This window comes from Arminella tubonensis (assembly GCF_003240585.1).
Classification (GTDB): domain Bacteria; phylum Pseudomonadota; class Alphaproteobacteria; order Rhizobiales; family Rhizobiaceae; genus Rhizobium; species Rhizobium tubonense.
Genome location: NZ_PCDP01000006.1, coordinates 1 through 57,073 on the forward strand (window position 1 = coordinate 1; position 57,073 = coordinate 57,073).

A 57,073-nucleotide genomic window follows, 5' to 3' on the forward strand; every position below is an offset into this window, starting at 1 on the left:
TCGCCTCCCACGTCAAACCACCGACCACCACCAGCAGAAAGACTGCGTTGAACAATGCCGCGAGGATCGACGTACCGCCGAGGCCGAATGTGAAGCGCTTGGTCGGCCTGCGCTTTGCAAGGATGATTGCCGCCCATGCGACACAAAGCCCGAGAGAGTCGGAGAGGTTATGACCGGCGTCGGCGAGCAGAGACACGGAATTGCTGGCAAGGCCGTAGACAACCTCAAGGATGACGAAGGCCGCATTTAAAGCCACGCCAATCGCAAAGGCCTTTCCAAAATTTGCAGGGGCATGAACATGGCCGAGCCCGTGGCCATGCCCGTGCTCATGATCGTGGTCGTGGTCGTGGTCGTGTTGATGGGGCATCGATGAGGCTTTCCTTGCAAATCTGCTTGTACAACGGGTTTAGCCACCAGCCGGACCAAGTCGTCGCACGCGCTTTGCCATCAGGACTCGGGTGCCGCTCTAAGAAGCCTGAGCGCGTTCATTGTCACCAGCACCGTCGCGCCGGTGTCCGCGAGGATCGCGGGCCACAGGCCGGTGATCCCGGCGATGGTCGTCACAAGGAAGACGGCCTTCAGCCCGAGGGCGATCGTTATGTTCTGACGGATGTTGCTCATCGTGCGCCGCGAAAGCTGGATCATGCGGGCGATGTCCGACACCCGGCCGTGCAGCACGGCGGCGTCGGCCGTCTCCAGCGCCACGTCCGTGCCGCCGCCCATAGCGATGCCGACATCCGCCGCCGCCAGAGCCGGAGCGTCATTGATGCCGTCGCCGACCTTGGCGACGACAAGGCCTTCTTTCTGCATCTCGCCGACGATCTTCTGCTTGTCCTCGGGCAGGAGCTGCGAGCGCACGGGGATCCCGAGCTGGAGGCCGATCGCCGTGGCGGTCCTGTTGTTGTCGCCCGTCAGCATGACCGTCTTCACGCCCATGTCCTCTAGCGCTTTCAGCCCTGCACGCGCGTCCGGCCGGGGCTCGTCGCGCATGGCGATCGCGCCCGCGAGCTTTCCGTCGACCACCAGCACCGACACGGTCTTGCCGTCGTCGTTCAACCTGGCGATCTGCGCCTGCTGCTCTTCCGACAGAGGGGCCCGCTCTCCGGCGGCGGGCGGAGATCCAAGAAAGAGCTCGCGGCCCGCAACGACGCCCGTCACGCCCTTGCCCCCGATCGCTTTTGCGCTTGAAGCCGAAGGGATTTCGATGGCGTCCTCTTCGGCCCTGCGCAGGATCGCGACTGCCAGCGGATGGCTGCTACCCGTTTCAAGCGCGGCTGCAAGCCTAAGCACTTCGGCTGGTGACGTCCCGAAGTCGAGGACGTCCATTACCTTCGGCCTGCCCTCGGTGAGCGTGCCCGTCTTGTCGAGCGCGACGGCGGTGATCTTTCCGAGCGTCTCCAGAACCGCGCCGCCCTTCAGCAGAAGGCCGCGACGGGCGCCGGAGGACAGGGAGGCCGCGATCGCCGCCGGCGTCGATATGACGAGGGCGCAGGGGCAGCCGATCAATAGGATCGCCAGGCCCTTGTAGACCCACTCGTTCCAGCCACCGCCAAAAAGCAGCGGAGGCACGATGGCGACAAGTGCCGCCACTGCGACGACGGCCGGGGTGTAGTAGCGCGAAAACCTGTCGATGAAGCGTTCGGTCGGCGCTTTCGATTCCTGCGCCTCTTCGACGAGCTTGACGACGCGAGCGATGGTGTTATCGGCGGCGGCGGCCGTGACGCGGACGCGCAGCGCTGCGTCGCCGTTGACCGTGCCCGCAAACACCTTGTCGTCCACGCCCTTGCGCACCGGAGTGCTCTCGCCCGTCACAGGTGCCTCGTCCACAGAGCTTTCGCCCGAGACGACAAGGCCGTCCGCGGAGATACGGTCTCCCGGCCTCACAAGGATGATGGCACCGAGGGCCACTTGTTCGGCCGGAACCTCGGTGGTCGTCCCGTTCTCTTCGACTAGCGCCATCTTCGGCACGAGCTTGGTGAGCGACTGAATGCTGGCTCTGGCCTTCCCCGCCGCGACCCCTTCGAGCAGTTCGCCGACGAGGAACAGAAACACCACGGTGGCGGCTTCCTCGCCCGCGTTGATGATCACCGCGCCCCCAGCGGCGATCGTCATCAGCATTTCGATGGAGAACGGCGTGCCTGCGCGCGCGGCCATGAACGCGCGCTTGGCGATGGGAACAAGCCCGACGAGCATCGCGGCGATGAACACCCAGGCTTCGATCTGCGGCAGAAGGTGGCCGACGACGTAGGCGGCGACCAGCGCGACGCCGGAAAGTATAGTCAGGCGGCCCTTGCGACTTTCCCACCACGGGCCATTCGTCGGGCCGTGTTCGTCTCCGTGCAGACCCTCCACTCCATGGTCGTCGCCGTCATGCGAATGGGCGTCGCCGTTGGCCGAACCGCCTCGTTCGGATCGCGCGATCGAATAGCCGAGACCCTTCACCTGGTTCTCGATCGCAGCGAAGTCCACCGGCGCGGCGTGGCTGACCGTCATGGAACCGCCCGTGACGGAGACGGAGACGTCGTCGACGCCATCGATACGTCTCACGGCGGTGTCGATCTTGGCAGCACAGGCCGCGCAGTCCATGCCACCAACCTGAAAGCGGGTCTGGCCCGGCGCAGCGGGCGCCACTTGTTGAGGACCGTGATCCCCGTGCGCGTGGTCGTGATCATGGCCAGCGTGACTATGATCGTGCCCCTCGTGCTCATGGCCTGCGTGATCATGATCGTGGCCCTCGTGGTCCTCATGCTCGTGGCCTTCGTGAGCGTGGGCGCGGCCCGAATGATCGATAGCTTGTGGTGGATTCTGGACCAGGGGCGACAGCGCGTAGCCAAGGCCCGAGATCGTCTTTTCCATCGTCGGAAGGTCGGCTCCCTCCGCGTGGCTCACGGTCATCGTGCCGGCGGTGACGGAGACGGCGACGTCCTCGACGCCTCGCGTCCGTCGTGCGGCGGTGTCGATCTTGGCGGCGCAAGACGCGCAGTCCATGCCTCCCACGCGATATTTCGTCTTCAAAACCTGGTTCATCGGCTCGATCCTCGTGTTTGAGGATATTCGTACAACCTCTAGCCGCTATAGGTGCAAGAGAAAAATGAGCAGGCAAAATTGCCACCTTGGTTGACGAACAGAGTTGGAAAGCTCGTGACCCCGAACGACTTTGCTTTGGCGAAGTCGGCCGCTGTGGCGTGGATCGTGCTTTCTTGCTTCCAGACGTTCAAAAACTCGGCCGCAGTGCTGGGGTGGCCGTCCGCCGTCAGTTAACGCGAAGCTACTTCGGCCACAACAGAACCGTCGGTGGTGTCGCGCGCGTCGACATAGAAGGCATGCTGAAGCGCGCGAAAGACGCTTAGCGTTCTGGACGCAGGATCCGTGCGGCCACGAAGGCGCGGCAGACCGGTTCGGTGTCGTAGACGAACCCTTGCCTCCGATCAACCCTTCCCGGTTGAAGGGCAGTCCGCTCGCCTCCTCGACCCTGGCACAGTGATGGAGACGAAACTGTTTCCCTCCATCGTTCAGCACGTCGGTTGTACCTGCGCCCAGTCCGCCGAGCACTATGTCAATGGACACAGTCTCATGGAGGCCATTTCGCTGCAGCCACTATCGCCGCAGCCGAAATCTTCTAGCCTCTGACGAACCGATACGCCGCCCCATTCGCTTTACATACCCGACGCCCCGATATGTCCAACGGCATCCGAGCATCCGGATCTTCTCGTTTGCAGCCTTGTCCAGCATGGCCGAGCTGTTCGTCAGCGCGATTTCCGGCTCTGTGTCGAAACCGAAGTGCCACTGTGGATTCTCGAAGGAGACGATATTGTTCGCCACGACATCCCCATCGATTGACAACTTCCAGGCTCCCGCCAGCGGTTCAATCGATGCTGCGAGATGATTGCTCATGATCTCCTCTCCACGCCATTCGGGATCGCGCCGACATCTTATCGTTGACTGGGCAAGGCGACTTGAGCGGTTGGTGGATGCCGTTGTTGTCGATACGCCTGCCAAGCTTTTATCGCGACCTGCAGGCCAGTTGAAATACTGGCTTGGAATTGAGCCCTTTAAGATCTTTTCCGTCCGCACATTCCAGCGATTTGTGACAACGACATACATGCTTCTGGTTACACCAAATCGGTGACATTGCGCGTCGGTTGCTTTGGGCGCAAGTTTGGGTATCGGACGATGTTCCGAATGCGAGAAAGCCGGCCCGACGATGGAGGATAGTCATGAAGCGTATATTCACGACAATCTTGACTGTTACCGCAGTTGCGATTCTGCTCCTGAATCCATCTTTCTTTGCCAGCGCTGCAGAAAATGAGACGGTCTTCATCCAGGACGACGAAACATATCCCGCGCACATAGTGCCGGGCCGCATCGCGTTGATCCTCTCCGATACGGCGATAGCTGACTCTGACCGCTACCAAAAAACGCTCGATAGCCTCGGCGGTCGACCTATTCCGACCCTTTCCGACGTCATCGTCGTGGTCGAAGCGCCCGATGCCAAGGATGTGAAGAGCCTCAATGCTGTTGCTCGAGGACTGATGAAGTCGTGGCCTGACCTGGTCGTGGATTCGGGCATTCTGGTTAAAATCGGCAACTCCGATCTACCCTACGTATTGACCAACAAGATCGTCGTGCAGATCGCCGATGACGCTGACGTCGGCCTCATCCAAACCATTGCCGAACGATACCATTGTGAAATCCTGGGGAACAATCCATTCGATAAGCGGCAGTTCGTGATCAAGTTATTCCCAGATGACGCGAGGAATGCGCTTGAGGTTTCCAACGCACTGAACAGCCTCTCGAGCGTAAAATTCGCCCATCCAAATTTCTACCGACCGATTGAAAAGCGCCAGGCACCGCCAGTCCCGAATGACGCCTTTTTTCCAAATCAATGGCACCTGAACAACACCGGTCAGGCTATGGGCACCCCCGACGCCGACATTGATGCTGATCGCGCTTGGGCGCTCGGACCGATGGGGCCGGGCAATCCCAATATCGTGATTGCAATTATCGATGATGGGCTTGAAGCCAACCATCCGGATCTCGCCGACGGCTTGTGGACCAACCATGCCGAGGAGATAGGCAGCCCAAACGTGGATGACGACGGCAACGGCTTCATCGACGATCTTCACGGCTGGGACTTCACACCCTGCATTACGCCGGTCTCCTGCGGCGACAACGATGTACGCCCGCGCCTGGACGAACTGCATGGCACAGCCGTTGCGGGCGCGGCCTTGGCGCGCGCAAACAACGGCCTCGGCGTGGCCGGGACATGTCCGCGTTGCAGCTTCCTGCCGATCAGAGCTCTTGACGGTACGGACTACGCTGAAAGTCTCGCAATCGACTATGCAAGGATGATTGGCGCAGACATTATTTCACTTTCTTGGGGATATGCTTCCGGCGTCGTGCTTCCTACAAATGTCGTTAATTCAATCAACAGCGCCGCGACAACTGGTCGTGTCCAAAACGGCGTCAGCAAGGGCATTGTCGTTGTCGTTGCCATGACAGATATCGTCGAGGACAATTGCGACGGCACTCCCGACCTTTCATCGCTCGCCAACGTGATCGCCGTTAGCAGTGCAACCAATCAAGATCAAAGGCTACCAGCCGGCTTCGGCACGTGCATCGATCTGCTCGCTCCAACCCATGGCGGCACGCTGGATGCGGTAACGACGGACAGGATCGGAGATATCGGCTACAACAATCGCTCGCCTGTTTCACCCTGCGCATCCGCCGAACCGGCACCTCCGCCACCTTCAAACCGGGACTATACCTTGTGTTTCGGCGGCACGTCTTTCGCCGCCCCTGTCGTTGCTGGTATCGCGGGCCTGATCCTGTCGCATGACAGTTCGTTGACCCGGTTGCAGGTTCAAAGACTTCTTCAGGATACCGCCGACAAAATATCTCCTTCCGGCGGAGCTTATTCGGAGCAGACAGGGTTTTCGGCGCCTGTCGGTGGCTTGCCTACGCACGGTTTCGGCAGGGTCAATGCCTTTGAGGCGGCACGGACGGTGGCGGGACGGGATATTTCCGGGCACGGCGGAGTGGATGTCTACGTGCGCGACAACAGCCTGGATTGGGGTAACACCGAGCAGCCATCAAATGTAACATTCGAACAGACCCGTGGATTTATACCCCATTGGCAAAGCGCCGATATCAAGGTCGATGCTCCCCCCTATCTCGCAACACAGCCGGCATCCTCGACAGAATTCGATGCGTTCGTCGACGAAATGCCACTTTCGAACACCGTCAATCGCGTATATGTCCGCGTCCATAATCGCGGAACACAAACTGCAACAGATGTTCAGGTTAAGTTGCACTGGGCCTTCGCGGGGGCCGGTCTCCCCGCTCTCCCTGCCGACTTCTGGCCAGCTTTTCCCGCAAACTCGACCGATGTTTCGATCTGGCATCCCCTGCCGGCTCAAACGATACCGTCGCTGCCCTATTCAGGTGCTTCCGTGGCCGGCAGCAGCAATGATAATTCCATCGTGCTGTCGTTCGATTTTCCGGCTCCCGTCTACAATGCGTCCATGAACAATCCGGATCACTTCTGCCTGTTTTTAGTTGTCGCCGCACCCGATGATCCGGTCTCCCAGATCTCGGCCGGTTCTCAGGTCCCGGACTTGATCACTCCAAGCGACAACAACGTGACGCAAAAAAACGTGCACCTTATCGATTCCGGCAATTCGAGTGGAATGAAGTCTCAGCTGATTGTTTCCAATCCCTTCGATCACCCAATCAACACGCGGCTCGTCGCCTGGCGCCCCAAGGATTGGAATGTTGAATCCACCGGCGTCGAACTAGGTAAGCGCATTGAACTGGGCGCCAAGGAGAGCCTGCACGCCGATATCTCAATCACATCCGATGGACAGCCCTCGGCTTCGATAAGCATCGTTCAGCTTTATAAGGCGTCGGACATGGACGAGGAGAGAATCCTTGGCGGGATAACATACGTTGTAGCGCCGAACATTCAGCCAGCCATCGTTCCCAGTCCAGGGTTGATAGAAAACGTCAGCATGCAGGAGAAGTTGGTCGCGGAATATTTGAAGCTCGTCGCCGAGACCATATCCAAGCCGGACGCCCGCAGCGAAGATAGAACTCTTTTGCATCGGCTCGGCATACTCATTGAAGAACAAAGCAAATTGCTTGCAGGGTTGGATGCTGCGCGGAAGGATTTCCGCTCGGATCATTGATCAAATGCCCGGCTTCTCCAACGAGATCAAAATGCAATGTACACCAGAGGAGGTTATGATGGTGAGACTTTGTGCGAGGTCGGTGAAGAGTTTGGTAAAAATATTCACGCTTCTATTGGGGTTCGGCATCATGCTCGGCGGAACGGCGATAGCGGCAAGCTGTGTCGATAAAATGAATCCAGCCTGGCTGCCGCCACGAGCCAATATCGTCAATCCTGCACCGGCCGACAGGCAGGCGATAATGGATTTGATTCACAGCTATAGTTGGGCTCTGGATGAAAAAAACACGGCAGCATTCGCAGAATTGTTCATCAGTGACGCACAATATGAGGCTTGCTCCGGCGGCGGGGCCCTACAGCTCGTCAAAACGACTTCAACGTCCGACTTGCAAGGATACATCTCAGATATTCTCAGCGATTTGGGGGCAAGGCAGGCGCGGCACTTTGAGAGCAATACGCTGCTGCATCAAAATAAAGATGGGAGTGTCAACGGAAAAACGACCCTACTGGTGACGCTTCAGTGGCCAGATAGGGAAGTTCCCGAGCCGGACTATACCGCAGTCATGCAAGAAACCTTCGTCAAGGACAAGGAAGGTCTTTGGCGCTTCTCGAAGCTGACACTGATCACGGACACGCCCGGAGTTCAAGCGCGAGCTCGATGACCGTTTTTGGTCAGACAATGACGGGCTTGGAGAGGGCCTTGCTGCATGGCTGCAAGAGGCTTTGCATCTATCATCGGCGTTCTTGCGGCAATTGTTTCCGCCAGCGGTTCATATTGGTTTTCGCCTCTTGGATTTGAACCAACGGAGATTGACCATTTCGGCTCACGAATGGCGACCACGCTGCCACTGAGCGGTGGCGGACAATCTTGTGAACGGGGCGGCAGGTGTGACGCCCTGACAGGGTGCATCGCGCCTGCGCCTCCTCCGGGCTCCGCAGTAAAAGTACTTCCCCAAGACAAAGTTTATGAGCACTATGTGCAGAAGCTTCGGATATTTGAAGCCTGCAGGGGAATAGTTCTTTCGAAGAAGAGCCAGAGCAAGCAGGATGTTCTGCGTGTCAATGTAGCCCCCTCTTCGCTTGAGGCTGAGGCGTTCGCTGAAGCGGTTCTTCGCCTTGACGGCGATATTCTCTGGGCGCCGGCTTCCGCAAGCGACAACACCGTCACCAGATTCGGCGACGAAGCGCGCGCGGTGTTTGGACCTATTCCGGATGCGGACTGCGCCAATGACGCGATGACCATGCCGATCGAGGTCGACGGCAACATTGTCGAGTTGAAAGCCAACCCGACCACGGCTAATCATCCGTTGGAATTCGAACATCGTGACGCCTCCGGCAAGGTGATCGCGTGGACCAGCGCGATTGAGAAATGCGACAAGCCCTCGCTAGCCGGAAACGTCGCCTTTTGCGCTCCCGGCTCGCGGCTGAAGCGTGTGGTAAGAGGCAACGTGGAATGGCTGACATTGTGTCGCAAGTCGACGTCGAATATGATGGTGAGCTCGAATCCCTATTGGCAGGCATCCAATCCACACTTCGCCCTTCTCGGGACGATCGGATTTAACTCCATCACCGGCGAGATCGTATTTTTTGACGGGCGCAAAGACCGAAGCGAGTTTGATTGGTCCCAGCCATTCGTCCCACCAGGAGGGCATTCTTACTCCGATAGTTCGGCAAGAGCGTCCGCCGAGGTGCTGTACGATCCGACATTTCAAATTCAATGCCATATCTGTCACGACAATAAGAGCCCCTATGTCATAGATCCACATGCCGCGCAGGCGCGTGTGGGATATTTCGATGGCAAGCAGGATTCACGAGCAATGGCGTTCAGTCTGGGCGGCTACCTGCCGGAAAGGCCGCGTACCGAACAGATGAATTTTCGCGTGATCGGCTCCAGCTATACCGCCGTCCACGGAGCCGACCTTGCCCACGCCAAAACGGTCCGGGATCCGACGGGAAGCTGTACGGCGTGCCATACTTTGACGACACAGATCACAGGCCAACGGTTTGCCGCCGATGCAGTTGGTCGGGAACCATGGATCGGCAAGCCGACATGGGACAAAGTCATGGAGCTGCAAGAAGAAAAGAAGAAGATCGCACGGATCGACAACCGGCGCACGGACTGGGCGCTTCGGTCCGGCGCCGGCAAGATCCATCCCTGGATGGTGCCCGGTAGCGGAAACGACTTGTCCGCTCTGCAGCCGCCGATGGGCGCTTCAGACTGGCAAAAACTAAGCAATTGCCTCTGGGATGCCGGCGGGGCCGAGTGCGGCTATCGACCGCTTTATACCGCCTGCCTTGCGCCGGGGTCAGGGCCGCAAGAGGACGGCTTCGTACCGACGGATCTGTCGATCGCGGTCATTCCGCCGTCATCAGACGAAACAGAAGCGCACCTTAGGGTAAGGTTGCGCTGGAAATATCTCAACGGCTACGGCGGCGTTCCGGAGAGGGATGATGTGCGGTTCAATGTTGCAGTCAAGGCGACCGCAATCCCGCTGCCGCTGGAGCCTCCATCCCCAGGCGACTATCCCAATTTGGATGAAAAAGACGGCAAAATGCGCATTGTTCTCAACGAAAATGTCGAGGCTTCTGATGACACAATGCTGATTAAAAATGTTTCCTACGTTGGACACCCCAGGTTCACTGACCCACGCCCATCGATAGTGCCACGAGACTTTAAGCTGGACATCCCGGCAAAGTGCAACAGGCGATATCTCGTTCGTCTCACCCCGAAAAGGTTTTGTTTCGATCAGAATGTTATGGAGTTTAGCCCCACAAATTATCTCATCTACGCCGACACCGTATGCCATTAACTCAGGTGGCCCATTGAATCTTGGCTGGACCCTATCAGGGAAGCGTCCAGGAGTAAGAGGCACGCCGTGCGCTTCTCAACGGTGTCTCGTATGCCCCGCCTGCGAAGGCTGCCCCGACGGACGACGACGCTCGGGGGAAAGGATTCGTTCCCGGCCTTACAAACGAGAAGCTGATCGACGCTGCCCCGATGTTCTCAAGCATATGCGGCATCTGGGTGCTGCCGGGGATCGGCACGATCCCTTCTGGCCCATCAGCCATGACAGCGCGATCTGACCAGGCGTCGCGCTTTTTCGCTCGGCACAGGTCTTCACAAGGGCGACGAGGGTCCAGTTGTTCGGCAGATTCAGGCGAGAACCGACCTTCAATACCGCGGATGTCGCCCTCGGCAAATCTCGTCCGCTCGTCGATGGCACTCGTCAAGAAGCCGACGCCAAGAGGACTCCACGGCACGAAGCCGATGCCGAGTTCTTTGCAGAGCAGAAGCACTCCATCCTCCGGGCCGCGCCATAGCATCGAATTTTCGCTGCCGCTGCAAAAGGGGCGAGTCCCTATACTCGATCATCTCGCGGAACGATTTTCTTCACGAAGGTTTCTGTGGTTGAACAAGAAGCCCGACTTTAAGGCGGTTCGCTGTCCTGCTTTTGCAAAGTTGAAATACCACACTCCCCGCCTTTGAAGCGTTGGGCTTCTGATCACTCGAGTCTGGATAAAACGCAGCACGACACGGATCAATTCTGTATGACAAGATTTCGTTGCGGTGTTCGATCTCGCCGACGGTGGATTGGGCCCTGAGCGCAGCTACAGTGCCGCCGCCCAATTTCGGCGCTGTACAACCGTGCTATGAATTCTGCAGCTACAGCTGTGCGCAAACTTGAACTCACTTTATTTCGACGCTGGGCTTTCGAGTTGATCTAAGGGCATTCACAAATTTGCTTTCGAGACAGACTTTTGGTTGAAATCGACGACAAACTAATACACATTGTACGGGCAAATCGGGGACTTGTTACTTGCCTCCTCCCCGGGCGTCTGGCAGACCGCCGCAGCTTGTCCGTGCGGCGCTCTTTTGCATGAGGAGAGCGCATAGTGAGTGCTAAATTACCAGACCCGATAGACGCCTATGTGGGTTCCCGTGTCCGGATGCGTCGCCTTATGCTGGGCATGAGCCAGGAACGGCTTGCCGACCAGATCGGCGTGACCTTTCAGCAGGTTCAGAAATATGAAAGGGGCGCAAACCGTATCGGTGCCAGCCGTCTGCAGACCATCGCCACGGTGCTTGCCATCCCTATCAGCTTCTTCTTTCAGCAAGACGTTTCCCAGCCATTGACGACAGAGGGACTAGGGCATCTTACGGGGCTGGAGGATCTTGCGGAGTTCTTGACCTCCAAGGAGGGCTTGGGCCTGAACAAGGCCTTCATGAAGATTACGGACAGGGGCGTTCGCGAATCGGTTCTGCTTCTGGTGACTTCGCTCGCCAACGCCGCGGAACCTGTCCTCGCGCCGCTTCCGGTCGCTGCCGATATCCATTTTGACCAGAGGAATTGAGCCTTGCCCCGTCGATTTTCGTGCGCACAGGCGCAGTTGAGGCTGCAACAGCGCCGTGAACGGCGACCGAGTTCGATTGTAGGAGCCTTTCTTACAACTATTCGCTGTGTCACGCTCTATGTCACGCGCCAATCCTGATTGTTTCGGTTAACGTGGCCTTCAATCGCAGCGGCGGCTATATCGCGCCGGCGCGGCAACGAGGGATATGTGATGACGGCGATGCTTCCCATAGAAACTGTCGGCTATGATACGGATGCACTCAAGGAACTCGCGTCCATTGCGCGCTTGATCACCTATGCACGCCAAAGCGCCAAAGGATTGAATGCGGATTTTCCGGTCTGGTGCCTGGATCTGGCGCTCGGGGCGGTTCTGCAGGAGATGTACTCGAGCGGCCCGCAGGCGCCGCTGCTCGACAATGGCATGGAAGAGATGAATTCTACGCCGCGACACTGAGCGCAATTTACCGCTTCTCTCCGGTGGGGGCTGGAGGGGGAAAATGTCGGCGCGGGCCATTGGTCCGCGTCGGCATTGCTTCTAGCGCCAGCGCCTTTAGTCGGCGCCGAGGCCTTGCTTGCAACGAACGCCATTTAAGAAAGCATTGAAACACCGGTGGATATGCTCATTGCGCGTCTCCCGATCCTGCCAGTCGTTCGGGCGACCGGGCGGTGAGGCCATCGCGCCGAACACCATGTCCATCAACATGCGCGCGCCGCTGAGGGGGTCGCCCAGGGCAATCCTGCCACGGTCGACCTGGTCTTTCAGCCAGTCGGCAAGCATTCGGCGCGACTGTGCGATGCCGTGCGTATGCAGTAAAGTCGCGACCTCAGGAAACTGCTGGGACTCACGCACGATAAAGTGAACGAATGCCTCACGGTCGCGCTCGGCAGCCTCATCGATATCAACCATGAAGATTTCTGCCAGCGTTTCGGCAAGTGGCATACTCTCTCCCAGTGGGCGAGGCAGCGCCAGCATCGTGGCGCGGTGTTCGGCAATGATCGCCATGAAAAGTTCGGTTTTGCTTGCAAACAGACGATAAAGCGTCTGTTTTGAAATCTTGCAGCGTGCCGCGACAAGATCCATTGTGGTGCCGCCATACCCGAACTGGTGAAAGGTCTTCCGCGCCTCGGCCAGGATCGCTGCCTGTCGGTCGTTATCGCTCGCAGTCTTCGGACGACCGCGCGGGCGGCGGATCTGATCGCAATTCTTCGTCTCCGTTCGACTTTGCATTCCGACAGCAACCCCGAGGCGATTGACATTTGCGGCAACCGTCATATTTTCTGTACTTGATCGTACTGTAAACCACTCGATGGGAAACATCAACGTGCAAAGCCTGGCAAGTTCAATGCCGCGTTCCAATTGTGAGGCATCCGCCCTACCCTCGGGCCACCCTGTTTCGATGCGCAAAGTCCTTTTGATTGCGGCCGGAATGAGCGCAGTTCTGCTGCTTGCCAGCTGCAACCAGCAAAAGTCGACGCAGAACAATGCGCCGTCAGTCAAGCCGGAAGTCAGTGCGATGGCGCTGCGTCCTCGGTCTGTCGCCATAACGGCTGAACTGCCGGGCCGCACGACCGCCTATCAGATTGCCGAAGTCCGGCCGCAGGTGGGCGGCATCATCCGAAGCCGCAACTTCAAGGAGGGCAGTGAGGTCAATGAGGGCGATATTCTCTACGAGATCGATCCCAGCGCCTACCAGGCCGCCTATGACAGCTCTGCAGCCGCACTGCAGAAGGCAGAGGGAGCTGTTCCCAGCGCACAAGCCAAACTCGACCGCTATAAGGGCCTGAGCGCCCAGAGTGTTGTCAGCCAGCAGGATTTCGATAATGCGAACGCCACGCTCGTTCAGGCGCAAGCCGACGTCGCCGGGGCAAAGGCGGCGCTTGAAACGGCGCGTATCAATCTCGACTACACGAAGATCCGGGCGCCTATCGCGGGCCGCGTCGGCGCATCGACCGTGACAGTCGGCGCGCTGGTTACAGGCGACCAGACGACACCCCTGACGATCATTCGCAAGCTTGATCCGATCAATGTCGACGTAACCCAATCCAGCACGAACCTCCTGAAATTCAGGCGGGCGATATCGGAGGGGCGGTTGAAGACCAGCGGCAACAGCGTTTCCGTCCATCTGACACTTGAGGACGGTTCCAAGTACAAGGACACCGGCGTCTTGGAATTTTCCGAGGCCGCGGTCGCCGAAACGGTTGGAACGATCAACGTCAGGGTGGTCTTCCCCAATCCAGAACGTCTCCTTCTGCCGGGTATGTATGTGCGCGCCACCGTCGAAGAAGGCATAGCTGAAAACAGCTTCCTCGTGCCGCAACGCGCCGTTACGCGTAACACCAAGGGCCAGCCGACCGCCAAATTCGTCACCACTGACGGAAAGGTACAGGAGCGCGTGCTGTCGGTCCAGCGGAGCATCGGCAATAGCTGGCTCGTCAACGAAGGGTTGAAGGACGGCGATCGGGTCATCGTCGAGGGCAGCCAACGCGTTCGCGACGGCCAGGATGTCAACGCCAGCCCCGTTATCGTCGACGACGCCACCGGCGAGGTCCGGCAGGCGTCGGTTGATGCCGCCAAGCCCAATGAGCAGACCATGCTTGAAGATGCCGACAAAGGCGCCTCTACCGGCGCCACGAAGTGAGGTGAGCGATGTCTCGTTTTTTCATCGACCGCCCCATCTTTGCGTGGGTCATCGCCATCGTCATCATGCTCGCGGGCGTGCTTTCGATCTTCACCTTGTCAATTTCGCAATATCCGCAGATCGCCCCGACGACGGTCCGCATTACGGCGACCTATCCGGGCGCTGATGCGCAGACGGTCGAAAATTCGGTGACAAAGGTCATCGAGCAGGGCATGACCGGCATCGACAACCTCGACTACATGACGTCGACCTCGACTTCGACCGGCCAGGCATCGATCTCGCTGACCTTCACCAACAAGGCCAATGCCGACGTCGCGCAGATGCAGGTGCAGAACAAGTTGCAGCTGGTCACCGCGCAGCTGCCGCAGACGGTGCAGACCACTGGTATCGTGGTCTCCAAATCGACCTCGAACTTCCTTATGGTCATCGGCTTCGTGTCGACCGACGGAAAGCTCAACTCCAACGATCTGGCCGATTATATCGCCAGCACGCTGAACGATACTCTGAAGCGCGTTGCGGGTGTCGGCGACACGCAGCTGTTCGGTGCCGGCTATGCCATGCGAATCTGGGTCAATCCGGACAATCTTGCCAAATACCAGCTGATGGTCAGCGATGTGACCAGCGCCGTGGAAGCCCAGAATATCCAGGTCTCGGCGGGCCAGCTTGGCGCCCTGCCCCAGGTCCAGGGCCAGCAGCTGAATGCCACGGTCACTGCAAAGAGCCGTCTGCAGACACCGGAGCAGTTTGAAAACATCATCCTGAAGAGCCTGCCCAACGGTTCGCTCGTGCGCCTCAATGACGTGGCGACCGTGGAACTCGGCGCTTCTTCCTACAACAGTTCTGCTACCTATAACGGTTCTCCGTCCGCCGGTCTCGCGGTCATGCTTGCGTCGGGTGCGAATGCCATCGACACGGCAGAGGGCGTACAGACTACGATCAACAGCCTGAAGCAGACGCTGCCGGCAAATGTCGAGATCGTCTATCCCTACGACACGACTCCCTTCGTCAAACTGTCGATCGAAGACGTAGTGAAGACGCTTGTGGAAGCGATTGTCCTCGTCTTCATCGTGATGTTCGTGTTCCTGCAAAACATCCGCGCGACGCTCATCCCTACCCTCGCCGTGCCGGTCGTTCTGCTCGGCACCTTCGGCATCCTGTCGCTGTTTGGATATTCAATCAACACCTTGACCATGTTCGGCATGGTTCTCGCGATCGGCCTTCTTGTCGACGATGCGATCGTCGTCGTCGAGAATGTCGAGCGCGTCATGGAGGAAGAAGGCCTCTCTCCGCGAGAGGCGACCATCAAGTCGATGGAGGAAATTACTGGTGCCCTCATCGGTATTGCCACGGTGCTCTCGGCGGTGTTTGTTCCGATGGCGTTCTTTTCGGGCTCGGTCGGTGTGATCTATCGGCAGTTCTCGGTGACCATCGTTTCGGCCATGGTCCTGTCAGTCATCGTCGCACTAATCCTCACGCCGGCGCTCTGCGCTACGATCCTGCGCAAGCCCGCGCACGGCTCGAAGGAAAGGGGTGTCTTTGGTTGGTTCAACCGCAATTTCGACCGTGGCACGCACCGCTACCAGCGCACCATCGGCGGTATGATCAAGCGAAGCGCCATCTTCCTGCTCATCTTCGTGTTGATCGCCGGAGCCGTCGGTTATCTGTTCAACCGCCTGCCGAATTCGTTCCTGCCGGACGAGGACCAGGGCATCCTGCTCACCAGCGTGCAGCTTCCGCCGGGTGCGACGGACCAGCGGACCAAGGCAGTGCTGAACCAGGTCCGTGACTACTATCTCAACACCGAGAAGGATTATGTCGACGGTGTCTTTGCCGCGGCAGGTTTCGGCTTCGGCGGACAGGGACAGAATGTTGGCATCGCCTTCATCAAGCTGAAGGATTTCGAAAAGCGGAGCACGGCGGCATCGAAAGCCCAGGCAATTGCCGGGCGAGCGATGGCAAACTTCGCCAAGATCAAGGATGCCAGTGTCTTTGCTCTTGCCCCGCCTGCCATTCCCGGCTTTGGCAACTCGAGCGGCTTCGACTTCTTCATCAAGGATATCAACGGTGCCGGGCATGACAAGCTGATCGAGGCCCGCAACCAGCTCCTTGCTCTTGCCGGCAAGAGCACCAAGGTGACGGGCACGCGACCGAACGGCCAGGAAGATACGCCGCAATATTCTGTGGAGATCGATCAGGAAAAGGCAAGTGCGCTCAACATCAACCTGCCCGATATAGACTCGACGTTGTCGACGGCCTGGGGTGGTACCTACGTCAACGACTTTATCGATCGGGGACGCGTGAAACCGGTCTACGTGCAGTCGGACAAGGCTTTCCGCATGCAGCCGGAGGACTTCGATCGCTGGTACGTGCGCAACTCGGATAGCGCTATGGTCCCCTTCTCCGCCTTCGCAACCGGCAAATGGAGTTACGGTTCGCCGCGCCTCGAGCGCTACAACGGCTCGTCCGCTGTCGAAATTCAAGGCGCAGCCGGTGCCGGCGTCAGTTCAGGCGACGCGATGAACGAAATCGACAATATCATGAACCAACTACCGCCGGGCTTCAGCCATGAGTGGACCAGCCTTTCCGCGCAGGAAAAGCTGTCCGGCAATCAGGCAACCCAGTTGTACGCGATCTCGATCCTCGTGGTCTTCCTTGCCCTGGCGGCGCTCTACGAAAGCTGGTCAATTCCGCTCGCGGTCATGCTTTCAGTCCCGATCGGCATTTTCGGCGCGCTGTTGGCGGCAACGATCTTCGGGCAGTCGAACGACGTCTATTTCAAGGTCGGGCTGCTGACCACCATCGGCCTTGCCGCAAAGAACGCGATCCTGATCGTCGAGTTCGCGCTCGAGCAGCAGAAGACCGGCAAGGACCTTGTAACGGCAACACTTGAAGCGTCCCGCCAGCGCCTGCGGCCGATCCTGATGACGTCGCTTGCCTTCATCCTCGGCGTCATGCCATTGGCAATCGCTCACGGGGCGGGCTCCGGCAGCCAGAATTCGATAGGTATAGGCGTCATGGGCGGCATGATCTCGGCGACCGTGCTCGGCGTATTCTTCATTCCCCTGCTGTTTGTCGCGACACGCCGGATATTCAAAGGCAAGACACCTGAGGAAACGCCAAGAGCCGCGAATACGATCCCCGACGCTGCGCACTGAACGGTGGCCAAAATGGAGACAAATGACCCTTCACATTGAAGGGTCATTTTGGACTGTGGCGATTGTCGCGTGAACCGGCTATGACATCGAAATGATGACCTGCGCGCGGCAGAATGCGGCAGGAGGCAGGGAGATGGGAATGATCAAGGCTTTGATGATCGAGGCGGAGAACGTAACGCGTTTTCACCAGGTCGAGGATGCGACGCTTGGGCAAGGCCAGGTGCGCGTCGCCGTGCGGCACGTCGGGCTCTGCGGAAGCGATCTCAACACTTTCAAAGGCTTGAACCCGCTGGTTAAACTGCCGCGTATCCCCGGCCACGAAATCGGCGGCGAGATTTTGGCGGTCGGCGCTGGCGTTGAAGCGCCTTATATTCCCGGTCGGCGCGTCATCGTCATGCCTTATACAAATTGCGGAAAATGCACGTCCTGCCGAAAGGGCAAGCTCAATGCCTGCCGCTACAACAAGACGCTTGGCGTTCAGCAGGATGGCGGGCTTGCCGAGGAAATCGTGCTGCCGGCCGAGAAGCTCATTCTCAACGATAGCCTCCCTCCAAGACACCTTGCTTTGGTCGAGCCATTGTCAGTCGGCTTTCACGCCGTCGAACGGGGTCGGGTCGCCAAGGGCGAGCGGGTGGTCGTAATCGGCTGCGGCATGATCGGCATGGGCGTGCTGATTGCCGCCGTTGCCCGTGGCGCCGAAGTCATCGCCGTCGACCTTAGTGAAGAAAAGCGAGCGCTCGCCCGTCAATTTGGCGCCGTCGAGACGATCGACGCGGGTGCCGAGGACGTTGTTGCCAAGGTCAGCGAACTGACTGGGGACGATGGCGTCGACGTGGCTTTCGAAGCAGTCGGCCTGCCCGCGACATTCACCCAGTCGATCGAACTTGCCTGCTTTGGTGGTCGTGTGGTCTATGTCGGCTATTCCAAGGCTCCGGTGACATACCAGACGCAGTTCTTCAATTTGAAGGAACTGGACATCATGGGATCCAGAAATGCCATGATGCAGGATTTTCTGAATGTCATCAGCCATTTGGAGAAAATTGGTGATAAGGCCGATGCGCTGATCTCGAAGGTGTTACCCTTCGAGGAAGCAGAAGATGCGCTCCCCTATTGGGACAGTCATCGCAACGCCCTGAAAATCATCATCGAACGCACAGCGTGACGGAACCGGACTATCGGCGCATCGAGGGGCAGGATTGCCCTGATCCCTCGATGCGCGCAACGTCGGCGGCCTCGAGTTGATTCCGCCGCTTCGTTCTATTGCGACTTGGTTGCCCGGCAAGCGAGTATCTTGTCGATGCGCATGCCGTCGAGGTCGATGATCTCGAAGTGCCAGCCATCAAAGTCGAACGTCTCGCCCACTTCCGGCAGATGCCCCAACTGATGCAGAGCAAAACCGGCGACGGTATGGAAGTCGCTGTCGGCGGGGCGATCCTTCAGGCCCAGCTTTTCAAACGCATCGTAGGCGGGCATCAAGCCCTCGATTAAAAGAGACCCATCTTCGCGCTCAACGATATCAGGCTCGTTGCCGCCGCTTCCGGGAAGATCGCCCGCGATGGCCTCCAGCAGATCGGTTTGCGTGATGATCCCTTCCAGGCTGCCATACTCGTCGATGACCATCGCCAAGCGCACGGGCGCAGTCTTGAAGCTTTCCAGCACCCTGAAAACGGCCGTCGATTCATGGATGATGAGGGGCTGTCGCATGACCGCAACGGGATCAAGCGGAATGCCGTCCAACAGTTGATCAAGCAGGTCCTTCTTCGCCACCATGCCTATCGGCTCATCGATAGCACCGCGGGCCACAAGAAGCTGCTCGTGCTTGCATTCCCTTATCGTCCGCAGAATTTCCTCTGGCGTGTCGTCCGCGTCGATCCAATCGACATCCAGGCGAGGTGTCATGATATCCGAGACGTCACGACCGCCGATGTTGAAGACCCTTTCAACCAGGTCTTGCTGGGCTTGCTCAAGCAGGCCGGCTTCCTGACTTTCCGCGATCAGCAGCTTGATTTCGGCAGGAGAATGAAGCGAACCCTCGCCAGCGCCGGGCTGCAGGCCAAACAGGCGAAGAACCGCGTTGCCAAGGCCGTTGAGCGCAAGGATCGCGGGGCGAAGGACCATGAGGAACACCGCAAGCGGTCGAACGATAACAAGCGCCGTCCCTTCGCTGCGCTGAAGCGCGAGGCTTTTCGGAGCCAGTTCGCCAAGCACGATATGAAGAGCCGTGATGATGATGAATGACACCGCGACCGCAATTGTGTGCGCCCCGGCGAGCGCCCACGAGCCGGGCATGAAGTCGAGGAGCGGTTCGATGAGATGAGCCAGCGCCGGCTCGCCGACCCAGCCCAACGCGAGCGACGAAATCGTTATGCCGAGCTGTGTTGCCGCCAGATTGGCATCGAGATTATCGACTGCTCGCTGCAGGGCGGTGGAATTCATCCGGCCCTCAGCCACAAGCTCAGTCACGCGGCTTCGGCGTACGGATACAAGCGCAAATTCTGCGGCGACAAAAAAGCCATTCGCGGCGACGAGGAGAAATACGGCCAATATTCCCAAGAAATCGAAAATACTGCCATCGGGTTCGGACATGAACTCCTTTCGGGCGGATCAGCGCCACTCAATTGATCGAACAGTGAGTTTAGCATGATCGAAACGCAGTGACAGTGCGTTGGAACAAATAAGGCAGGACTGGAGGCTGCTGCTTCCACCACAACCCGCGCGGCAGCAGCATTTCCTCAAAGACGAGGTCTGCCCTATCGCCGAACCGCTATCGTCGGAGGTTCATGGTTGGCGTGACATAGGCGTGACAGACCGTTTTCTGCTCAATCTTTAGGCAGACCGCGCATTGATGCGAGCCCGGTAATTGATATGATGATAACAATAATTGGTAATGCGTTTTGAGGATAACATGCACCAGCATCGATTGGAAAAATTCTACAAGGACAACCCAAGAGGATTGAGTGACAGTTCTCGGAAAAACATAGAGCCCCTTTCGGCTGCCGTATCAGCAGTTGAACCTAAGTCTGACGAGTTGGATGAAAAGGAGTGCTCCAAGGGCCGGGCGCAGACACCTGTTGGCTAACCAGCCACGAACAGCTCGCCTTCGATGAGCGCCGCCTTCATTGTCAGACCAACGGCGCGGAAGTCCTCGGCCAGTTGCGCCAAAGCCTGCATGTCTCCCTGCTGTGCGGCGGTGCTCGCAGCCGACGCCCATCTGTCGTCGAGTAGCTGGCGCGCTGCCTCGATGTAAGACGGCGCAGGTTTGGCGGAGTAGCGTGATACCCGCATCTTGGTCGCCAACTCTTGGGGGATCGGAAGCATCAGCTGGTTTTCGACACCATAGAGATCACACCTACCGTGCTCGCTCAGAAGCTGAACGACGGGATGATCCTCAAATTCTAGCGGAATGACATGGTGAGCGGCAAATAGGCCGCTTCTTGCGAAGCGATCCATGTCTTCCTGCGTCAGAAATGTTTTTGAAACAGCAACGGGCTTCTTCTTGAATATTTTGAAGAGCTTCGAAAAGAAAGTCATGTGACGACCTTGCTGAACCGAGAGCCGAAAGCTCTCAAGCGGAGAGAAGGCAATCCTTCACGCTGACAGCCAGTTCCCCCGGACGGCACGGCTTGCTCAGCCATCTTCCGGTGTCGAAAGGCGGCCGGCGGTCGCTGGACGCGAGCCAGCCTCCCGAGTGCACGACGAATGGAATACGTCGGCTGACAAGCGCTCGAGCGATTTCGGTGGCTGATCCGTCCGCAAGCTCGGTATCGAGGATGACAACATCCGGCGTATGGCGTTCCAAATAGTCCGTTGCCTCGCGACACGACGACGCAACTTTGACGCTGCCGAAGCCAGCATCATTCAGCTGGTCCTCAACGGCCATTGCAACGAACAAATGACTCTCCACGAGAAGCACGGAAGACTTGCGCAAAGCAGCCATGGTTTGATTCCTATCTCAACAGCTGCCGCGTGATACAATTTCTGCAGCGTTCATGCCATTCAAGCTGCGTTACCGGATTGTAACATATGGCCAGCCTTGATGACGGCGTCGACATTAGCAATTCTCGGAGAACCGACCTAGTCAAGGCTCCATTCCCTTGTCAGACGGCTTCCTCACCTATTCTGCAGTCAATTAGCTCTAGGGTGCGGTCGGGCTGGACAACGAACGTCTCTGGCCATCAGTCGACCCACGGATCCGTGACACGATGCCTGGGCAAGCCCCGATGTTTCGCCTGTCAGAGCAATGCAGCATGTTCCTGTCTCGACACGAAAACGTACGAAAGCAGCCTCCGCACGGCGCCATATGACTGAAGTCTTAACGAGTCTGCGCAACAGTAACGCAATGCCGCTCGATGGTGTCATGGAGCTCAGATGTCCGACTTCCAATTTACTCGAAATGCTCGAGCTCGACCCGAGCCCTCTCAACTTTTTGGCGCGAGCAATCCGGCAAATCTGATCGCACGCCTGAAGGCAGAACTCGATGCCAAGGAAACCCTCCTCCGGGAACAAGCCGCAGCGCTTGCCCATAATCGCAAGATTTTCGAGAGGTCATCAGCCGCTGCCAGGATTGGCGTGTGGGAGTGCGGCCTGCCCGATGAGACGCTGCGATGGACGGATGTCGTCTACGATATGTTCGACCTTCCCCAAGGAGCGCCTCTCGATCGCAAGCAAATAGTCAGATGCTATTCAGAGGCTTCGGCCAGGGAACTTGAAATTCGGCGCAGCAGAGCGATCGAGACGCGCAGCGGCTTCAGTCTGGACGCAGAAATCATCACGCCAAATGGCGTTCGCCGATGGTTGCGATTGACCGCGACTGTCGAGTGCGAACACGGGATCCCCGTCCGCATCTTTGGCATGAAGCAGGACATCACGGAGGAAAAGATCCTGCTGGACCGCACACGCTATCTGGCGGAGTTCGATCTGATGACGGGACTTGCCAACAGAAGCCGGTTCCAGCAGAGGCTTTCCGAATTGTGCGAGAGCCGATCCGCGCTCGGCGCCATGCTGCTGGTCGACCTCGACGGGTTCAAGAAAGTCAACGACACCCTGGGCCATGCGAGAGGTGATGAATGCTTGAAGGAAACAGCCGGCCGATTGCAGGCAACGTGTCACGATGCGGAACTCGTCGCTCGGGTCGGGGGCGATGAGTTTGCCGTCCTGCTCGGATCGCCTGTCGACACAAGGTCGATTGAGAATTTAGCCGGAAATATTGTGAAGGCGTTGAGCATTCCGGTCGATCACGGCGATGAGGTTCTGATGCTTGGCGCCTCCGTCGGCGTCGCGATCTTCAATGGATGCACGCCATCAGAACTGTTCCGGAAGGCGGATACGGCCTTATATGCCTCCAAGGCCGCTGGCCGAAACACGTTCAGGATCTTCGACGCAGGCGTGGAAATGCGGCGGCGAAAATAGCGAAAGACCTTGCGGGGCATACCCTTTATCTTCCATGATCTGCATGCCGAGATGCTTCATGGAGCCGAATTTTGACGAATATCGATATAGTTTTCACGAACGCGAAACTCCCCGACGGCAGCGTCAGAGACATTGGCGTCACGGCGGGGCGAATTGCCGTCATTGCGCCAGCGGATACCATTGCCTCCAAAGCTAAAGACAAAGTCGATCTTGCCGGCGCTCTTGTCGTTCCCGGCTTCGTCGAGGGTCACATCCATCTCGACACCAGCTTCTACGGCGACAAATGGATATCGCATAGACCCTGCACCGACGGCTTCGACGTGCGCGAACGCGTCGCTTTCCAGCATCAGAACATGGCAATCGCGGCCCCTATGGACCAGCGGGCCCGCAACCAGCTCGATCTTTGCATCGCCAACGGTTCCACGGCGATGCGTAGCCACGTGATGGTCGACGGTTCGGTGGGGTTGAAATCGCTGGAAACAGTCATGAAGGTCCGGGAGGAATACCGCGACCTGATCGACATCCAGCTTGTGGCCTTTCCGCAGAGCGGCATCCTGAAGAGCCGGGGCACTGCCGAACTGATGGATGAGGCGATCTCCATCGGCGCCGATGTCGTCGGCGGCCTTGATCCTGCAAGCTTCGACCGCGATCTTAAAGCTCATCTGGACGTGGTTTTTGGCATTGCCGAAAGGCGCGGTGTCGACGTCGATATTCATCTGCACGATGCAGGCGCGCTTGGCGTTTTCACCATCGAAGACATCTGCGCCCGCACACGAGCCCTCGGCATGGAAGGCCGCGTTGCCGTCAGCCACGCTTATGGGCTCGGCGATATTCCTCCCGACGCTGCCAAACGTGCGGCCGAGATGCTTGCGGCAGCAGGCGTGTCGATCATGACCAATGCGCCTGGCGCGCATAATTTCCCTCCCGTGGCGCTGTTGCGCTCTGCGGGGGTCACCGTCTTTTCCGGCAGTGACAACATCCGCGATTCCTGGTGGCCCTACGGCGACGGGGACATGCTGAGCCGAGCGATGTTGATCGGCTACCGCTCAGGTTTCTACACCGATGACGAGTTGAGAATCGCCTTCGATGTCGTCACCGCCGCCGGTGCAAAAGCCTTGCGTCTCGAAGGCTACGGCCTGCAGCTCGGCGCCAAAGCCGATTTCGTCACCCTCGCAGCCGAACACGTGCCGGAAGCCGTGGTGGCTGTGCCGAAAAGTCGGTCGGTGTATAAGTCGGGCGTCCTGGTGGCCAGAGATCGCAGCGTAGTTCGTTCGCCAGAAGAGTCAAAACGCTTCGGCCAGCGATAGAAGCGCTCCGTCGCTACCCTTCCTGCCGATGAGGGAAAGTCCGATGGGAGCGCCGTCGAATTGTGCGCCGGGCATAGAGATCTGCGGCAGTCCGGCATGACCGGCAATGGAAAGAAGGCCAAGCGCCTCCATCCTGAAGGCGTTGAATTCGTCGCGCGTCGCGTCGAGCCGCGGCGCAGGACCAGGCCCGGTCGGAATGATCATCACCACATCGTCGGCAAGGGCCGCATCCATTGCTGCGGCGATTTCATTCCTGATATCGTTCGCCCTGGAAAATGTTGCGTCGTCTACGGACCTGGCGGCGGCAAAGCGCGCCGCGATGTCGGGGCCAAAGTGCGCACTGACCTTGGCTATTTGCTTCCCGATCGTATTCCATGTGTCGCGACCCTGCCAGAAGCGATAGGCATCGGCGCGAGCCTGGGCGTCGACAATCGGTAGAGGGTTCGTCACCAAGCGACCAATTTGCGAGGCAATTTTTTCGGCGGATGGTCTGAGGGCTGCGGCAAGCGCGGGATCGATGCCGTCCCATACATCCGAAGGCATCCATGCAGTGGAAAAATTGGCGACGCCGGCAAGGCTCAGGACGCGACCGACCGTCGCAAGCAGGGTCGCATCGCGGGCAAACCACCCCAGCGTGTCGAAACCCGGCGAGAGCGGAAACACGCCCTTCATGTCGACCGCGCCGTGGCTTGGGCGCATGCCGTAGATCCCGCAGAACGACGCCGGCAGCCGCACCGACCCGCCGGTATCGGTCCCGAGCGCGAAATCGACAAGACCAGCCGCAACCGCAGAAGCGGAGCCGGAAGAGGAGCCGCCCGGGACCCGCTCCGGCCCCGCCGTATTGAGCGGTGTGCCGTAGTGGGCATTTGTCCCCATCAGGCTATAAGCGAATTCGTCCATATGCGTCGTACCAAGAAGCACGGCTCCCTGAGCGAGAACGGATGCCACCGCGGGCGCATGTGCTTTTGCAGGCTTATGTGTGGCACGCCAGGACGGGTTGCCGTTGCCGGTGATTTTGCCGGCGACATCCATATTGTCCTTGGCTGCGAAGGTGAGGTTTGAGAGCAGGCCGGACTTGGCGTCGTGTAAAGGCTTGGCGAAAATCTCGACAAAGGCGTCGGCAGTGTCCTTGATCGGAACCATGCAGAGAAAACTTTCCGTTGGTTGGGCTCTGGTGCAAGGTTAAGCATGTCTGGCCTTGCGGGCAACCGCGACAAGTCTCTATGAAATCAAGAAAAGTCAACGCCGCTATAACCTTCAAGGGATGGGTCGTGAACCTCGATTTTGTCATCGCCAACGTCCGCATCGCTGCCTCGCCCGAAACCGTCGATATTGGCATTGCCAATGGCAGGATCGCCACTATCGGGCGGGCGAATGCCTCTGATGCCCCGCGCGAAGACGGATTGGGCTGCTTTGCCTGCGCAGGTCTGGTAGAGTCACATATCCATCTCGACAAGGCCGGAATCCTCGGACGATGTTCGATCTGCGAGGGTACGCTGGCCGAGGCAGTGCGCGAGACCGCCAGGGCGAAGGCCGGCTTTACCGTTGAGGATGTCTATATCAGGGCTGCAAAGGTGCTCGAAAGCGCGCTCCTCCAGGGGACGACGGCGCTGAGGACATTCGTCGAGATCGACCCCCGCGCCGGCTTCCGTTCGTTCGAGGCGATCCTGCAGCTGAAAAAGGACTATGCCTGGGCGATCGATATCGACATCTGCGCCTTTGCGCAGGAGGGGTTGACCCAGGAGCCGGAAACCGAGGCAATGCTGGCCAGGGCACTGATCGAAGGTGCAGATCTCGTCGGCGGCTGCCCCTATACCGATCCTGATCCGCAAGAGCACATCAAACGAATTTTCGACCTCGCCGAGCGGCATGGGACTTCGGTCGACTTCCATCTCGATTTCGATCTCGATCCCTTGAAGTCGGATCTGCCCATTGTCATCGCGCAGACGAAAAGGCGAAACTACGGTGGCCGGGTTTCTGTCGGTCATGTCACGAAGCTTTCAGCCCTGCCGCCACGAGACGTCGAACTCGTGGCGAGCCAGCTGGCGGATGCGGGAGTTGCGCTGACGGTGTTGCCGGCAACCGATCTTTTCCTCAACGGCCGCGACCGCGACCATCTCGTGCCGCGCGGCATAGCCCCTGCCCTCGCCCTGGCAGGGCAAGGCATTACAACGTCGATCGCCACCAACAATGTGCTGAACCCGTTCACGCCCTATGGAGACGCGTCGTTAATCCGCATGGCTAATCTTTTTGCCAACCTAGCGCAGGTTTCGCGGGATGAGGATATGGAAGCCGTCTTCTCCATGGTCAGCGATAGCGCCGCACGGCTGATTGGCCGAAGCTACGGCCTGAAGGCCGGCATGTCCGCCGACATCGTGCTTTTCGACGCACCGGACGCAGCAACCGCTGTGAGGGAAATCCGACAGCCACTGGCCGGCTGGAAGCGTGGTTGCAAGACGTTCGAACGTCCGCGCGGAAGATTGCTTCCGCCCGGGCGCTGAGGAGTGCCCCGGCTAGAGGACGCCCCAGCCGCGATAGCGGCCGCGGCCGGTCATTTCCCGGACGCCGAGTTCACCGACAAGATTGAGAGCGCCGCGGGATGTGACGCCGACATGGCGGGCGATCATATTGGCCGACACGATGGGCCGAGACAGCAGGAAATCGATGACATCAGGCAGGCTGCTGTTAGAGCGACGGTCCTTGAGCCGCAACTCCATCTGGGTCTTGGCGAGCGACAGCCTGTCCAGCTCCTTGAGCCCGGCATCGGCCGCCTCCGACATTCCTTCGAGGAAGGCGAGCAGACGCGTGATCCGGTCCGGCGAACGTCTTCGCTCGTGGCGAACGGACTTCAGACCGACATTCAGGCAAAAGAGATGCGAGGTAACCTTGCCGCGGGCGCGCAGATAAGCGCTGGTCAGCAATCCGCCGAGCCAATGCTGGCGGCGCAGTGGCTCGATCCGCTCCCAGGCGTCGTAAAGCACCGCCGCGCCAAGCGCCGGCGGCAAAAGATCCGCCTCGCGGATGACGGAGCGCCAGTCACCCAGCCTTTCGCTCTCGTCCCAGTCCTCATCATGGATCAGCCCGAGAGGATCGGCGTCGATAAAGTTCAGCGGTTTGGCCTGCGGCCCGTGTGCTCCGGCCTGCTCTAGCGCACGCTCTGAACGGGCAATCGCCGCGTCGATTTCGGCAAACTCTGCCGTCAGAACGTCGTGTTCCTCTTCTTCAAGGCCGCCCTCCTCTCCGTTCTCCTTAAGCGGCATGGAGCGTGGCGGGGCAACCTCGCTTGCACCGCCGCGCATCGCCGCGATTCCTTGTGTCGACAAGCCCCAGGCCGCATCGCCTGTCCAAAGCCGGCGGCGTGCTCGCAGAACCGCGTGGGCGATCGTCAGCTCATGCGTTGGCGCCCGGGCATCCATGTGCGCATCATGCAGCACAAGGTCTTCGATATGAACAAGTTCTCCTCCCACCCACAATGCGCCGACGGCGTCGAAGAAATGCCCACGCTCCCGAAATCCTTCACCGACAGCATGCCGCAAAGCCCTCTCGTCGAGCCGCGCCAGCATGTCTTCTGCCCGCGTCATTGCCGGGAGCAGAGTGTGCAAGTGCAGGTCCTTCAAATCATATCGCATTGGAATCGCTTTGTGCTTCGCCCGTGCCCGAACCTATCATTGCCCAATGCTTCCAGATAGGTGCGTGCCGCTCCTGCCCGATGCCACTCCGGCCATTGCGGTGAGTTTTATTTGGCTGGGCTTTCCCGACCCACAAACTGCGGTGCTTTCAAGTTGGCGGGTACGATCACACACTGATACAATAGACGCCGCTTCGAAATGGTCACAGGGAACTAAAGTCTCGGCGACAAACATCGGCAATCAACATCGGCAAAACCGTAGGATGTGGCAACTTTCAAACATCGGCAACCAACATCGGCAACTTCCTTGATTTAAGCCTGCTAAATCACTAAATATAATAGTGTTTTTGAGATCACAAGATCGGCAAGATATGACAGAAGAAGTCCCAACCGGCATTGAGCCCGCTTTTTTCGAACAGAGCATCCCGTCCTCGATCTCCGATCTTGTCGTAGAGATACAGGCGGCCTCTGCAAAGCTCGGCCAAGGCCTTCACAACGATGCTGCCTTCGAGTTGTCTGACCTCGTGAGGGTCATGAACTGCTACTATTCGAACTTGATTGAAGGGCACAATACCCGCCCCAAGGACATCGAGCGAGCACTTGCTGGCGCTGAGATTGATGAAGCCACTCGTCCCCTGGTTTTGGATGCAAAGGCACATGTAATTGTTCAGCGGGAAATTGACCGCTTGAGTCGAGATGGCGCGTTGCCGCCACCGACATCGTCCGAGTTCATCGCTTAGGTACATCGTCGTTTTTACGAGGAGATGCCAGAGGAATTTCGGTTCGTTGAAGGCCATGACGGGCCTAAGGTGGAGATCGTTCCCGGAGCGTTCAGGTCAAAGACCGCAGATGACGTCTCCGTCGGGCGGCATCAGCCCCCCTCCTCTCAATACGTCAAAGCGTTCATGGACTACTTTTCCAAGCGCTACGCAGTCGCGCAATCTGGCGCGACGAACAAGATCGTAGCCATCGCTGCGGCGCACCACCGCCTTAACTTCATCCACCCCTTCACGGATGGCAACGGCCGGGTGAGCCGACTGATGTCTCACGCTATGGCCCAGAAAGCGGGTGTGGGCGGGAAAGGACTATGGTCGATCTCGCGTGGCCTGGCCCGTGGTCTTAAGGACAAGGGCGAATATAAAAGGATGATGGATCATGCCGACCAGCAGCGAATGAGCGATTTAGATGGTCGAGGCAATCTATCTACGAAAGCCCTCCAAGACTATTGCGAGTGGTTCTTGTCAGTTGCCCTGGATCAAATTCAGTTTTCCAATGCTGTCTTCGCTTTTGACAAACTTGAGGGCCGGTACCGCAAATTGATCGAGGATGTTATCGACGACAAGCGTGCCCCGGACGTCATCTCGGCGGCCTTGAAATATGGATCAATAGATCGAGGGGAAATCGGCTTTATCATCAAGTCGCCAGAGCGGACTGCTCGAAACACATTGAAGGCACTACTCGACCATGGCTTCTTGAAATCGGCTTCACCGAAGACACCTGTGCGCATTGCGTTCCCACTCGATTATCGCGAGCGGCTATTCCCCAATCTCTTCACAGATGGAGAGATCGATGTGCCAAAGCCATCAATCCCGTCTGCGCACCAAAGAGGTTGCCGCTCGATCTTACTTCAAGCCGCGCCATGATGAGGGTGAGGAGTTTCAGAAGCGCATCATTGGTCTCGCGGGATTGCGCAAGTCGATGGGTACGAGGAAAACCTTAGGCGAGATAGCAGCCCAAGAACTCGCCACGACCGACCCAACTAGAATAGATTGGCGGTCTGTCGAGGACCGGGTTATCGCTGAAAGCATTGGAGAGCACGGCCAATCCCGGGCCGCAGTCATTGAAGCGCTTTTTGAATATACAGCCCTGGCGCAGTGTCGCAGGACCAGATGCATGAGATTGAAAAGCGTGTCTTTGCCGCAGCACCTACTCTAGTGGCGAAATATAACAAGAGCATCATGGACCGAAAGCCCAAGCGGTAAAGTCAGCTATTAATTGAGCACTGCAACAGCTCAAGGCAGTTCGGCATCCAGGCTATCCATCGCTCGATCCGGAGTCGACCGCCTCGGCGGCGCTTATATTTCGATGTCGTTGCTAGGTTGGCGTGGCTTAGAAGCTTTTGGACTACTTTCAGGTTCCGCGTCCGTCGAAGTACCTTCGTGGCGGTTCAGAAAACCAGTTCGGCGGCAGCCGTTGCCTCGCCATCACCTCCGGAGGGCTTGCGTGCAAGCATCTATCTACCACGTGGTCGGGAAGAGGCAACCACCTGTTCCCGGCAGCAAACGGCCCCCAAGAGCGCATATACAATTTTTTGAGCCATCCTCTTGAAACTGAAAAAGCGGCTTCCAAAATCGATAGTGCGGTCGCTCATCGAGGCCCGCCATCCCTTCGAGAAAGTCTCGAAGGCGTTGTAACCATGTTGCTTCAAGGAGGATATGGCTATGGCAACATCTTACGACTACACCCCGCTGTTTCGATCCAGCGTTGGATTTGATCGAATTTTCAATCTTCTGGAAACTGCACAGCGAGGCCGCCCCACCAGCGACTGGCCACCCTACGACATTTTCAAGACTGGCGATGATGCCTACCGCATCACGCTTGCAGTCGCGGGCTTTTCGCTGGATGACCTAAGCCTCACCTTTCAATCCAACTTGCTGACGGTTTCTGGTAACAAAGGCGACGCACAGCCGGAAGGCTACTTACATCGCGGCATCGCGGGTCGCCCGTTCGAACATCGCTTCGAACTTGCCGATCATGTGCGGGTGACAGGTGCCAGTATGGCGAACGGCCTCCTATCCATTGATCTTGTCCGGGAAATCCCGGAGGCTATGAAGCCACGCAAAATAGAAATCCAGGCTGAGGCGTCGGATCCGAGTGCCGAACAGCTGGCCCAGATTGAGGGCCAAAAGGTTGCTTGATTGATTGGCTCGATGAGCAGGGTGCCGACGCTCGGTGCCCTGCTACCAGCCATTGCGCTAAACAGGGAGAGCTAAATGAAACTTGGAATGTTTAAGACCCCAGTGAGGGTTTTGATTGGCCTTGGATACCCATCGGAAGTAGGCTCCGTTATCGAGGCCTACCGGCTTCTTGAAAACTGGCCCGTTTCGGGTCGCGACGCGGCCCACTCCGTTGCTCTGAAAGCATGCAGAGCAGCCTTAAAAGGGGAAATAGAAACAGAGACCGTCCGAGGATTGTTTGCAGCCTTCGCGGATCGTCATGACATGCTTGCCCACAATCCGGGATTAGTCCCGGCTGTGGGCGGCCGACAAAACAGCGGGCCTCATATTCGGTAAGGCGCCCGTCGGGGTTTTGAAGCGAGATGAGGCGGTTAGTTGTCACGTGGAGCGGCGAGAGTGGCGTCACCGTGGAAGAGATGATGCGTAACGGCCGCATAACCGCCGTTACGTAGCCTCTGTGACCAAAAGCATTAGCCGCGCAGTCTTAGGCAGCCCTTTCGCATAAATCTGAACTGCCGTATTCTAACGCGCTGAGTGCGGCCTCGATTTTTGGAGGGGCCGGAGACCGTAGCCCAGGTCACGCAGCTACTGGGCTACGGTTTCAACTTCGCCGACCAAGCCGCCTCATCCGACAAGAAGACCGGTGGCGAACTCGCCGCGGAGGGCTCGATGGGCTAACTCATTGTAAGGATTGACTGACCAAACCACAGAGCTTAGGTGGTGTCACGGTTTACTTTGCCCGGACGGGCCAGACCAGGCGCTCGAGTTCCCCCAAACTACAACGGCGTCTGGTCTCTTTTCCTCTGCGTGCGGGAAATGAGGCACAATCATCAGCCATATTTTCTCGATTTACCATTTGGCTGCCAAGCTGGCTTGGACTTGCTGTATGGACTCCCTGGCTTCCTCCTGGTTGAGTAAAACACCTGGTCAATAAAGCTTTAGGTGGAGGTAGGTGGATGGCGTATTGCCAGCAGTTCTTGTCGGCGCCTTTCTGTTCTGAAGAAATTGGTGAGAGCCTGGGCTGCGAGCACTCTTCGGAAGTCAATTGTGATATGAATTTCAGCTGTTGCCGAAGCTTCAGGAATTGATATCAGTGGATTCATATTCTCGATGAGTAAGAAGGAGTACGGGCACGGCAACCGCCGATATGCTTCGCTACAAGAGGATCTCTCTTGTCCACGGATCGGGTGAGATTCCAGCCGTCGGGTTTGGCACGCTGATCCCCGATCCCCGCGCTACGAAACAGGCTGTCCAGGCCGCACTGGAAGTAGCTCACCTCCACTGTCTACCGATGGAACCGCCTTATTTCAATTCAACGGAAAGCCTGCCCATGTACACGTCGCCAACTTCTCGTATCAAACTTTGACCGATTTCAACAAAGCCCCATCGCTTGAGATGCTTGGCTGGTCCGATTTCTTTGCCGCTCAGATTGAGCCAAGCGAAACAGATCTCGCACCCAGGCGAGTTGCCTCCGTCCATCGTGCACGCATCGAGGGGATCGATGCCACAGGACCAATGGAACTTGGACTTCCTCCAAATTCCAACACCGCTGACTTTGCGGTAGGCGATTGGGTTCTGGCGGACCCCTTTTCCGACATGTTTGTCCGCCGTCTCGACCGAAAGACCGTGCTGCAGCGGCGGACCGAAGGCAGAAACGGCCAGCAACTTGCTGCAGCCAACGTCGATACTCTGTTTATCGTCACTTCCTGCAATGCGGATTTCAACCCTGGAAGGCTCGAACGCTACCTCATCATGGCCACTCAGGCGGGGACCAATCCCGTGATCGTGCTAACCAAAGCCGACACTATCGCCGATGCAAACTCATTTGAGCAGCAAGCCATGGCGTTGCAACGTGGCTTGCCAGTCGTTGTGTTGAACGCGCGGTCGGCGGATGCAATGTCTGCGTTGAGCCCTTGGTGCCGGGCCGGGCAAACTGTGGCTTTGGTGGGATCCTCGGGCGTCGGAAAATCGACACTTGTCAATACTTTGGCGGGGCCTGCGGCCGAAACGATACAAAAGACCGGAAGCATCCGCGAACATGATGCCAAAGGCCGTCACACCACAACGGCTCGATCACTTCATGCGATCGCTGGCGGCGGTTGGGTTATCGATACACCAGGAATAAGAACGCTCTACGTAAGCGATGTTACCGACGGAATCGACACGCTGTTTAGTGAAATCACCGATCTGGCTCCGCTTTGTCGATTTCGCGATTGTACCCACGCCCACGAACCGGGCTGCGCCGTGCAGGCGGCTATCGCCACGGGCGAACTGGCTGCCGATCGTCTGGAGCGCTGGCGCCACCTGCTTGCAGAAAATCGCGACCGGACGCCGGTGAGTAGCGGCCCGCGTGGCAACAAGATCGTCCGCAAGAATAAGTATTGAACGGACCGCCACAAGACGCCACCCCGACAGACCGCCAGGTGGCCTAAAGCCTTTGAGGGAACGGCTTGAGACAAAGCTGGCTCTGGAATCGCCTAAACGTCTGCCTCAGGCATCTCGTGATAGCCCGATCCGCTCGCCATTGGGATCAATGTCGGCCGGGGTGACGTTCCGCCGGGGATGCGCACGGCAGCTATGCAAGAGAAGACGAACTGGGAACGCCGACGGCGAAACGGTGACCAGACGGTCTCCGGCATGAAGCACAAAAACAAAAACGCCCGCTTCATGAGCGGGCGTCGTGCAATATTAGGCGGTGCCGTCTGGCGCGACTAGCGAGAAACCGATGCGCGGGCAACGCTGCGGATATCGGCGCGGTCGATGCCAAGGTCCTGCAATTCGCGGCTGGACATGCGGCCAAGTTCGGTAACGGTCTGACGGAACTTGCGCCAGTTATTGAAAGAGCGTGCTACGTTCATGATAATCCCCTTTCCTGAGGGCTGCCTGACGTCAGCAACCGTGCTCGGCTCTGGCGTCGTTTCGATGGTTGGGATATAGGCGTTTCAATCGGTTTAAAACAGCGACAATCTCTCACTCCACCTATGCGTCCCGTGCATGGGTGATCCGTGCTCGACAACCGATGAACATTTTTTAGGCCATGAGACGGGCGGGCACGAACGGGAGATTCGGCAAGTGCCGATCTCCCGACGTCGGTTCGATGGCGGGCTGGCGCGGCGAGAAACAATATTCCGCCTTATTCACCGATGGCGGCGACCCAACGTGCTGGCCTGGACCTGATCATCAGCGAGAATGCCGGACCAGGCGAGCGGCTGGACATGCTGTGCGGGCGCTTCACCCTGGCTCCCGCGCATGAGCGCCTTCCGGGCTCCCATCTAGGTTCGCGACTGATCGTATGTAGGACACCGCCCTCACCCACAGAGGCGCAGTGCGCCCCGCGCGACAATTGACGGGCCCGGTGGCGCTGTTGGGCGCCCAGACGAGCATCGAAGGTCTGGGCGGTCGTGCGCACGGCGAGCCAAGAACCATAGTTAAGAGCAGCCCGCCAGCTACCGATTAAAACCGTTGCGGAGAAGACGGCTTGTTTCCGACGATGGTGTCAATCCGTGTCAGCACATCACCGGTAAGCTTATCCTTGTGTGCCAGCGCAGCCAAATTGTCCTCCAGTTGGCTCACGCGCGATGCGCCGAGGATTACAGTCGAGACATTTCGATTGGAAAGGCACCAGAGCAAAGCGAGATGGGTGATCGAAATGCCGATCTCTTCCGCGAGCTCAGCCAGTTTTGCTACCTGGGCAAGCCGCGCACGACCGTCGTCGCTAGCCCATCTCTCCTTCAGCCATTCATAACCAGGCAAGTTCATGCGGCTGTCGTCGGGTATGCCCTTGTTGTACTTGCCGGTCAGAACGCCCGATGCAAGCGGTGACCAAATCGTGGTACCCAAGCCCATCAGATCATAAAGCGGCAGGTAGTCGCCTTCGACTTTCTGGCGTTCGAAGATGTTGTATTGAGGCTGCTCCATCGTCGGAGGCGTGAGGCGCAGATCACGGGCCACCGCATAGGCTTCGGTCAATTGCTGGGCGGACCATTCCGACGTGCCCCAATAAAGGATCTTACCTTGGGTGACGAGGTCGTGCATGGCACGAACCGTTTCCTCGATCGGCGTATCGATGTCGGGACGGTGACAGAAATAGAGGTCGAGATAGTCCACCTGCAGACGCTTGAGCGCGGCGTGGGCAGCGTCGGTGACATGCTTGCGCGACAGACCGCGCTGTGTCGGTTTCTCGCCACCCCAGAACACCTTACTGGAAACAATGAAGCTGTCTCTGCCCCATCCGAGCGTCTTGAGCGCTTCGCCCATAACGACTTCGGATTTTCCGCTCTCATAGCCCTCTGCATTGTCAAAGAAATTGATGCCGCTGTCATAAGCGAGCGTCATAAGGCTTACGGCGTCGCGGCCCTCGACCTGCTTGCCGAAGGTGACCCATGATCCGAACGAGAACTCGCTGACCTTCAGGCCTGATTTTCCAAGACGACGATATTCCATGATGTTCTCCAATGAAAGAACACAAGGGGTAAAACACCAGCATTTGCGGGCTTTTCCTTGGGCTCTGTTGTTATTTGACCGGCATTTTCGCCGATCGACTAAAGTCTCTCGTCCGCTGGACAAACATGTCCTTCGGTTCTTGAACCAGTCTCCAATACGTGACCTGATGCCTCTCGGCTTCGGTCACAGAGTGGCGTTCGGCTCCCGGTTTCCCATTCTCCTTAAGGAGCGCAGCCCAGTCCTGCCGGGCTCGCTAGCCAGCCATCAGGACAACCGGGATATCGTCGACGCGCCTTCCGTGGTGCTGGTGTCGCGCGGCTGGTAAGCGCGCTGGTCACGCAGGATCTGGAAGGCGATCGTCAAAAGCTTGCGCGCAATCGCCACGCGCGCCTTGTTGGTACCTCTAATCTTCAGGTGGTCGTATTGAGCTCGAAGTTGCGCATCGCTGGCGATGGCGGGAGAGACCGCTTCCACAAAGGCCCAGCGCAGCCAAAGCGACGGGCGGTCATTCTTCACACGACCAGAACGCAGCGTCTTCCCCACCGAATCCGGCACCACGAGATGGCTATAGGATTTGTGGTCCTCGACGCCGATATGGAAATCATAAGAGGCAGTCATGCTTCCAACTCCCTTATTGAGATCTGCGAAACCCCAATAAGGTAAGCCGAAAGGCTGGAAGTGTGACTGTCCCTCGACCATCACCTGCATCTCAGTGATCCGTTCTCTCAGCGTGCGCGGCCTCTTTCATGCCACCTCCTAAAGGACAAATGTTGGGGCATCATAGCAGCCTACCCCAATAAGCAAACATGTTCAGTTAGCCGAAACGAGCGTCAGCCGCGCGCCTGCCGAGACGAGACTATGCAGCGGCGGTGACGGCAATCGCTGAACCAATCCCAAAAGAAGCTCAAGACCAAACGTCGGTACCGTGTTCTCGTGATCTGGTCCCGGACTATCAGATTCGCCTGCCCGTTTCCTTCTCAAATAGGTGCAACTGCTCCTTGTTGGCCGACAGTTGCACCGTATCTCCTGCGCTGAGAAGCGAGCGGCCGGACAGTGCCACGATCATGTCGGTGTAGCCGCAGCGGCCGTAAATGTGCGATTCCGCCCCGGTCGGTTCGACGAGGCTGACCTGAAATCTGAGGCAGCCTTCACCTTGATTTCCGGCATCCACCATCAGATGTTCCGGCCGCACGCCAAGGACGATCCTAGTTCCCGACGGTGCCGCGGTCGAGGCGCTGACGGTAATTTCGACGCCGTCGATCTGCGCAACGGCTCGGTCGCCGTCTCGCACCAAGATACCGTCCAGCAAGTTCATCGCCGGCGAACCAATGAAGGTCGCCACGAACAGGTTGGCAGGATTGTCATAGACATCGAGCGGCGCGCCGACCTGTTCAACCCGGCCGCCGTTGAGAATGACAACGCGGTCGGACATCGTCATCGCTTCCATCTGGTCATGGGTGACATAGATCGAAGTGGTGCCGAGGCGCCTTTGCAGTGACTTGATCTCGATCCGCATCTGCACGCGCAGTTTGGCGTCGAGATTGGACAGCGGCTCGTCGAACAGGAATACCTGTGGCTTGCGCACGATGGCACGACCCATGGCGACGCGCTGGCGCTGGCCGCCCGAAAGCGCCTTGGGATAGCGCTCAAGATAGGGTTTGAGACCAAGGAGTTCGGCCGTGCTCTCCACCTCGCTTCGGATCTGGGCCGGGGGCACTTTGCGTAGTTTCAGACTGAAACCCATGTTTTCCGCAACGGTCAAATGTGGGTAAAGGGCGTAGTTCTGAAAGACCATGGCGATGTCGCGGTTCTTTGGTGCCACGTCGTTGATGGTTCGGCCATTCAGCGAGATCGTTCCGGACGTGACACTTTCAAGGCCGGCGACCATGCGCAGCAACGTCGATTTCCCACAGCCGGACGCACCGATCAACGAGACGAATTCGCCGTCCTTGATCGACAGATCCACGCCGTGAATGACCTCTTCGTGGCCATAACTCTTGCGCAACTGCGATATATCTACGTTTGCCATGCTAACCCCGATTTCATAGTCAATGCCGGTTTCCCGCCGGCTAAACGTGCAAGCGGCGGGAAGAATGAACTCAGCCGAGAACGACGACCTTGTTCAGGTGGCGTGGTGCCGTGGTATCGATCTTCTTGGCCTCGGCCACGCGCTCGCCGATGATTTGAAGCGCCGGCAAAACCGCGAGCGTCTGGGCAAGTCCCTTGACGCCGGCCGGGATCGACAGGTCGCCCGGGCCACCGAGGCCGACAATGACGGCGCCCTTGACCTTGATATCGTCAGCGACCTTGGCCTCCTCATCCCGCGTGTCGGCACTGTAGAGCATGACGGCCAGCGTCTTGTCGTCGACGAGGCTGATCGGTCCGTGGCGATATTCCATCGGGTGGAAAGACTGCGAATAGCTGATGCTCATTTCCTGCAGCTTCAGCGATCCTTCGGTCGCCATGCCGTAGAGTGGCCCCGCCCCCAGGTACACGAAATGGCTGCGGCCCTTGATGAGGTCGCCGATGGCGGAATCCATGGCGGCAAGCCCGGACTTGGCCGCCTCGATGACGCTGGAACCGAGCGCAACGCCCGCCATGCGCAGACCGGCGATCAGCATCAGCGATGCGGAAGATGTCATGACGATCCCTTCTTCGGCGTGGGTCTGGAGGTAGACCACCGTCTCGGCAGCGCGGGTGATGGAGCTTGTCTTTTCGCAGGTCAACGCAATCGTCGGCAGACCGGCGGCACGACTGACCTCGACTGCCTGCACCGTTTCAGTCGACTCCCCACTACGCGACAGCGCGATGACGCAGACATCGGACTGATCGGCCAGATAGGCGTCACGGCGACGCGACCATTCGGCACCAGGCACCGCCAACGCATTGCGACCATTCAAATTGAAGGCGGCGGCGATCGTCTGGGCAAGATAGAATGATGTGCCGCAGCCGACCACAACGACCTTCGACGCGGTGACCTTGGGAAGGTCGATGGACAAAGCGCCCGTCCAGAATGGGAATTGTTCGAAAATGACGCGTTCGGTGACGTTCATCGTGGGTTTCCTTTATTTCCAATGGTTCTTATTTGCTGGCGCCGGCCATGAGGCCCTGCACCAGATAGCGATTGAGAAAAAGTACGAGCAGAACCGGCGGGATGATCGCCAGGATGCCGGCGGCATTCATCAGGCCGTAGTCGACATAGTTCCGGGTAACGAATTCCGGGATGAGCACGGTCAGTGGCTTGGTCTTCAGCGTGGGAGAGAAGACCAGCGGCACCATGAATTGGCCCCAGGCGTTGAGAAACGTCAGGATAGCGCTGGCAATCAGGCCGGGCGCGGCCAGCGGCATGACGATGCGGACCAGCGTGTAGACCTTGCTGGCGCCATCGAGCCAGGCAGCCTCCTCAAGCGAAATCGGCATGGCCTGATAAACGCTGCGCATCAACCACAGGGCCAGCGGCAGGAAGGCCGAGATGTAGATCAGAATGACACCGGTAAAGGTGTCGATCAATTTCAGCGAGATCATCAGCCGATAAAGTGGGATCATCACGGTATAGGCCGGAATCGCCAGCGTCGCGACAACAAGGACGAACAACAGATCGCGGCCCGGGAAACGCAGGCGCACAAAGGCATAGGCACCAAAGGCAGCAATAATGACCGTCAGCAGTGTGCTGACAATCGACGTCACCATACTGTTGATGAAGGCTCGCGAAAATTGCGGCCAGACCGACTGGACCTCGTTGCCCTGCGACTGGCTGGTCGCACCCAGAAGCTTCTCATAATGCTCGAAGGTGATTTTCGGCGGCCAGAAATGCGGGACAGTCGAGATCATGTCGGTCGGCGTCGTCAGGCTGGTGACCAACGACCAGTAGATCGGACCGATGGACCAGCTGAGCAAGAGGATGACGGCCACGGTCAGGCCGGTCTTCGATGCAAGGTAATGGAGTGTGTGGCGGTTCATCAGTCGAACCTCGTTTCGCGGTAAACTTTGAGGACATAGATGAGCGACACCAACAGCGAAGCGATCATCGCCAGGATCGAAAGGGCCATGCCGAACGAGAATTTGAGATTCTGGAAAGCCGACATATAGACTTGAATGATTACCGTCCGCGTATCCAGGCTCGAGCCTGTGAGGATCCAGGCCTCGTCGAACAGATTGAAGGCGAATACGGTCGACTGGCTGAGCGCGATGGCCAGCCCGCCCGAGATCAATGGCAGCGTTACCAGCCGGAAAGACTTCACTGCTCCCGCGCCATCGAGCTTTGCCGCCTCGTAGAGATCTGCCGGAATGCTCTGCAGCGAGGCCAGCAAGATGATCGCCGTGAGCGGCATCATTCGCCAGACATGCACCAGGGCCACGAGAAAGAGCGCCGTCTCGCGGTCGTTGAACCAAACCTTGTTCTCGCTGATGATGCCGACGGATTGCAGAATGCCGTTCAGCAGGCCGTAGCTCGGATTGTAGATCCACAACCAGACAACGGCATTGACGACAGGCGGCAGACACCATGGCAGCACAAGCGCTGCCAGCAACCACCGCCGCCCGAGCTTGACTTTGTTGAGCAGCAGGGCGGCCGCAAGACCGCCAACGGTCTCAAGGATGACGGCGATGATCACATAGATCAGGGTGTTAAGCCACGCCAGCCGGACATTGCCGTCGGAGGCGAGTGCCGCGTAATTGCCAAAGCCGACGTAGGGACTGCCCGCTCGCATCGGTTCGATGCGATAGAGGCTGTCGACGAACGTCGTCACCAGCGGCAGGAAAACCAGGCTGCCCATGATGACGATGATTGGCAGGGCAAAAGCAAGTCCCAGTCCGGCCTCGCCATTGAATACCCGAGGCCGCACATTTGAGGGTACGGAAGTCATGGTTGTGCGGCCTCTATTGCCCGGTTGTTACTGCTGCGCCGTCTTGGTTTCTTCAGCAATTTGCTTGACGGCATCGGCAACGGAGATTTGGCCCTTGGCCGCCTGGTTCAGAGCGCTGGCAACGGCGCTCGAAAACTGCGGATACCAGCCGGGCGTTCCCTGCGCGAACAGCGGTTCGGAGAGTTTTGCCTGCTCGAGAAGAACGTCGCCCTCCTTGAGCTTGCCGGCATCGTTGAGCTGCTTGAGGACACTAAGGCGGGTCGGAAGATTGCCAAGTAGCGTGTAGTCGGCGATTGCGGTTTCCGGCTCCAGCATCCAGTTGATGAAGGCGATAGCCGCGTCCTTGTTTTCCGCCGACGTCGGGATGCCAAGCGCGCCCGGCAAGCCGAACGTGCGAGAGGTCCCGGTGACCGACGGCATCAGCGCTGCCTTGGCATCGCTTGCCACTTGCGACTTCGACGCATCAGTATAGACGGCGAGATTGCCGGCCCAACCCGCGACGTCGAAGGTAATCTTGCCGCTCTTGAACAGTTCCTGGACATCCACATCCTTGAGGCCGGTCGCAGCCGGATCGATGAGCCCGGCCTTCAAAGCTTCGACTTCGAAACTCATTGCCTTGTAGCCGGCTGAATCGGGCGACACGAAGAGGGGCTGGAATTTGTCATCGAACAACTCGCCGCCAAATGCCTTGGTCAAGAGATACCAGGCGGTTGCGCTGCCTTCGGTTGCCGAAAGCGGCAGGCCGATCGGATAATCGACGATCTTGGCGGCCTTGATCGCCTTCGCATCGGCCAGCAACTCGTCGGGTGTCTTCGGCGCGGCCTTGATGCCTGCCTTGTCGAGGTGGCTCTTGTTGTAGATCAGCAGTCGAAAATCGTTGTTGTAGGGAATGGCGATCAGCTTGCCGTCATAGGTAAAGATCTTCGATGCCGGCATATCAGCCAGAACGGCGGGGTCTATCGCTGTGTCGAGGGGCTGATACCATCCGGCCGCGCCGAACTGGCCCACCCAGGACCAGTCGACTTCAGTGGCGCTGGCCGGCGCGGTGTTGGCGACCATCGAGGTTACCACTTTGGTCCGGATGTCATCCCATCCGAGTGTCTGGCTGTCGAGAATGATGCCGGTCTTGGCAGTAAAGCGATCGGTCATTTCCTTCGGCAGCGTCACCCAAGGCGGCAGAAGCACCGTCAGGTTCTGGCCGGCGAGCGGCTTGGCATCGTCAGCAAATGCCGGCATGCCGGACGCTAGAAACGCCGCATGCAGCGCCACGACAGTTGATAGAAACAGACGTCTTTTCATGATCATTCCCCTTTTTGTTGGTAATCGTCGTTGTGGTTGAGCTTGTTCAGCGATGCGGACAGGCGGTCCAGCCAGCCATCGTCAATAGACCAGCCGGCATTTGCTGCCGCGCGCAGGAGTGCGCCGCCGACTGGTGGCAGCCGCGGCACGACCGCCTCCGATCCAACCCGCACTGCAATTCGATCGCGCACGATCGCGCTCGACAGCACCCCGCCGGCGTAGGTCCAGCGAAGCGGCTCGTCCGTTTTCGCCTGGCGCCAGGCGGCCTTGAGGTGATCGGCGAGATGATCGGCCGCGCCATGCAGGATGAATTTGGCATCCGCATTGCCAGCCTCTGCGAGTGACGAGATCGTTCGGGCAAGTTCCGCAAATGCCTTGCGCCGGTTTTCAAGCGCATAGCACCAACCGATCAGATCGCCGGGATCGAGAGCGAGCGTTAAAAGCACGCCTTTGCAGAATTCCGGCGCTGCAACGCGGCCATCCAGATGCCGACTGACGAGGGCCAGAGCTTCGCGGCCAATCCAGTAAGCGCTGCCTTCGTCACCGAACGCGTCGCCCCAGCCGCCAACGCGGATATGCGGATCGGAGGGTCCGTTCAGACTTGCCCAGATCATCGATCCGGTGCCAGCGAGAACCAGCGCTCCTGCCTTGCCGGCCAGCGCCCCGTCGAAAGCGATGCGCACGTCATTTTGCACTAGGGTGTTGCCGGGGATCAGTGCCTTGGCGACCGAAGTCTGCTCGTCGCTGTATCGCTTTACCTCATCATGGAACGGAAGACCGAGGACGGAGGCCGCGAGGCCTTGCGCATCGGCGGCAAGCAGAGACTTCAGGGTGCCTGCCCAGTCGCTGCCCGTCGAGGGATCAAGCCCAAGCCCGCGGCGTAGCAAGGTCACCTGCCCACTTCGGTCGGCGAGCGCCAGGACCGTTTTTGTACCGCCGCTGTCCAAGCCGAGGATGAGCGTCATGCGCGTGCCGCCGCAGAGGTATTGTCATTGACCGCACTGCTGACAACGTTCAGTTCGCAACTGGCTTCCCGCAGACGCGATTCCCAGGCTGCGCTGAGACCGTCATCGGTGATGATGCCGACGTCACGGGTCAGGCGCGCCACCTTGTAGGTCAAGCGCTGGCCGAACTTGCTGCTGTCGACCAACAGGCTCTTGACCGTGGCGCGCGATAGCATTTTCTCATTGAGGCGCGCTTCTTCCTCGTCAAGGCTGTAGACGCAGCAATCCTCAGCGATTGCGCCGGCTCCAAGAAACAGTCGGTCGAACCAGAGGCGATCAAGCATCTCCTCGGCAAGGCTACCGACCATCGAAGCATTTTGCGGACGCAGATGCCCACCGAGCAGCGTGATCTTCAGATCGCGGACATCCATCAACACCTGGGCGACGGTCACGCAATTGGTAAAGACCGACAGCGGCAGCGGGTTGAGCCGGATGCGACGGGCCACCTGCAGGACGGTCGTGCCCGCATCGAGGAAGATGGCACTATGCGGGGCGATCGTTTCGAAAGCAGCATCTCCGATGGCGCGCTTGGCAGAGAGATTGCGCTGTTCGCGAACTTCGAATGCAACCTCGATACCAGCACTTTCCGCGATGCGAGCCCCACCGTGGGTGCGCGAGATCGCGCCTTCTGCCTCGAGCGCCAACAGATCGCGCCGGATGGTCGCCGGCGATGCACCCACAGCCTCGGCAATCTCCTGGATGGAGCTGTAGCCGGAGCTATAGAGGTGCTGGCGAATGGCCGAAAATCGATCGTCTTTCACGCTGCGGGCTGCCCTTCATTGATTAATTGATCCTAAAACAGCACCTTAAAAAATCAATGTCAATCGTATTTGTGATTGATTTTGATTATTTTGTCGCTACCCTTGCGCTATCCCATACCAGTGGAATGCCGTTTCAAGGAAATTTGATATGACGACCGATGCACTCAGAGGCCTTGCCGGCCGCCAATCAGCAGGCATCAAGGGCGGTATCGCGTCGATCTGTTCGGCGCATCCGCTTGTGATCGAGGCCGCAATGCTTCATGGCAAGCAGGAGGGTGGCCCGCTTCTGATCGAGGCGACGTGCAATCAGGTCAATCAGGAGGGTGGCTATACCGGCATGACACCGGCCGGCTTCCGCCGCTTCGTCGAAGCCATCGCCGAAAAAGTGGGCTTCGACCCGCAGGACCTCATTCTCGGCGGAGATCATCTCGGCCCCAATCCGTGGAAGCATCTGCCGGCTGAGGAGGCTCTCGTTCGCGCCGAGGTCATGATCGATGCCTTTACCGCCGCGGGCTTTACGAAGATCCACCTCGACACCAGCATGGGATGCGCGGGCGAAGGCACGGCGCTTGCCGACCAGGTGACCGCCGAACGAGCAGCACGGCTGGCGAAAGTTTGCGAAGCCTCGGCAGCGGGCTCAAGTTTCGGTGCGCCAGTCTATATCATCGGCACTGAGGTCCCCATTCCCGGCGGCGCGATGGAGGTGGTCGAACACCTGCAGGTTACCACAGCGCAGGCCGCCCTTGAAACGGTAGAGGTGCACCGCCGCGCGTTCTCGGCACGCGGGCTGGAGGCAGCATTTGAGCGCGCGATCGGGGTCGTGGTGCAGCCGGGTGTCGAGTTCGGCAACGAGAACGTAGTGTTTTACAACAGGCCCGCGGCACGAGAACTAAATGCCGCCCTTTCCCGGATGCCGCAGTTTGTGTTCGAGGCTCATTCCACCGATTATCAGCCGGTTCCGGCGCTATCCGCCCTCGTCGAGGACGGCTTCCGGATCTTGAAGGTCGGCCCCGGCCTGACGTTCGCTTTGCGCGAAGCGCTTTACGGGCTAGACCAGATCGCATCCTTTCTGTTCTGCATCCCCGATGAGCAAACCCTGCGCGCCGCAATGGAAAGGCTGATGCTGGCCGAACCGGGAAACTGGGCGAAATATTATCACGGCGACGAACGCGAGCTGCGGCTGCAGCGTCATTTTAGCTACAGCGACCGTATCCGCTATTATTGGCCGCACCCGCAGGTGCAATCGGCGGTCGACCGTTTGATGACGGTGCTGGGTGACGACGCAATCCCCGAAACCTTGATCAGCCAGTATCTTGGCCCACTCTATCCTCAAGTTGCGAGCGGAGCGCTTTCGCCAACACCGCACAATATACTGATCGCAAGCGTCAAGGCCGTCATTAGCGACTATGCTGTCGCATGCAGGTCGTGACGTGCGGGTCATTCAATTGGAGCGCCGCAGGTTGCAATCCCACGACAACTTGCAGTCCAAATGCATTGGCAGAAGACATGTGTTGGAACATCGCGCAAACAAGCCGTTCGGAGGGTATGAGACATGGACGCCAGTCCCGCCTCTCTGGATTTCAGGGCCTTGTCTGCCATTCCCAGATAATCGAAAATTCGCAAATCATCAAATTCGTAATCGATTTTCCACGCCAGTAATCGATTTTACACTATTGTCACTTCAGTTTTAATAATCCATTTTCCACAAAGTATGAGATAAGTAATCAATATTCCACTAAAGTAATCCATCTTCCACGTTGACATCCGATAATAATCGAATTTCCATGGTGTTAATCGCTTTTCCACACGGAGCCAACTATGACGTTCCGACCCTTCCCTCGCATATTTCAGGAGCGACTAGTACCGACGCGTACCTCTCTGGCCGGCTGGAGCGCGTTAATATCTGAATTCGCAGTCAAGGCCCCTTTAAAAACGCCGGCAGCCATTTCAGATGTTACTCTTAGGGACACTAAACGAGAGATGGACGGCTGGATAGTTTATGACGCGCGCTACGCGCCTGCGAATACCCTCGCCGGTCACTTGGCTTTCGCGCTACGTTACGAAGTTGTCGACCTACTGATCCTCAAACGCCTCCTTGTTGCGGCACCAAAGCGTGAAATAGAGAAATTGGTGCTCAGCGAGCCGACGGGGGCCACGGCTCGCCGCGTCTGGTTCTTCTACGAGTGGCTGACGGGTGAAACACTGGACGTTCCGGATGCTAGTCGCGGCAACTACGTCGACGCCATCGATCCGTCCGCATATTTCACATCCCTGCCGGCCAACTCGGCCCGTCACCGAGTGAGAAACAACCTCCTAGGCAATCGAGAGTTCTGCCCGATCGTTAGAAGAACGCCCACACTTGAGGACGCTGTCGCCAGCCGTTGGGATACACAGGCAAAAGAGCTAATTGGTGAGGTCAGCAAAGGCGTCATCGCCCGCGCGGCCAGCTTCATGCTACTTTCTGACACACAGGCCTCCTATCAGATCGAAGGTGAACGCCCGCCTCGAAACCGGCTTGAACGATGGATGAGAGCCATTTCCCAAGCTGGAAGAAACCCACTCTCCGTAGATGAGCTCGAACGCCTACAGGCCATCGTTATCGAAGAAGACCGCTTTATAAGACAGGGTCTACGTGACGAAGGAGGCTTTATTGGAGGAAGAGACAAAGAAAACAATCCACTGCCAGAGTTCGTCTCAGCTAGGCATGAAGATGTTCAAAGCCTTATTGAAGGCATAATCGCCGTGGGCCAGAAAATGGCGGAAAGCGGGGTGGATGCTGTCGTGCAAGCAACTATCGTTGCGTTCGGTTTTGTTGCCGTGCATCCGTTCGTCGATGGGAACGGACGACTGCACCGCTATCTGATCCACCACGTCCTTGCAGAACGGCGCTTCACGCCAGCAGGACTGATATTCCCAGTCTCGACTGTCCTGCTCGACCGCGATGCTGACTACGCCGCCCATCTACGTGATTTCACGGGACCGCTTCTTCCATATATCGAATGGGTGCCGACCGCACAACAAAATGTCTCCGTCCTGAACGACACCGCCGATCTCTATCGCTACGGCGACTACACATACCTGTCGGAATTCTTGTACATGTGCGTCATAAGGACCATCGAAGAAGATCTTCCCAAAGAGATCGCATACCTGGCCTGCTACGACGAGGCAAAGCGAAGAATACAGGATCTATTGGAGATGCCCGATTCGATGATTAGCTCCCTGATCACTTTCGTTCACCGGAACGACGGTCGACTTTCCAAGCAGCGGCGAAACAAAGAATTCGCAAAGCTCACTGACCAAGAAGTATCCGACCTCGAGGAGATCATTGCCGATGCATTCGAGCCGGAAGACCAAGAGAGAACATACGATCGTTGAGAAGTTGCAGCCGGCATTTATTTCGGCCGATATTTAACTCCAGAGTGAACCGCGAAATACCTTCGCTCGATTCCAGATCAACTCCGAGCGATTGTGGCAAAGGCGGTTTCTCGATTAAATTTGAATTTGAATCGAGCAAAAGGCGATGATTCCGCCGATCAGTTCGATCGCGCCATCGGTGCTGACGTGATATCCGGCACGCCGGTGGTTAGCCATTGCCTTGGCATCCAGCTTTTGCTGGGCCCAGCATCCGGACTGGTTGCAATTGCGATAGGCAAGCTGCACGACAGGCTTGTCACCGGCATCGATCCCAAGGCCGACCGGTAGATACATGTTGAGCGGCACCAGCGCTGTCAGAAGAATATCGGGTGCTTTGCGGTTGCTGCTCTTCTGCGCGGCGGCCGACACAGACGGTGGCGCCGCGGCAAAGGCCAGCGTCAGCACGTTGACGTCCTGGTCGCCCTGCTTCACGGTCGCGATCTGTGCCACCTCGCAGCTCGAAGCCTGCGACCCGTCCGCCGCCCTGCCGTCAAAGCAACGGTAATACCAGTTGTCGAACTTCGTCGCATGGAGCTGGGGCTGCGCCGGCGGTACGCCTTGCGGAGGGGACGCATCCCGTTGCGCAGACGTAGTCTGGTTGGCCGGCTGTACGGGAGCAGCGGTCTGCGCCGTATCGTCGGCGAAACTGGGAGAGGCGTGTGCCACCCACGACAAAAGGATGGCAGATGCGACACGTCTTGTGAAAACGGTGCTGGTCAAAGACTTCACCGTCATTCCATACGTCTCCAATGACTTTGATCGGTCCACGGTGTTGGATGAACCGACGAGTATTTGTTGCAGACGGTCGTGTTCGAGCCATCAAGCGCAAGTCATTGGGAGGTTAACATTCGCATCGGATGCACGGTGACCAGGGTCGGCGTCATTGATGCGAGAATGCGTGTGCCACGAGGAATTCTTCCAACCGTGAACAAACGGCTTGCCATCATAAGATCGTGCGTTGGTTGCGCCGAAGAACGATGGGTGCCAGCTCATCTGGCGTCAATCCGGGCCTATAATGCAAGGCTCCGGTCGTCGCTGTCGCTGTTAAGACCCTCACTTCCGAGAGAATAGCAGGACAGCCTTACGATTAGGATGCTTCTGGCAGCTCGTCAATGCCCATACTAATACAACTTATAGACAATTAATTATCGTTGACAGATGTTTATTCAAGATTGAGTTTTTTATTCATAGCAGAAGCGCATCTGGGATCTCGATCAAGGATCGGAGAACTTCGCCGCAACCGCCTGTTTGACCCCTATGGCAATTGCATCGAGCGTAGTTCTGGCCATTTGACAAGGTCGAACTATTGCCGGATCGTGAATGTCGGCTGCGGAGCATGGAAACCGCTGACGCCCCGTCGTTCGACCGATGCCACGAACTCGATTGGATGTTTCTCCGACCAAGCCACGGAAGCGCGGTGCAGGCGGGTCTACGAAGTCGAACCAAGTCTGAACCAAGCTGGGAGGATCCCGTGAGCGACCATGTTTATAAGAAGGTGGAATTGATCGGCAGTTCGAAGGTCTCGGTGACCGAGGCGATCAAAACGGCTGTTTTGCGAGCCTCGAAAACCATGAGAAAACTTGAATGGTTCGAAGTGGACCAGATCAGGGGGCACATCAAGGATGGTGAGGTGGAGCACTATCAGGTCGTGATGAAGGTCGGATTTCGCATCGACGACTAGTACATTGATTGGGTTTTTTCGCCCTCGCTAGTCCCCGGGCCCGCGAACAGCGGGCGCCGGATACTCAAATTTGCGCGACGTGGGCGTATGAGGCAACCAAGGCCAACAATTGAGGCCCGTCGGATTTCGCTACTGTCTGACGCGATCAGGGTGCGCCGCCTGAAAGGCGGGCAGTTCCGCACAGTTGCGATCGATATCGACGATGCGATGGAAGCCGGTCATGTCCACACCCCAGCGGCGGGCGTTGTAGACCTGTGGCACAAGGCAAAGATCCGCCATGGTCGGCGCGTCTCCGAAGCTGAACTCTCCGTTGCCATCCCGGAGCATCATTTGCAGTTTTCGAAGTCCGTCGGCGATGAAGTGCTTCATCCATTCCTCGCGGGCATCGGCCTTGGCTGTCAGGGTTGCGAGGTGCGCTGCGACATGCATGTTGCATATTGGATGGATGTCCATGGCAACCGCATATGCGAGCGCCCGCACTCTTTGCCGGCCGGCAGCGTCCCGCGGCAGCAACCCACTCTCCGGCCGCATCTCGGCCAGGTATTCGATGATCGAAAGTGACTGCGTCAGCGCCATTCCGTCGATCACCAATGTGGGCACCAAACCCTGCGGGTTCAGCTTGAGATAATCGGGGTTCCTGTGCGCGCCCTCCAACAGGTTGACCGGCACTGTCGCATAGTCGATTCCGGCCATGTTGAGCGCTATGCGGACGCGGTAGCTCGCCGACGACCTCCAGTAGTCGTATAGGACGACCGCGCTCATCGCGACCCGGGCCCCCCGCATCTTTCGACGGTCTGCTCAATTGCTCCGAAGATCGAATGCCCGGCACGATCCTTCATCTCGATGCGGACCTGATCTCCGAACTTCATGAACGGGGTCTTGGGCGACCCTGTTTCGATGACCTCGATGGTGCGTATCTCGGCGATGCAGGAATAGCCGTCTCCGCCATCTACGATCGGCTTGCCCGCTCCGCCGTCCAATTTGTTGGACACCGTTCCCGAGCCGATGATCGTGCCTGCCAATAGATTGCGGGTCTTGGCGGCATGGGCAACCAGCTGGCCAAAATCAAAGGTCATGTCGATGCCGGCATTCGCCTTGCCGAACGCCTTGCCGTTCAAGGACACGAGCAGCGGAAGATGCACCTTGCCGCCATCCCATGCCTCTCCGAGTTCGTCCGGCGTCACCGCGACAGGCGAAAATGTCGATGCGGGCTTGGACTGGAAGAAGCCAAAGCCCTTTGCCAGCTCTGCCGGTATGAGACCGCGCAGTGATACGTCGTTGACAAGCATCAGCAGGCGGATGGCACGACGGGCCGCCTCCGGACTGGAACCCATGGCAACATCGCCGACGATAACGGCGACTTCGCCTTCCATGTCGATCCCATAAGCCTCGTCTGCCACCACGATGGCGCCGCGCGGGGCGAGAAAACCGTCCGAGCCGCCCTGGTACATCAGCGGGTCGACCCAAAAGCTCGCGGGCATCTCGGCGTTGCGGGCTTTGCGCACCAGCTCGACATGATTGACGTAGGCCGAACCGTCCGCCCATTGGTAGGCTCGGGGCAATGGCGACGCGGCATCGTGCTCGTGGAACCTGCTCGTCGGCTGCGCTCCGGTCTCTATACCCTCGGCGATCTGCACCAGCCGGGGAGCCACATGATCCCAGTCATCGAGTGCTGCCTGCAGCGTCCGGGCGATGTGACCAACCTCGGAGCAGAGGGTAAGGTCGCGAGAAACGACGACGAGCCTGCCGTCCCTAGTGGAGTCCTTCAATGTAGCGAGCTTCATGTCCTACTTCCAACGTCGGAGCGTCTGTGACCGGTCTTCACTTGATGCCCGGAGTGCCGTCGAACTTGCGCTCCAGGCCGTCCCAGCATTCCAGGTAATTGTCCTGCAGCGTCTCCAGCTCGACTGCATATTTCGTCAGTTGCTGCGGGTACCGGGTCTCGAACATGAAGGCCATCGTGTGATCCAGCTTCACCGGTTTGAGTTCGGAATTGGACGCTTTTTCGAAACCCAGCATGTCCGGCCCGTGGGGCAGCATCATGTTATGCAGGCTCATGCCGCCCGGCACGAAGCCTTCCTCCTTGGCATCATATTGCCCATGGATGAGGCCCATGAACTCGCTCATGATGTTCCGGTGGTACCAGGGCGGACGGAATGTATGCTCGGCGACCAGCCACCGCGGCGGGAAGATAACGAAATCGACGTTTGCGGTACCCGCCTCCCCCGATGGGGCGGTAAGCACCGTGAAGATCGACGGATCGGGATGATCAAACAGAATCGCGCCAACCGGCGAGAAGGTGCGCAGATCATATTTGAACGGCGCATAGTTGCCGTGCCAGGCGACGACGTCGAGCGGGCAGTGGCCGATTTCCGTGACGTAGAACTTTCCGCACCATTTAACATGAACGCGGCAAGGCGTTTCCTTATCCTCGAAAGTCGCGACGGGGGTCTTGAAGTCGCGGGGATTTGCCAGGCAGTTCGCGCCGATAGGTCCGCGATCCGGCAGCGTGAATTTAGCGCCGTAGTTCTCGCAGACATATCCGCGCCAGACCTGTTCCTCACCAGTCCGCGTCACCTTGAACATCATGCCGCGAGGGATGAGGCATATTTCGGACGGCTCGACATCCATGATGCCCATTTCGGTGAACACCCTGATAGCGCCAAGCTGCGGCACGACCAGCAACTCACCATCGGCATTGAAGAAATAATCGTCGACCATGTCGTCGTTGAAGGCATAGGCGTGGGCCGCCATGCCCACCTGGGTCATGACGTCCCCGGCGGCCGTCATGGTGCGGATCCCGTTGAGGAAGTTGAGCGTCTCTGTTGGGGTCGGGATGGGGTTCCATCGCAACTGGCCAAGCGGCAGCGAGTGATCGTCAAGGCATGGGGCCGTTTTCCAGAAGGGGTAACTTTCATTGGAAAAACGGCGCGTATGACGCACACTCGGGCGGATCCGGTAGAGCCAGGAACGCTCGTTCGTGCCACGAGGTGCGGTAAAGGGTGAGCCTGACAACTGCTCGGCATATAGCCCATAGTTGCATTTCTGCGGACTGTTCTGGCCTTGCGGCAGCGCACCCGGGAGGGACTCGGTCTCGAAGTCGTTGCCGAATCCCGGCATATATTTCAGGCTGTTGGCCGCCGAGGTCGCGTCGTCCGAAGTCTTAATTACCGTCTGCTCCATTGCTCAACTCCTCCCAAAAGCCTGAGGACAATCCTACGCATGCCCGCGACCGTCGCGAGGTCACTCGGCGGCAGTGCCGATGACGCCGCGCTTGATCTGATCTGCTTCGATCGACTCGAAAAGAGCGCGGAAATTGCCCTCGCCGAAGCCCTCGTCGCCTTTGCGCTGGATGAATTCGAAGAAGATCGGGCCGATGACGGTTTTCGAGAAGATTTGTAGCAGGATTTTCGTCATGCCGCCATTCACCACCCCTTCGCCGTCGATCAGGATGCCGTGCTTCTTCATGCGCTCGATCGGCTCATCATGACCGTTCACGCGAGCATAGGACATGTCATAGTAGGTATTGGGGGGACCCGGCATGAAGAGGAGGCCGTTGCCGGCGAGCTTGTCTACACCCTCGTAGACATTATCGGTACCAACGGCGATGTGCTGGATGCCCTCGCCCTTGTACTTCTTCAGAAATTCCTCGATCTGGCTCGTCTCGTCCTTCGATTCGTTCAACGGGATGCGGATTTTACCGCAGGGCGATGTGATGGCGCGGCTCACCAGACCGGTGAAGCGTCCGTCAATATCGAAAAAGTGGATTTGCTTGAAATTGAACAGTTCGCGGTAGAAGTCCCACCACTTGTCCATGTTGCCGCGGTAGACGTTGTGCGTCAGATGGTCGAGATAGTAGAAGCCGACACCTTCCGGCCGCGGATCGCGTGCGCCAAGCCACTCGAACTCGGCCTCGTAAGCTGATCCTTTTGCACCATAGATTTCGATGAAATAGAGCAGCGAGCCGCCGATCCCGACGATCGCCGGAACGTCCAGTGTCTTCTCGCTGCCCTCATAGGGAACAGCGCCTTTTGACACCGCGTGATCGAAGGCGTGCCTGGCATCGACGACGCGCCAGGCCATCGACGGCGCACAGGGGCCGTGATCTGCGACGAAACGCGTGGCATGGCTGCCCGGTTCGGCGTTCAGGATGTAGTTGATATCCCCCTGGCGCCAGACCGTGATATCCTTGGTCCTGTGCTTGGCGACCATAACATAGCCCATGCGCGTGAAGAGCTCGCGCAGCTTCTGGGGCTCAGGGTGAGCGAACTCGACGAATTCGAAGCCGTCGGTGCCAGCCGGATTGTCTGCCGTGATTTCCGAAGGCGGTGCGTCATGCGGGAAAGGACCCATTTTCTCCTCCACAGAGATTTACTTCTTGATCATGCAAAGTGTGATCCAAAATGCATGCAAGGTGCTTGCATTCTTCATGCATAAGGATGAAATTATGCACGGTTCGTGAGGCGTTTGGGGATTTGATGCAATGAATGAACAGCTCGACACGTTCGATTTGCGTCTGCTGCAGGAGCTGCAGAAGGACGGCAGGTTGACGAACAACGAGTTGGGCGAGCGGATTGCGCTTTCGCCGTCGCAATGCTCGCGCAGGCGGACAAGGCTGGAGTCTGAAGGATATATCAGGGGTTACCAGGCCAACCTGGATCGGCAAAAATTGGGTTTGGACATGCTGGTGGTCATTTCCGTGACGCTCGCAACCCACAACAGAGACAACGCTCGCAGATTTTCCCAATTGGTCAACGGCTTGCCGGAGGTTCTTGAAGCCTACGCTCTGACCGGCGAAATGGACTATCACCTGAAAATTGCGACCCGCGGGCTCGCCGGCCTTTCGAGATTCGTCAACGACGTCCTCTTGCCCCACGAGTCGGTGCAGCACGTAAAAACGTCCATTGTCCTCGACACTCTCAAGACGTTCGAAGGACTGCCGGTGCCCGCCTCGGGCAGTTCGCATGGCGACAGTTCGCGATGATCCCGACGAGACCGCTCTGCGCAGTCTTGGCAGATCGCGCTAGATCGGCAGTTCGGTCGAGAATTTGAGCTCGCGCAGCACGAAACTCGATACGACCGTGCGCACATGCGTATTGCGCATGAGGTAGCGGGTCATGAAGGCCTCGTAACTTTCGACGTCCCTCACCCGGATCTTCAGCATGTAGTCGAAAGCGCCTGACAACGCGTAGCATTCCATGATCTCCGGCCGCTCCAGCACCACCGAGGCGAAAGACGCCACCGCCTCTTCGTGATGATCCTCCAGCGTTACATGCGCGATCACGCAGAGCTTGAGATCGAGTTTTCCCGGATCGAGCAGCGTCACACGCTTGCGGATTACACCGTCGGATTCCAGCTCCTGGATCTTCCGCCACGCCGAACTCTGCGACATGCCAGCCCTTTCAGCCAGCTCTGCCAATGAGAGACTTCCATCGCCCTGAACGAGCTGTAGAAGCTTGCGGCGAATACTGCCAGATTCTTTCATTCCGCGGCTCACGCTTGAGAGGATTTTCCATTCTTATCGCCATTGCCAGCACAAAAGAAAGGAAAATCCACAGATCGCGGAGCATAATTGTCAGAAGATTGCAGTATTCGGGAGGATCAGCATATGGTCAAGGAAAGCAGCTACACCGCAAAACTTCCTGGCCCGGACGGCTTATATGCCTATACCGCCGAAGAGGATGCCATATGGGGCGAACTCTATCGGCGTCAGCTGAAGCTGTTGGCCAATATGGCCTGCCACGAATATCTGGACGGCGTCAAAACGCTAGGGCTCAGGCCGGACAAGGTCCCTCAACTTCTCGACGTCAATCGGCGCCTGAACGAGACCACCGGCTTCGGCGTAGAAGGCGTCCCCGCGCTAATCCCGCCCTCGCGCTTTTACGAGCTTTTGTCGCAAGGCAAATTCCCGCTCGCGACCTTCCTGCGCCGCCGCGAACATATCGACTATATCGAGGAACCGGACCTGTTCCACGAGGTTTTTGGCCATTGCCCGCTACTGACCAACCAGAGCTATGCCAATTTCGTACGGCATTTCGGCGAGACTGCCGCTCGCCTCGGCAAGGGCTATTCCTGGCATTTGTTCCGCATCTTCTGGTTCACCGTCGAATTCGGGCTGATCAATACACCTGAAGGCCGCCGCTGTTTCGGCGCGGGTATCGTCTCGTCGCCAAGCGAAGCGAGGGCGGCAATGGAAGGTAACGCCTGCGAATTCCGGCCGTTCGATCTGCTAAGCGTCCTTAGGACGCCCTACCGGATCGATATCGTCCAGCCGATCTACTACGTCATCGACAGCTTCGCCGACCTTGAAGCGATCGTTGCGCAGGATATCGAGGGCCTGATCCTCAAGGCAAAGTCGCTGGGTGATTTCCCGCCAGCTTTCGAAGCCAAGGCGTCGTAAAGCGCTGACTATACGGCTCGGACAGCCTCCCTCGGGCGCTATGAAACCTTGCCCGATACAGAGCGCGCCAAGCTGGCCGCCAGTCAACGAAATGCGACATCAACGAAGGCGCGATCAGATCGCGTCTACGTTGCAATATCATTTGACGGAGTTCTCCATTTGAGCCCTAATCGGCGGGCGCAATTCTTACTTGTGGGGAGCAAGGACATGCATCGCGTCATTCCATTGTTTCTTTTTGCCTATACAATTTTTGCTGCCAGTGTCTCGGCACGTGACCTCGTGTTCGACGATTTTAAAGCATCCGCGTTGAATGAAACGCAGTGGTGCTCATGCCAGATAGATCAGAAAAACACGCCGATAGCCTTTCGTCCGGACCCAGATGACAAGAACGATCATATCATTGGGATCACCGTCGCCGAATCTTCGCTCGGTGGAAGGAATTGCATGCCGGCCTGCAAATTGCCGAGCAGCAAGTCTGTCACCAACTACGGTCTTGCCATTGATGTGAGCAAGCCGGAATTCTTGGGAATGAGCTTTTTTGGCAAGTCCGCCCTGGTTTTGGGCCCCTCTGCTGACCGCACGGATCCGTTTTGCGACGACGCGGCGTGGAAACGTGCAAAGGCCGCCAATCAGGAGGGTGAATGCATCCAACGGCAGGAGCTGAGGTTGCAAAAGCCCTTTGTCCAAAAATCCGATGTCCCGTTGCTTTACTCCTTCCGCTTCCGCATGCCGAAGGACGTGCTCAACACGACCGATTCAATTCGCTGGGTAACGGCACAATGGAAAGAAGAACCAATCAACCCGAAATATGAAAAGGAATTTGCGCAATGGTCACCCAGCCCGTTTCTGGCGCAGCGATATGATGACGGAATCCTGCATGTCACAATCCAGGACGACATGTGCCGCTGCATCGTTGCCTCGGCTCCCTTTTCGAACGGCAAGAGCCCAGTCTGGAAGAGCGGAACACCTCAGTACTGTCAATCCATTCGGCCGGAGGAGAGCGGCGGCAAAGCCTGTACACCAGACCTCAAAGTCGAGTACGGGGCCTATCCCATCCTCAAGACGCCAGCCGGGCAGTGGGTTGAGATGAGCTACCGTGTGCAGGCCAGCCGAACGGGCAAGGGTTTCGTCGAAATCCATCAGGGCAAAACTCTGATCGCCAAGATCACGGGAAAGATTGGCTACGAACCCGACCCTGCCGCGGCGCCCATGACCAAATTTAAGATCGGACAGTATCGCGACTATATCCCTTCATCCGACACCATGGACATCGACTGGATCAGAATTCAAACCGAAGGCAATTGAACAACACTCGAATGCCCGTTGGAGGGCGTCCGGCGCTTGAGCCCTTGGTCTCAGTGCGTCTTAACCGGATCTGAGTATTCCTGGGATCGAACGTTGCGGGCTTCGCCCAGGGCTTCCGTGATCGCCAGTACAAGTGCAATGACACTTTGCTCGGCAGTGCGGGCAGTCTGATCCGCCGCGGTTCGAAGCAAGTCCATCACCTGAGAAGCAACAATCTGGTTGGCACGATCGATAGCCCAAACTTTGAAGCGAGAATCATCGTCCATTGTATTAGTTTCCATCATTGCAGAACCATCCTCGACACTGGAACGGTAAGTGAGAATGGCCATAAAGTAGTTAAACTGAATATAATAAATGGCTAATTATCCGCGGTATAAGTTGAAATAGCTATTAGTATGACATATCGCCAGCCATACTGTCAGAATACCTGGATAAAATCCGACTGCACTGAAAGACGCGGCAGAACATTGTTCCCGCAAGGACGTGTGCTTTCCAATTGCTTAGAAATTACACGAGCTCGCGCAATTGCGTCCTCTCTCTGCCGCGGGACTGCGGAAACCTGCTGCGCCCGCCAAGCTAAGCCGATGGCAGTTTCTGCACTATCTTTGTCTTCAATCGAACCCACGCCGCTGATTGCCGTCGGACTGACGGGCCTGTAACCTCTTCTGCAAGCAGAGCATGCAGTCCAATGCTGCTTTCCCGTTTCGCTGCCGAGGCGGAGAGTCGAGAGCGGGCGATCAACCTGTGCCGGTAAATCCTCGCCCGGGAATTGTCTCTGAAGGCCCAGCATTGGTGTAGCGTGACCCAGATCGAAATTCTCAAAGCTATCTCTCACCGCACTCGGATCGAGATACTCACACAACTCAAGAGGCCGGAAGAGCATTTTGCTGATCAGGGCTATCCCGTGGCGATGGGTGTGTGCGCAGGACAATTTGACCGCTACGGACTGTCGCAATCGACCGTTTCGGCGCATCTTGGGACATTGCATCGTGCAGGCCTTCTGACATCAAAACGCATCGGTCAATGCGTCTTCTACAAGCGCAACGAAGTAACGATAGCGGCTTTTCTTGACGAGTTGGACGAGATGTTGAGCCTTGACGGCGCGCTCCGGTCCGACACTGTCCAAGCCAAAGGGCCGCTTATACCAGCGTGAGCGATCTCTGACTCTTTTTGAGGTTTCCAAATCAGTTGAGTTCTGAATCAATATCGCAAACTGAGGTTTGCGGATGACATCAGGAATTCCATTGCGCGATGACTTCGACGGCTTT

49 protein-coding genes and 2 pseudogenes are annotated in these 57,073 nt (G+C 58.0%); 23 read left to right on the forward strand and 28 right to left on the reverse strand.

Annotation, left to right across the window (positions count from 1 at the left end; genetic code table 11):
• The 3 genes from CPY51_RS05345 to CPY51_RS05360 all read right to left on the reverse strand — a co-directional run.
• A partial coding sequence (locus tag CPY51_RS05345; protein ID WP_146260072.1) for a cation diffusion facilitator family transporter occupies positions 1 to 367 on the reverse strand: 367 nt, incomplete at its 3' end.
• An 80-nt stretch (positions 368 to 447) separates the two neighbouring features.
• On the reverse strand, positions 448 to 3,027 hold the full coding sequence (locus tag CPY51_RS05350; protein ID WP_111159122.1) for a heavy metal translocating P-type ATPase: 2,580 nt from the start codon (positions 3,025 to 3,027) through the stop codon (positions 448 to 450).
• Between the two features lie 570 nt (positions 3,028 to 3,597).
• Positions 3,598 to 3,894, reverse strand: coding sequence for a hypothetical protein (locus tag CPY51_RS05360; RefSeq protein ID WP_244598453.1), 297 nt, complete (start codon positions 3,892 to 3,894; stop codon positions 3,598 to 3,600).
• 323 nt (positions 3,895 to 4,217) lie between these two features.
• Here CPY51_RS05360 and CPY51_RS05365 point away from each other — a divergent pair, with 323 nt between their 5' ends.
• Genes CPY51_RS05365 through CPY51_RS05375 form a run of 3 tightly spaced genes read left to right on the forward strand, consistent with a single transcriptional unit; the run spans position 4,218 to position 9,996 of the window.
• The gene (locus tag CPY51_RS05365) at positions 4,218 to 7,187 is read left to right on the forward strand and encodes a S8 family serine peptidase (protein ID WP_111159124.1); all 2,970 of its coding nucleotides are present in this window, start codon (positions 4,218 to 4,220) and stop codon (positions 7,185 to 7,187) included.
• A 4-nt stretch (positions 7,188 to 7,191) separates the two neighbouring features.
• Positions 7,192 to 7,848 carry a nuclear transport factor 2 family protein gene (locus tag CPY51_RS05370; protein WP_195909432.1) on the forward strand — a complete coding sequence of 219 codons (657 nt, stop codon included), beginning with the start codon at positions 7,192 to 7,194 and terminating at the stop codon, positions 7,846 to 7,848.
• Between the two features lie 45 nt (positions 7,849 to 7,893).
• Positions 7,894 to 9,996, forward strand: coding sequence for a hypothetical protein (locus CPY51_RS05375; RefSeq protein WP_146260074.1), 2,103 nt, complete (start codon positions 7,894 to 7,896; stop codon positions 9,994 to 9,996).
• Positions 9,997 to 10,030: 34 nt separating this feature from the next.
• Here the strand turns inward: CPY51_RS05375 and CPY51_RS05380 are convergent, their stop codons facing one another.
• Positions 10,031 to 10,510: an aldo/keto reductase gene (locus CPY51_RS05380; protein ID WP_111159130.1), complete on the reverse strand. Its 480-nt coding sequence runs from the start codon at positions 10,508 to 10,510 to the stop codon at positions 10,031 to 10,033.
• A gap of 570 nt (positions 10,511 to 11,080) precedes the next feature.
• Between CPY51_RS05380 and CPY51_RS05385 the strand changes: the two genes are divergently transcribed.
• Together CPY51_RS05385 and CPY51_RS05390 are read left to right on the forward strand one after the other, a co-directional pair.
• On the forward strand, positions 11,081 to 11,539 hold the full coding sequence (locus CPY51_RS05385; RefSeq protein ID WP_111159132.1) for a helix-turn-helix domain-containing protein: 459 nt from the start codon (positions 11,081 to 11,083) through the stop codon (positions 11,537 to 11,539).
• Positions 11,540 to 11,749: 210 nt separating this feature from the next.
• Complete coding sequence (locus CPY51_RS05390; RefSeq protein WP_111159134.1) at positions 11,750 to 11,992, forward strand: hypothetical protein; 243 nt, start codon at positions 11,750 to 11,752, stop codon at positions 11,990 to 11,992.
• Between the two features lie 96 nt (positions 11,993 to 12,088).
• Here CPY51_RS05390 and CPY51_RS05395 read toward each other — a convergent pair whose 3' ends face one another.
• Positions 12,089 to 12,856 (reverse strand): TetR/AcrR family transcriptional regulator, encoded by a 768-nt coding sequence (locus CPY51_RS05395; RefSeq protein ID WP_338049404.1) that lies wholly within the window; start codon positions 12,854 to 12,856, stop codon positions 12,089 to 12,091.
• 79 nt (positions 12,857 to 12,935) lie between these two features.
• Here CPY51_RS05395 and CPY51_RS05400 point away from each other — a divergent pair, with 79 nt between their 5' ends.
• The 3 genes from CPY51_RS05400 (at position 12,936) to CPY51_RS05410 (ending at position 18,494) form a co-directional block, all read left to right on the forward strand.
• Complete coding sequence (locus CPY51_RS05400) at positions 12,936 to 14,177, forward strand: efflux RND transporter periplasmic adaptor subunit (RefSeq protein ID WP_244598457.1); 1,242 nt, start codon at positions 12,936 to 12,938, stop codon at positions 14,175 to 14,177.
• A gap of 8 nt (positions 14,178 to 14,185) precedes the next feature.
• Positions 14,186 to 17,332 (forward strand): efflux RND transporter permease subunit, encoded by a 3,147-nt coding sequence (locus tag CPY51_RS05405; RefSeq protein WP_111159138.1) that lies wholly within the window; start codon positions 14,186 to 14,188, stop codon positions 17,330 to 17,332.
• A gap of 139 nt (positions 17,333 to 17,471) precedes the next feature.
• On the forward strand, positions 17,472 to 18,494 hold the full coding sequence (locus tag CPY51_RS05410) for a zinc-binding alcohol dehydrogenase family protein (protein WP_111159140.1): 1,023 nt from the start codon (positions 17,472 to 17,474) through the stop codon (positions 18,492 to 18,494).
• Positions 18,495 to 18,589: 95 nt separating this feature from the next.
• Here the strand turns inward: CPY51_RS05410 and CPY51_RS05415 are convergent, their stop codons facing one another.
• From CPY51_RS05415 to CPY51_RS05425, 3 genes are all read right to left on the reverse strand, one after another.
• A complete protein-coding gene (locus CPY51_RS05415; RefSeq protein ID WP_111159142.1) occupies positions 18,590 to 19,918 on the reverse strand; it encodes a hemolysin family protein in 1,329 nt (442 codons plus the stop codon).
• 489 nt (positions 19,919 to 20,407) lie between these two features.
• A complete protein-coding gene (locus CPY51_RS05420) occupies positions 20,408 to 20,863 on the reverse strand; it encodes a hypothetical protein (RefSeq protein WP_111159145.1) in 456 nt (151 codons plus the stop codon).
• Positions 20,864 to 20,897: 34 nt separating this feature from the next.
• On the reverse strand, positions 20,898 to 21,269 hold the full coding sequence (locus tag CPY51_RS05425; protein ID WP_111159147.1) for a response regulator: 372 nt from the start codon (positions 21,267 to 21,269) through the stop codon (positions 20,898 to 20,900).
• 431 nt (positions 21,270 to 21,700) lie between these two features.
• On the opposite strand from CPY51_RS05425, the gene CPY51_RS05430 reads away from it, so the two are divergent.
• Positions 21,701 to 22,741, forward strand: a complete 1,041-nt coding sequence (locus CPY51_RS05430; protein WP_111159149.1) for a sensor domain-containing diguanylate cyclase — start codon at positions 21,701 to 21,703, stop codon at positions 22,739 to 22,741.
• Positions 22,742 to 22,812: 71 nt separating this feature from the next.
• Positions 22,813 to 24,048 carry an amidohydrolase family protein gene (locus CPY51_RS05435; protein WP_111159151.1) on the forward strand — a complete coding sequence of 412 codons (1,236 nt, stop codon included), beginning with the start codon at positions 22,813 to 22,815 and terminating at the stop codon, positions 24,046 to 24,048.
• Here CPY51_RS05435 and CPY51_RS05440 read toward each other — a convergent pair.
• A complete protein-coding gene (locus CPY51_RS05440; RefSeq protein ID WP_111159153.1) occupies positions 24,025 to 25,191 on the reverse strand; it encodes an amidase in 1,167 nt (388 codons plus the stop codon). The genes CPY51_RS05435 and CPY51_RS05440 overlap by 24 nt on opposite strands.
• Positions 25,192 to 25,319: 128 nt before the next feature.
• Between CPY51_RS05440 and CPY51_RS05445 the strand changes: the two genes are divergently transcribed.
• Positions 25,320 to 26,549, forward strand: a complete 1,230-nt coding sequence (locus tag CPY51_RS05445; protein ID WP_244598458.1) for an amidohydrolase family protein — start codon at positions 25,320 to 25,322, stop codon at positions 26,547 to 26,549.
• Between the two features lie 12 nt (positions 26,550 to 26,561).
• On the opposite strand, the gene CPY51_RS05450 is transcribed toward CPY51_RS05445, so the two are convergent.
• Positions 26,562 to 27,677 (reverse strand): RHE_PE00001 family protein, encoded by a 1,116-nt coding sequence (locus CPY51_RS05450; RefSeq protein ID WP_111159157.1) that lies wholly within the window; start codon positions 27,675 to 27,677, stop codon positions 26,562 to 26,564.
• A 370-nt stretch (positions 27,678 to 28,047) separates the two neighbouring features.
• Here CPY51_RS05450 and CPY51_RS33145 point away from each other — a divergent pair, with 370 nt between their 5' ends.
• The 5 genes from CPY51_RS33145 to rsgA all read left to right on the forward strand — a co-directional run bounded on the left by CPY51_RS33145 (position 28,048) and on the right by rsgA (position 33,018).
• The gene (locus tag CPY51_RS33145; protein ID WP_244598460.1) at positions 28,048 to 28,416 is read left to right on the forward strand and encodes a Fic family protein; all 369 of its coding nucleotides are present in this window, start codon (positions 28,048 to 28,050) and stop codon (positions 28,414 to 28,416) included.
• 24 nt (positions 28,417 to 28,440) lie between these two features.
• A complete protein-coding gene (locus CPY51_RS05455; RefSeq protein WP_244598462.1) occupies positions 28,441 to 29,319 on the forward strand; it encodes a Fic family protein in 879 nt (292 codons plus the stop codon).
• 798 nt (positions 29,320 to 30,117) lie between these two features.
• Entirely contained in the window at positions 30,118 to 30,594 is a 477-nt protein-coding gene (locus CPY51_RS05460; RefSeq protein ID WP_111159159.1) for an Hsp20 family protein, read from the forward strand.
• Between the two features lie 87 nt (positions 30,595 to 30,681).
• Entirely contained in the window at positions 30,682 to 30,969 is a 288-nt protein-coding gene (locus tag CPY51_RS05465) for a DUF982 domain-containing protein (protein ID WP_338049405.1), read from the forward strand.
• A gap of 1,059 nt (positions 30,970 to 32,028) precedes the next feature.
• The gene (rsgA, locus tag CPY51_RS05475) at positions 32,029 to 33,018 is read left to right on the forward strand and encodes a ribosome small subunit-dependent GTPase A (RefSeq protein WP_111159210.1); all 990 of its coding nucleotides are present in this window, start codon (positions 32,029 to 32,031) and stop codon (positions 33,016 to 33,018) included.
• 326 nt (positions 33,019 to 33,344) lie between these two features.
• On the opposite strand, the gene CPY51_RS05480 is transcribed toward rsgA, so the two are convergent.
• From CPY51_RS05480 to CPY51_RS05530, 10 genes and pseudogenes are all read right to left on the reverse strand, one after another.
• Positions 33,345 to 33,491: a DUF1127 domain-containing protein gene (locus tag CPY51_RS05480; protein ID WP_111159163.1), complete on the reverse strand. Its 147-nt coding sequence runs from the start codon at positions 33,489 to 33,491 to the stop codon at positions 33,345 to 33,347.
• Between the two features lie 595 nt (positions 33,492 to 34,086).
• Positions 34,087 to 35,076, reverse strand: coding sequence for a potassium channel beta subunit family protein (locus CPY51_RS05485; protein WP_111159165.1), 990 nt, complete (start codon positions 35,074 to 35,076; stop codon positions 34,087 to 34,089).
• Positions 35,077 to 35,340: 264 nt separating this feature from the next.
• Positions 35,341 to 35,622: pseudogene (locus tag CPY51_RS05495) on the reverse strand (IS110 family RNA-guided transposase); the annotation flags it as partial.
• Positions 35,623 to 36,028: 406 nt separating this feature from the next.
• A complete protein-coding gene (locus tag CPY51_RS05500; RefSeq protein ID WP_111159169.1) occupies positions 36,029 to 37,105 on the reverse strand; it encodes an ABC transporter ATP-binding protein in 1,077 nt (358 codons plus the stop codon).
• 70 nt (positions 37,106 to 37,175) lie between these two features.
• Positions 37,176 to 38,129, reverse strand: a complete 954-nt coding sequence (locus CPY51_RS05505; protein ID WP_111159171.1) for an SIS domain-containing protein — start codon at positions 38,127 to 38,129, stop codon at positions 37,176 to 37,178.
• 28 nt (positions 38,130 to 38,157) lie between these two features.
• On the reverse strand, positions 38,158 to 39,036 hold the full coding sequence (locus tag CPY51_RS05510) for a carbohydrate ABC transporter permease (protein ID WP_111159173.1): 879 nt from the start codon (positions 39,034 to 39,036) through the stop codon (positions 38,158 to 38,160).
• Positions 39,036 to 39,941 carry a carbohydrate ABC transporter permease gene (locus tag CPY51_RS05515; protein WP_111159175.1) on the reverse strand — a complete coding sequence of 302 codons (906 nt, stop codon included), beginning with the start codon at positions 39,939 to 39,941 and terminating at the stop codon, positions 39,036 to 39,038. The genes CPY51_RS05510 and CPY51_RS05515 overlap by 1 nt, the downstream gene beginning before the upstream one ends.
• 27 nt (positions 39,942 to 39,968) lie before the next feature.
• Positions 39,969 to 41,240: an extracellular solute-binding protein gene (locus CPY51_RS05520; RefSeq protein WP_111159177.1), complete on the reverse strand. Its 1,272-nt coding sequence runs from the start codon at positions 41,238 to 41,240 to the stop codon at positions 39,969 to 39,971.
• Positions 41,241 to 41,242: 2 nt separating this feature from the next.
• On the reverse strand, positions 41,243 to 42,205 hold the full coding sequence (locus tag CPY51_RS05525) for an N-acetylglucosamine kinase (protein ID WP_111159179.1): 963 nt from the start codon (positions 42,203 to 42,205) through the stop codon (positions 41,243 to 41,245).
• A complete protein-coding gene (locus CPY51_RS05530; RefSeq protein ID WP_111159181.1) occupies positions 42,202 to 43,005 on the reverse strand; it encodes a DeoR/GlpR family DNA-binding transcription regulator in 804 nt (267 codons plus the stop codon). The genes CPY51_RS05525 and CPY51_RS05530 overlap by 4 nt, the downstream gene beginning before the upstream one ends.
• Before the next feature lie 148 nt (positions 43,006 to 43,153).
• Between CPY51_RS05530 and CPY51_RS05535 the strand changes: the two genes are divergently transcribed.
• Together CPY51_RS05535 and CPY51_RS05540 are read left to right on the forward strand one after the other, a co-directional pair.
• The gene (locus tag CPY51_RS05535) at positions 43,154 to 44,434 is read left to right on the forward strand and encodes a D-tagatose-bisphosphate aldolase, class II, non-catalytic subunit (protein ID WP_111159183.1); all 1,281 of its coding nucleotides are present in this window, start codon (positions 43,154 to 43,156) and stop codon (positions 44,432 to 44,434) included.
• Positions 44,435 to 44,985: 551 nt separating this feature from the next.
• A complete protein-coding gene (locus CPY51_RS05540; protein WP_244598465.1) occupies positions 44,986 to 46,380 on the forward strand; it encodes a Fic family protein in 1,395 nt (464 codons plus the stop codon).
• Positions 46,381 to 46,494: 114 nt separating this feature from the next.
• Here CPY51_RS05540 and CPY51_RS05545 read toward each other — a convergent pair whose 3' ends face one another.
• Complete coding sequence (locus CPY51_RS05545; RefSeq protein WP_111159187.1) at positions 46,495 to 47,154, reverse strand: invasion associated locus B family protein; 660 nt, start codon at positions 47,152 to 47,154, stop codon at positions 46,495 to 46,497.
• A 736-nt stretch (positions 47,155 to 47,890) separates the two neighbouring features.
• Here CPY51_RS05545 and CPY51_RS05550 point away from each other — a divergent pair.
• Positions 47,891 to 48,100 (forward strand): dodecin, encoded by a 210-nt coding sequence (locus tag CPY51_RS05550; protein WP_111159189.1) that lies wholly within the window; start codon positions 47,891 to 47,893, stop codon positions 48,098 to 48,100.
• Positions 48,101 to 48,229: 129 nt separating this feature from the next.
• Here the strand turns inward: CPY51_RS05550 and maiA are convergent, their stop codons facing one another.
• The 4 genes from maiA to hppD are packed head-to-tail and all read right to left on the reverse strand — an operon-like array spanning position 48,230 to position 52,453.
• A complete protein-coding gene (gene maiA, locus CPY51_RS05555) occupies positions 48,230 to 48,862 on the reverse strand; it encodes a maleylacetoacetate isomerase (RefSeq protein WP_111159212.1) in 633 nt (210 codons plus the stop codon).
• Complete coding sequence (locus CPY51_RS05560; protein ID WP_111159191.1) at positions 48,859 to 49,884, reverse strand: fumarylacetoacetate hydrolase family protein; 1,026 nt, start codon at positions 49,882 to 49,884, stop codon at positions 48,859 to 48,861. Before CPY51_RS05560 ends, maiA begins: the two co-directional genes overlap by 4 nt.
• A gap of 37 nt (positions 49,885 to 49,921) precedes the next feature.
• Entirely contained in the window at positions 49,922 to 51,283 is a 1,362-nt protein-coding gene (gene hmgA / locus CPY51_RS05565) for a homogentisate 1,2-dioxygenase (protein WP_111159193.1), read from the reverse strand.
• Positions 51,284 to 51,343: 60 nt separating this feature from the next.
• Positions 51,344 to 52,453, reverse strand: coding sequence for a 4-hydroxyphenylpyruvate dioxygenase (gene hppD / locus CPY51_RS05570; RefSeq protein ID WP_111159195.1), 1,110 nt, complete (start codon positions 52,451 to 52,453; stop codon positions 51,344 to 51,346).
• A gap of 130 nt (positions 52,454 to 52,583) precedes the next feature.
• On the opposite strand from hppD, the gene CPY51_RS05575 reads away from it, so the two are divergent.
• Positions 52,584 to 53,084 (forward strand): Lrp/AsnC family transcriptional regulator, encoded by a 501-nt coding sequence (locus tag CPY51_RS05575; protein WP_111159197.1) that lies wholly within the window; start codon positions 52,584 to 52,586, stop codon positions 53,082 to 53,084.
• Positions 53,085 to 53,123: 39 nt separating this feature from the next.
• Here the strand turns inward: CPY51_RS05575 and CPY51_RS05580 are convergent, their stop codons facing one another.
• Positions 53,124 to 53,585: an Lrp/AsnC family transcriptional regulator gene (locus CPY51_RS05580; protein ID WP_111159199.1), complete on the reverse strand. Its 462-nt coding sequence runs from the start codon at positions 53,583 to 53,585 to the stop codon at positions 53,124 to 53,126.
• Between the two features lie 123 nt (positions 53,586 to 53,708).
• On the opposite strand from CPY51_RS05580, the gene CPY51_RS05585 reads away from it, so the two are divergent.
• Positions 53,709 to 54,500 (forward strand): phenylalanine 4-monooxygenase, encoded by a 792-nt coding sequence (locus tag CPY51_RS05585; protein WP_111159200.1) that lies wholly within the window; start codon positions 53,709 to 53,711, stop codon positions 54,498 to 54,500.
• 207 nt (positions 54,501 to 54,707) lie between these two features.
• The gene (locus tag CPY51_RS05590) at positions 54,708 to 55,805 is read left to right on the forward strand and encodes a heparin lyase I family protein (RefSeq protein WP_111159202.1); all 1,098 of its coding nucleotides are present in this window, start codon (positions 54,708 to 54,710) and stop codon (positions 55,803 to 55,805) included.
• A gap of 50 nt (positions 55,806 to 55,855) precedes the next feature.
• Here CPY51_RS05590 and CPY51_RS05595 read toward each other — a convergent pair whose 3' ends face one another.
• On the reverse strand, positions 55,856 to 56,071 hold the full coding sequence (locus tag CPY51_RS05595; RefSeq protein ID WP_111159204.1) for a hypothetical protein: 216 nt from the start codon (positions 56,069 to 56,071) through the stop codon (positions 55,856 to 55,858).
• Positions 56,072 to 56,604: 533 nt separating this feature from the next.
• On the opposite strand from CPY51_RS05595, the pseudogene CPY51_RS05600 reads away from it, so the two are divergent.
• Positions 56,605 to 56,895, forward strand: a pseudogene (locus tag CPY51_RS05600) (ArsR/SmtB family transcription factor); the annotation flags it as partial.
• Here CPY51_RS05600 and CPY51_RS33155 read toward each other — a convergent pair.
• Positions 56,812 to 57,073, reverse strand: a 262-nt coding sequence (locus CPY51_RS33155) for a hypothetical protein (protein ID WP_244598466.1), incomplete at its 5' end; no start/stop codon positions are given. The pseudogene CPY51_RS05600 and the gene CPY51_RS33155 sit on opposite strands and share 84 nt — an antisense overlap.

What these genes read in the sequence shown, in the direction of transcription:
- CPY51_RS05560 (WP_111159191.1), bottom strand. Translation starts at nt 49,884, where the DNA reads ATGAAGCTCGCTACATTGAAGGACTCCACTAGGGACGGCAGGCTCGTC.
- CPY51_RS05525 (WP_111159179.1), bottom strand. Translation starts at nt 42,205, where the DNA reads ATGACGCTCATCCTCGGCTTGGACAGCGGCGGTACAAAAACGGTCCTG.
- CPY51_RS05360 (WP_244598453.1), bottom strand. Translation starts at nt 3,894, where the DNA reads ATGAGCAATCATCTCGCAGCATCGATTGAACCGCTGGCGGGAGCCTGG.
- CPY51_RS05520 (WP_111159177.1), bottom strand. Translation starts at nt 41,240, where the DNA reads ATGAAAAGACGTCTGTTTCTATCAACTGTCGTGGCGCTGCATGCGGCG.
- CPY51_RS05430 (WP_111159149.1), top strand. Translation starts at nt 21,701, where the DNA reads ATGTCCGACTTCCAATTTACTCGAAATGCTCGAGCTCGACCCGAGCCC.
- CPY51_RS05535 (WP_111159183.1), top strand. Translation starts at nt 43,154, where the DNA reads ATGACGACCGATGCACTCAGAGGCCTTGCCGGCCGCCAATCAGCAGGC.
- CPY51_RS05485 (WP_111159165.1), bottom strand. Translation starts at nt 35,076, where the DNA reads ATGGAATATCGTCGTCTTGGAAAATCAGGCCTGAAGGTCAGCGAGTTC.
- CPY51_RS05585 (WP_111159200.1), top strand. Translation starts at nt 53,709, where the DNA reads ATGGTCAAGGAAAGCAGCTACACCGCAAAACTTCCTGGCCCGGACGGC.
- CPY51_RS05370 (WP_195909432.1), top strand. Translation starts at nt 7,192, where the DNA reads ATGCCCGGCTTCTCCAACGAGATCAAAATGCAATGTACACCAGAGGAG.
- CPY51_RS05405 (WP_111159138.1), top strand. Translation starts at nt 14,186, where the DNA reads ATGTCTCGTTTTTTCATCGACCGCCCCATCTTTGCGTGGGTCATCGCC.
- CPY51_RS05580 (WP_111159199.1), bottom strand. Translation starts at nt 53,585, where the DNA reads ATGAAAGAATCTGGCAGTATTCGCCGCAAGCTTCTACAGCTCGTTCAG.
- CPY51_RS05425 (WP_111159147.1), bottom strand. Translation starts at nt 21,269, where the DNA reads ATGGCTGCTTTGCGCAAGTCTTCCGTGCTTCTCGTGGAGAGTCATTTG.
- CPY51_RS05440 (WP_111159153.1), bottom strand. Translation starts at nt 25,191, where the DNA reads ATGGTTCCGATCAAGGACACTGCCGACGCCTTTGTCGAGATTTTCGCC.
- CPY51_RS05480 (WP_111159163.1), bottom strand. Translation starts at nt 33,491, where the DNA reads ATGAACGTAGCACGCTCTTTCAATAACTGGCGCAAGTTCCGTCAGACC.
- maiA (WP_111159212.1), bottom strand. Translation starts at nt 48,862, where the DNA reads ATGAGCGCGGTCGTCCTATACGACTACTGGAGGTCGTCGGCGAGCTAC.
- hmgA (WP_111159193.1), bottom strand. Translation starts at nt 51,283, where the DNA reads ATGGAGCAGACGGTAATTAAGACTTCGGACGACGCGACCTCGGCGGCC.
- CPY51_RS05365 (WP_111159124.1), top strand. Translation starts at nt 4,218, where the DNA reads ATGAAGCGTATATTCACGACAATCTTGACTGTTACCGCAGTTGCGATT.
- CPY51_RS05500 (WP_111159169.1), bottom strand. Translation starts at nt 37,105, where the DNA reads ATGGCAAACGTAGATATATCGCAGTTGCGCAAGAGTTATGGCCACGAA.
- CPY51_RS05450 (WP_111159157.1), bottom strand. Translation starts at nt 27,677, where the DNA reads ATGCGATATGATTTGAAGGACCTGCACTTGCACACTCTGCTCCCGGCA.
- CPY51_RS05590 (WP_111159202.1), top strand. Translation starts at nt 54,708, where the DNA reads ATGCATCGCGTCATTCCATTGTTTCTTTTTGCCTATACAATTTTTGCT.
- CPY51_RS05465 (WP_338049405.1), top strand. Translation starts at nt 30,682, where the DNA reads ATGTTTAAGACCCCAGTGAGGGTTTTGATTGGCCTTGGATACCCATCG.
- CPY51_RS05390 (WP_111159134.1), top strand. Translation starts at nt 11,750, where the DNA reads ATGACGGCGATGCTTCCCATAGAAACTGTCGGCTATGATACGGATGCA.
- CPY51_RS05410 (WP_111159140.1), top strand. Translation starts at nt 17,472, where the DNA reads ATGATCAAGGCTTTGATGATCGAGGCGGAGAACGTAACGCGTTTTCAC.
- CPY51_RS05575 (WP_111159197.1), top strand. Translation starts at nt 52,584, where the DNA reads ATGAATGAACAGCTCGACACGTTCGATTTGCGTCTGCTGCAGGAGCTG.
- CPY51_RS05400 (WP_244598457.1), top strand. Translation starts at nt 12,936, where the DNA reads ATGCGCAAAGTCCTTTTGATTGCGGCCGGAATGAGCGCAGTTCTGCTG.
- CPY51_RS05505 (WP_111159171.1), bottom strand. Translation starts at nt 38,129, where the DNA reads ATGAACGTCACCGAACGCGTCATTTTCGAACAATTCCCATTCTGGACG.
- CPY51_RS05380 (WP_111159130.1), bottom strand. Translation starts at nt 10,510, where the DNA reads ATGCTATGGCGCGGCCCGGAGGATGGAGTGCTTCTGCTCTGCAAAGAA.
- CPY51_RS05545 (WP_111159187.1), bottom strand. Translation starts at nt 47,154, where the DNA reads ATGACGGTGAAGTCTTTGACCAGCACCGTTTTCACAAGACGTGTCGCA.
- CPY51_RS05515 (WP_111159175.1), bottom strand. Translation starts at nt 39,941, where the DNA reads ATGACTTCCGTACCCTCAAATGTGCGGCCTCGGGTATTCAATGGCGAG.
- rsgA (WP_111159210.1), top strand. Translation starts at nt 32,029, where the DNA reads ATGCTTGGCTGGTCCGATTTCTTTGCCGCTCAGATTGAGCCAAGCGAA.
- CPY51_RS05540 (WP_244598465.1), top strand. Translation starts at nt 44,986, where the DNA reads ATGGACGGCTGGATAGTTTATGACGCGCGCTACGCGCCTGCGAATACC.
- CPY51_RS05395 (WP_338049404.1), bottom strand. Translation starts at nt 12,856, where the DNA reads ATGTTTCCCATCGAGTGGTTTACAGTACGATCAAGTACAGAAAATATG.
- CPY51_RS05455 (WP_244598462.1), top strand. Translation starts at nt 28,441, where the DNA reads ATGCCAGAGGAATTTCGGTTCGTTGAAGGCCATGACGGGCCTAAGGTG.
- CPY51_RS33145 (WP_244598460.1), top strand. Translation starts at nt 28,048, where the DNA reads ATGACAGAAGAAGTCCCAACCGGCATTGAGCCCGCTTTTTTCGAACAG.
- CPY51_RS05375 (WP_146260074.1), top strand. Translation starts at nt 7,894, where the DNA reads ATGGCTGCAAGAGGCTTTGCATCTATCATCGGCGTTCTTGCGGCAATT.
- CPY51_RS05595 (WP_111159204.1), bottom strand. Translation starts at nt 56,071, where the DNA reads ATGGACGATGATTCTCGCTTCAAAGTTTGGGCTATCGATCGTGCCAAC.
- CPY51_RS05420 (WP_111159145.1), bottom strand. Translation starts at nt 20,863, where the DNA reads ATGACTTTCTTTTCGAAGCTCTTCAAAATATTCAAGAAGAAGCCCGTT.
- CPY51_RS05510 (WP_111159173.1), bottom strand. Translation starts at nt 39,036, where the DNA reads ATGAACCGCCACACACTCCATTACCTTGCATCGAAGACCGGCCTGACC.
- hppD (WP_111159195.1), bottom strand. Translation starts at nt 52,453, where the DNA reads ATGGGTCCTTTCCCGCATGACGCACCGCCTTCGGAAATCACGGCAGAC.
- CPY51_RS05460 (WP_111159159.1), top strand. Translation starts at nt 30,118, where the DNA reads ATGGCAACATCTTACGACTACACCCCGCTGTTTCGATCCAGCGTTGGA.
- CPY51_RS05415 (WP_111159142.1), bottom strand. Translation starts at nt 19,918, where the DNA reads ATGTCCGAACCCGATGGCAGTATTTTCGATTTCTTGGGAATATTGGCC.
- CPY51_RS05350 (WP_111159122.1), bottom strand. Translation starts at nt 3,027, where the DNA reads ATGAACCAGGTTTTGAAGACGAAATATCGCGTGGGAGGCATGGACTGC.